The following is a 55,548-nucleotide window of genomic DNA, read 5'->3' on the forward strand; positions in this document are numbered from 1 at the left end:
CCCACTCTCTGGACGGGCCAGAGAGTGGGTTGGCGCTCACTCACCCAGGCCCTGTGGAGAACGTCGGCCACGCGCGCCCGCCGCCACCATGCTCGGACGATGCCGCTCCCGCGCCGTCCACTGCCACCTACGCTGACGGGCCGGTCGTTCACGGTGGCCCAGGCAGTCGAAGCCGACGGCCCGGAGCACCGCCTCCGGTCACCGGACCTCCACCGCCCGACCAAGGGGGTCCGGTGCCACCGGGACGCCACCACGCTCGACGACCTGGCCGCCGACCTGGCCCTCGCCCTGCCCGCGCCCTGGGCCTGGTCCCACCTCACGGCCGCTCGGCTCTTCCGGCTCCCCCTCCCGACGTCGTGGACACGCCATGAGCCGCTGCACGTTGTGCGCCCCACCGAGTCCGCCCAGGTCAGGAGACCCGGCCTGGTCGGCCACCGCGGCCTCGAGAACCGGGAGGCACACTTGCTGCGCGGCCACCCGACGACGACCGCAGCGTGGACGTGGGCCGACCTCGCCAGCCTGCCGACCCTGTAGGTCGAGGATCTCGTCATCGCAGGGGACGCGTTCGCCACCCGCGACCCAGACCTGTTGGAACAGCTCGTCGCGATGGGTCGCGGCGGCAGGACCCGACGCGGAGCACGAAAGCTCAGAGCAGCGGCGGCGCTGCTGAGGTCCGGGAGCGGGTCGCCGATGGAGACGCGGGCACGGCTGGCGTTCGTCGAGGCGGGTCTGCCCGAGCCCGAGCTGAACGCGACCGTGAGCGGTCCGGACGGTCACTTCCTCGCGCGGGTCGACTTCCTCTGGCGTGAGGCCGGCGTGGTCGTCGAGTACGAGGGCGACCAGCACCGGACTGATCGACGGCAGTGGCAGAACGACATCGCCAGGGTGCGCCTGCTGGAGGAGAGCGGGCTGCGGGTCATCCGCATCACGAGTCTCGACCTGTTCGACGCCAGCCGGCTGCGGGTCCTGGTCGCGCTCCTGCGCAGTCTCGTCACGTGAGTGAGCGCCAACCCACTCTCAGGACCGGCCGGAGAGTGGGTTGGCGCTCACTGAGCAAGCCCTCGAGGGGTCAGCGGCCGCCCATGGCGACGTAGTCGCGCTCGGTCGCGCCGGTGTAGATCTGGCGCGGGCGGCCGATCTTGGTCTGCGGGTCCTCGATCATCTCGCGCCACTGGGCGATCCAGCCCGGGAGGCGGCCGAGGGCGAACAGCACGGTGAACATGCGCTCGGGGAAGCCCATCGACTTGTAGATCAGGCCGGTGTAGAAGTCGACGTTCGGGTAGAGCTTGCGCTCCACGAAGTAGTCGTCCTCCAGGGCCCGCTGCTCGAGCTGGAGCGCGATGTCGAGCAGGGGGTCGGAGACGCCGTCCTTGGTGAGGATCTTGTCGGCGGTCTTCTTGATGATGGCGGCGCGCGGGTCGTAGTTCTTGTAGACCCGGTGGCCGAAGCCCATCAGCTTGACCCCGTCCTCCTTGTTCTTGACCTTCTTGACGAAGGTGTCGACGTCGCCACCGTCCTGGTGGATCGTGTTGAGCATCTCCAGGACCGCCTGGTTGGCCCCACCGTGCAGCGGGCCGAACAGCGCGTTGATGCCGGCCGAGACCGAGGCGAACAGGTTGGCGTTCGAGGAACCCACGAGTCGCACGGTCGAGGTGGAGCAGTTCTGCTCGTGGTCGGCGTGCAGGATCAGGAGCAGGTCGAGGGCCTTGACCATGTCCTCGTCCATGTCGTACGGCTCGGCCGGGAAGCCGAACGTCATGCGCAGGAAGTTCTCCGGCAGCGACAGCGAGTTGTCGGGGTAGAGGAACGGCTGGCCGACCGACTTCTTGTAGGCGTAGGCCGCGATGGTCGGCAGCTTGGCCAGCAGGCGGACCGTCGAGATCTCGACCTGCTCCTTGTCGAACGGGTCGAGGCTGTCCTGGTAGAACGTCGACAGCGCGGACACGGCGGACGACAGCACCGGCATCGGGTGGGCGTCGCGCGGGAAGCCGCCGAAGAACGCCTTGAGGTCCTCGTGCAGCAGCGTGTGGCGCCGGATCTTCTGGTCGAAGTCGTCGAGCTGGGTCTGGCTCGGCAGCTCGCCGTAGATGAGGAGGTACGACACCTCGAGGAAGCTCGACTTCTCGGCAAGCTGCTCGATCGGGTAGCCGCGGTAGCGCAGGATGCCCTCGTCACCGTCGATGTAGGTGATCGCGCTGCTGCACGACGCGGTGTTGACGAACCCGGAGTCCAGGGTGACGTTGCCCGTCACCTTCATCAGCTTGGAGACGTCGTAGCCGTCGTTGCCCTCGGCTGCCTTGACCAGCGGGAGCTCGAGGGTCTTGCCCCCGGCCGTCAGGGTGGCGCCAGCGGTTGCGTCTGTCATCCGAAATCCATCCTCCACGTCGTGCGGGCGCCCCGATCTGGTGTGCGTGCCGGGCGCTTCTCGCGCACTGCGACGCTACCCCAACTCACGGGGCTGTCGGGAATCGGCCCGGCTACCTGGCGAGACGCTCGGCGGCCGCGGCGATGCGTTCGTCGGTGGCGGTGAGGGCGATGCGCACGTGCTCGCGGCCAGCGGCGCCATAGAAGCTGCCAGGAGCCGCGAGTATGCCGCGGGCGGCCAGCGCGCCGATGGTCACCCAGGCGTCCTCGCCCCGAGTCGCCCACAGGTAGAGGCCGGCGTCGGAGTGGTCCACCCGCAGGCCGAAGGCCTCGACGGCGGCACGGAGGGTGGTGCGCCGCGCGGCATACCGGGCCTTCTGCTCGGCAACGTGGGCGTCGTCGCCGAGGGCGACCGTGAGGGCCTGCTGCACCGGCCACGGCACGATCATTCCGGCGTGCTTGCGCACCTCGAGCAGTCGGCGAACCAGCGTCACGTCGCCGGCCACGAAGGCAGCGCGGTAGCCCGCGAGGTTGGACTGCTTGCTCAGCGAGTAGACAGCCAGCAGTCCCTCGTGGCTGTCACCGCAGACCCGCGGGTCGAGGATGCTCGGCGTCGTGGGGACGTCGGGGTCGCGCTCGGAGTCGGGCCGCCAGTCGAGCTCGGCGTAGCACTCGTCACTGGCCACGACCACACCGTGCTGGCGAGCCCAGGCGACGACCTTGGCCAAGTGCGACACACCCAGGACGCGACCGGTCGGGTTGCTGGGACTGTTGAGCCACAACAGCTTCGGCGTCGTGGCAGGAGTCAGGGGTCCCAGCGCGGCGAGTCCGTCGACCACCTGGGGTCGCGCCCCGGCCAGCCGAGCACCGACGTCGTAGGTCGGGTAGGCCACGCCCGGGAAGCCCACGATGTCACCGGCACCCAGGCCCAGCAGGGTCGGCAACCAGGCCACCAGCTCCTTGGAGCCGATGGTCGGCAGGACCCCGTCCGGGTCGACGCCAGGCACGCCGCGACGTCGGGCGAACCACGCCGCCACCGCCTCGCGCAGCGCGGGCGTGCCGTAGGTCTGCGGGTAGCCCGGCGCGTCGGAGGCGGCACGCAGCGCCTCCTGGACGACGGCGGGTGTCGGGTCCACGGGCGTGCCGACGGACAGGTCCACCAAGCCACCGGCCGGTCCTCCAACAGCGAGACTCGCCCGCTCCTTGTACGGAGCGAGCGAGTCCCAGGGAAAGTCAGGCAGGGCGCGCAGGCCCTCGCCGCCGATCACCCGTCGATCACTCGTCGTGGGACTGCGGCGGCAGGTCGGCGATCAGCGGGTGGTCCTTGGGGATCAGGCCGAGCTTGGCCGCACCGCCGGGGCTGCCGAGGTCGTCGAAGAACTCGACGTTGGCCTTGTAGTAGTCGGCCCACTGCTCGGGGGTGTCGTCCTCGTAGTAGATCGCCTCGACCGGGCAGACCGGCTCGCAGGCACCGCAGTCGACGCACTCGTCGGGGTGGATGTAGAGCGACCGCTCCCCTTCGTAGATGCAGTCGACCGGACATTCCTCGATGCAGGCCTTGTCCTTGAGGTCCACACAAGGCTGGGCGATCACGTACGTCATGGCGCACATACTATGCGGCCCATGTCGACCGACGTCAGCAACCTCCCCCTCGGGTCCCGAGTCGTGGTCAGGTGGCGACTGGAGAACCCCGACGCGGCCACCGGAGCGACCCTCACCGACAGCGTCGGCACCCTCGTCGGACGCGATGCCGACACCGTGTCGGTCGAGACCTCACGCGGCCCGGTCACCATCGCGGTGGACCGGATCACCGCGGCCAAGGAGGTCCCTCCGAAACCCTCGCGCCGCGGCGCAGCGCACCTCGCTCTGTCGATCGAGGACCTCCAGCGCGTGATGACCCCCTCCTGGGGTGCCGTCGAACGGGGCACCCTGGGGGACTGGGTGCTCCGCGCCTCCGCCGGCTACACCCAGCGCGGCAACTCCGTGGTGCCCGTCGGCAGCCCCGGCAAGCCCCTCGAGGACGCCGTCAGCGAGGTCGAGGCCTGGTATGCCGCGCGCGGCCTCCCAGCGAAGTTCGCCCTCGCGGGGCCGCAGGGCTTCGACCCCGCAAGCGACCCGTTGGGCGCGTTGCTCGTCGCCCGGGGCTATGCCGCGGGGAGCCGCACCCTCAACCTGACGGCAGCCCGCGAGACCATCGCGGCCGCCGACCCCGGGGGTCCGAGCCTGACCCTCAGCGACGAGCTCACGCCGGAGTGGCTGGAGGCCTACCGGCGCACCCGGGCCACGGTGCCCGGAGCCACCGAGGCGGTGCTGCGCGACAGCCCCCGGGTCGTCTTCGCCAGCATCGCACCCGGTGGCGGGCTCTCGCAGCAGCTGGGCCTCCGTGCGCCCGGCGCGGCAGGCACCACGCCGATCGCGTTGGCACGACTGGGGATCGGCGCCGGTTGGGCGGGGCTGGGTGCGGTCTGGACGGACCCGGCATACCGGGGACGCGGCCTGGCCGCGCACCTCACCGCCGCCCTGGCCGCCTTCCTGCGCCACGAGGACGTCGCCCTGATCCACCTCCAAGTGGAGCACGACAACGACACCGCCATCCGGCTCTACCGACGGCTCGGCTTCGACGTGCACTCGTCCTACGTCTACCTCACGCAGCACTGACCGCAGCCGAAACCCGCTGGCGCACAGGTGGCCCCGGCCGACAGAGTCGTCGCATGACCTCCCGCATCTCGCACACGACCGTCGACTCCCGCAACGCCCACGACCAGTCCGTCTGGTGGGGCCGCCTACTCGGGTTCTCGGAGGACCCGCGCGACCCCAACCTCCCCGGTCACGAGGAGTGCATGATCTTCTCCCCCGACGGGCGCCAACGGGTGCTGTTCATCGAGGTGCCCGAGGGCAAGACCGTCAAGAACCGGATCCACTTCGACCTCTGGCCGACCGACCGGACGATGAACGAGGAAGTCGAACGGCTGCTCGCCGACGGAGCCACGCTGGTCCACGACCTGCGCGACCACCACGGTCCGGGCACGGGCTGGGTCACGCTGGCCGACCCCGAGGGCAACGAGTTCTGCGTGCTGCGCAGCGAGTCCGAGCGTCCCGACCCCTATGCCCACCTCGTGAGCTGACCTCAGCCGAGACGTCAGCTGGCGCTGGGGTGCGTGCAGGTGACCTTGTCCTCGGGGATGTAGTGCGTCGAGAAGCTCGACGTCTTCACCGTCTTGCCGCCCTTCTTGAAGACCCGCGTGACCGTCACGTCGAAGCCGGTGCTCGCCGACTGCGTGACGCAGCCCGGCCGGTCGTCGACGATGGTCTTGGGCTGCACGACGTTGCGGCGCGGGCCCTTCACGGACTCGATGTCCCAGACCTTCGTGCCGTGGAAGGTCACGGTGATGGAGCTCGAGGACACCGAGGCCTGGATGAGGATCCCGTAGTTGGTGTCGTTGGTCCACTTCTGGTCCACGTCCGGCCAGGAGACCGTCGCCTCGCGGCCCTCGGGGTAGCGCGAGATGTAGAAGCTGTGCGGCAGGTACTGGTCGATCCGCACACCGGAGAAGAAGGCAGCGTTGAACGTCGTCGTGGACACCTGCGAGACGCCGCCGCCGTAGTCCTTCTTCAGCCGGCCGTCCTCGATGACGGGGGCCGACATGTATCCCTTGGCCGCCGTGCGCTGGCCCAGCGTGGCGTTGAGGCTGAACTGCTCGCCGGGACCGACGTAGGTGCCGTTCAGGGTGCGCGCCGCGATCGTGATGTTGTTGGTGCGCGGCGGGTTGTAGGGGAAGTTGGTCGTGAAGGTCGAGACCACCTCACGTGGCTTGATCTTCTCGGCCTCCGCGGTCGTCAGCTTGGGCTGCACGACCGTCGTGACGACCGTTGCGGTCCGGGCCGGGTCGGTCATGGCCGGGACGAAGGCCGCGACCACAGACTTCTCCTCGAGGGTCGCCCCAGCAGCGGCAGGGACCACGACGACCTTGGTGCCCTTGAAGGTGATCTTGGCGTCTCTGGGCTTCGCCTCGAGACCGGCGGCCGCGGCAGCCTTGCGCACTGCCGCAACGAGCTTCGCGTTGTCGACCACCGGTGCGAGCTTGCCCGTGGGGTCGGCCTGCATCGAGATGCTGGGCGCGTAGGCAGCGGGCGCGACGGCGAAAGACTTGGCGCCGACCTTGACCGTCACGGGGCCCGACATGGCTGGGTTGGCGAACTCGGCCACGGCCCGGTCGACCTCCTCGGCCGACACCGCGGGGGCAACCTGGTGCAGACGGGGAGCGATCCCTGACGTGGTCGGCCATCGCGCAACGATCTCGTCGGCGGTCTCGGCGACCGAGAGCGTGGCGCCCGCCTCGGGCTTGACGACGGCGACCTTCCCACCCGGGAACGTGATGGCAGCCTGCACGACGGGGGTGTCCAGGGTCGCTTCGGCCCCCTTCACCGCCGCCTCGAGCCGAGGCCGGTCCACAGTGGTTCGCAGCTTCTCGTCCGAGCCGCCCGTGAGCTTGTCCCAGAGGTCCGCCGGCTGGGCGCTGAAGCCGGAGAGCCCGTCGACCGTGCCGGCGTAGTCGATGGCCAGCCCGGCAGACCTGGGGTCGATCTCGAACGTCTTGTCACCGGCCTTGAGGGTCAGCTTGGCCGACTCCTTGGCCCCCAGGGCGCGCCGCAGCGTGCTCTCGGCCGAGTGGGGCGACATGCCGCCCACGGGCACGCCCGCGACCGTCGAGTTGGCCGGGATGTGCCGGCCGAGGAACCAGGCCATGCCCAGATAGGCGGCCAGCAGGACCGCCACGGCGACCCCGAGACGCAGCGCCGATGAACCGCTGTCCTTCACGGGTGGACTCCCATCACTTCAGCGCCTGGTAGCGGCTGCGGTAGTACACCAGCGCATCTGCGGGGTGCTCGTTGCTCGACAGCGAGACTACTTCGCCCAGGACGACGCTGTGGTCTCCCGCCGGGTGCACGGCCGTGGTGCGCAGCTCGATCGTGGCGAGCGCGTCACTCAGCAGCGCGACGCCGGTGGCCGGACCTCGACCGTGCGCGATCCGGTCGAGCTGGCCGTGCAGCGGTCGCCCCTGCGTGGACAACCAGTCCGCCACGGGCCGCTGCGCCGCCCCCAGCACGCTGACTCCCCAGACCCCCGAGTCGATGATCGCGTCGTGGAACCGCGCATCCACCTCGACGCACACGAGCAGGAGCATCGGGTCCATCGACACCGAGGTGAGGGCGTTGGCGGTCATCGCGTGGTCGTGTCCCCCGCTGAAGGTCGTCAGGACGGCGACCCCCGTGGCGAACCGCCCCATGGCCAGCCGGAACTGGTCGGGGTCGACCGGGCCCACGCCCAGCGGCAGCGCGGAGTCCCCCGCAGCGTCCAGCGGGCTCATCGCGGCCCACCCAGCGGCCCAGCGAGAAGCCCGGTATGCCGCGTGGTCGCCCCCGCGCCGCCTGCCGCCTCGTCGTGCGCCCCGGCTGTCGCCAGCCGCCCGGTGACCGGGTCGAGCAGCGCGAAACCCTCTCGCCCGGGGATCCGGGCGGCGATGTCGTTCGACAGGGCGTACACGTCTCCCGTGTCGGCCACGGTGACCTGCGTGACGTGGTGCCGCAGGGCGTCAGCCTGCACGGGCACCAAGGCGGGGTCGACCACCTCGTGGGTCACCAGGGCGTCGGCCACGACCGACGGCGGGTACTCCCCGTCGGGGTCGGGCAGCGACCAGCCGGTCCCGACGGGCGGGTGCTCGGCCAGCCACTCGCGGTCCTCACGGGCCCACGAGGCCGGTGTCAGCACGGCATACAAGGGCGGTCGTTCGTCCTCGGGCAGGGCGCGGAGGGCCGCGCAGGTGACCCGATGGGTCTGGATGTGGTCGGGGTGGCCGTAGCCGCCCTGCTCGTCGTAGGTGACGACGACGGCCGGCCCGACCCGGCGCACGACGCCGGCGACCAGGTCGGCGGCCTCGCCGAGGTCGGCGTTGACGAACGCGAGGGGGTTGGCGGCGCTGGGCGTGCCGGCCATGCCGGAGTCGCGGTAACGCGACAGTGCGCCCGTCTCGGCGTCCTCCCCCAGCACCTCGTGGGTGACCCCGAGCGTCTCCATGGCGGCCCGCAGCTCGGCGAGGCGATGGGGCCCGAGCGCGTCTTCGTGCGCCGCGTCCAGGTGCAGGAGCCCGGGCGGGATGACCTCACCCTCCTCGCCCAGCGTGCACGTGAGCACGTGCACGGGGTGACCGGCCCGCACGTAGTGGGCCATCGTGAGGCCAGCCGTCAGCGTCTCGTCGTCGGGGTGGGCGTGGACGAAGAGCAGCGGCTGGGCGGGGACGGTCACGGCGCTATTTCACACCCACCGTGGCGAGGTCGACGAACCCGCCCAGCGCCTCGTTGGCGCCCAGGCCGGTCACCGAGCTGCCGGCGACGTAGAGCGCCTTGCGCTGCGCGAGGGCGATGAAGGCGCCGCGCTCGGCCAACGACGCGTCCAGGGCTGCCCACGCCGTCGCCTGGCTGCTGAGGTCGTGCAGGGCCCCGATCCGAGTGATCTCCTGGTTGACCGCCGGGTCGGAGAAGCCGCCGAAGTCGCGGCCGTTGCCGTTCTTGGTCACGTTGATCCGGCTGTCGAACAGGGGCGGGATCACCGTCGAGGCGGAGGGCCAGGCTGGCGCCCAGTTGGCCCAGAACACGTCGGTCTGGTCAGTGCGGCCGGGAGCCGACACCTCGGCGAAGTAGTCCTTGGCGATCGGCTGGAGCTGGATGGCAAAGCCCGCCTCCTCCCACCCGTTCACGAGGGCGGCCAGTGCCTTGTCGGACGTGGGGGTCGACCGGTAGGCGACGCGGACCTTCACCGGCAGGGTGAGTCCCGACTCCTGCAGCGCGGCCCSGGCCCCGGCCCCCGGGCGCTGGCTGCGCTCGCGCCGCCCAGAGCCGTGACGTACCCCTCGCGGTTCGTCGCGAGGGCAAAGGCCTGGCGCACCTTGGCGTTGCGCATCACGCCCTTGACCTGGTTGGGGGCCAGGTAGTCCACGAACTGTGCCGAAGGGTTGACCGACCGGGCCGAGAGGGCTGCGTCGGAGAGGATGTGCTGCTGCATCGCCGGGGGCGCCGAGTCGAGGGTCAGCGACTGTCGGTTTGCCTCGTCGTCGTTGACCACCCGTTGCACCGCGGTCTGCGACTCCGTGCCCTCGACGTAGTCGATGGACGTCGGCCGTCCTTGGCGAATGGGGTCAGATCCCTTGTCCCACTTGGGGTTTCGCACGAAGGTGCCGCCGGAGCTCGGGTCCCAGGGCGTCTTGAGCTGGTAGGGGCCGTTGGAGAACACGGCATAGGTGCCGTCCTTGCCCTTGTCCTGCGACTGCTTGAAGGGGGCGAAGACGGGCAGTGCGACGACCTGGTTGAAGTCGGCCATCGGCGTGCTCAGCCGGTAGGTGACGGTCGAGCCGTCGCAGGACACCGCCTTGTCGAAGGCCGCCTGCCCCTTGGGGTCCTTGGCATCGGGACCGGAGTAGCTGGAGGACCCGTCCGCCTTGCGGGGGATGTCGAGGTAGGCCAGCGGGTAGTTCAGGCCCTCGGAGGCAAACGGCTCCGCGAAGGACCGGGAGGCGCCATAGCGCAGGTCCTCGCACGTGACCGGCGACCCGTCCTGCCAGGACACACCGCTGCGGAGGGTGAAGGACCAGGTCTTCAGCGTGGAGTCGACCGTGCCCGCCGTGGTGGCGAGGTCACCCTCGACAGTGCGCTGGTGGGCTGCGTCGGCACCCGACGGGAACGCCGTGAGGGTGCGCACGAAGACCCTGCCCGCGAAGGCGATGTCCTGCGCCGTCGACATGCGCTGCGGGTCCCAGGTCGCGACCGGTCCCAGGCTCAGGACGGATAACCGGCCCGCCTCGGCGGCACCGCCGCCGCCATCGGACCCGACTCCCGTGCAGCCGGACACCCCGAGGGCGGCAACGGCCACCCCCACGGCGAGGGCCTGAACCCTGCGGACGCGTTGCCCGAGGATGCCGCCCCGGAGGGCGGCCGTCCTCGGGATCCGCTGTGCCTGCATCGCTCCCAGCACGCGCTCAGGCGTTGCGGGCCCGAGCCGCGCTGCGCGCGCGCACGGTCTGGTCGAGCTCCACCTTGCGGATGCGGACCGCCTCGGGTGTGACCTCGACGCACTCGTCCTCGCGGCAGAACTCGAGCGACTGCTCGAGGCTCAGCTTGCGCGGGGGCACGATCTTCTCGAAGTTGTCCGAGGAGGAGGCGCGCACGTTGGTGAGCTTCTTCTCCTTGGTGATGTTGACGTCCATGTCGTCGGCGCGGGAGTTCTCGCCGATGATCATGCCCTCGTAGACCTCGGTGGTCGGGTCGACGAACAGGGTGCCGCGCTCCTGCAGGTTGACCATGGCGTAGGCCGTCACGACGCCGGTGCGGTCGGAGACGAGCGAGCCGCTGGTGCGGGTCGTGATGGTGCCGAACCACGGCTCGTAGTCCTCGAACACGTGGTGGGCGATGCCCGTTCCGCGGGTCTCGGTGAGGAAGAGCGTGCGGAAGCCGATGAGCCCGCGCGACGGCACGAGGAACTCCATCCGGACCCAGCCGGTGCCGTGGTTGGTCATCTGCTCCATGCGCCCCTTGCGGGTGGCCAGGATCTGGGTGATGGCGCCGAGGAACTCCTCGGGCGTGTCGATGGTGAGGCGCTCGACCGGCTCGTGGGTCTTGCCGTCGACCTCGCGGGTGACCACCTGCGGCTTGCCGACGGTCAGCTCGTAGCCCTCGCGGCGCATCTGCTCGACGAGGATCGCCAGGGCCAGCTCACCACGGCCCTGCACCTCCCAGGCGTCGGGGCGCTCGGTGGGGAGCACGCGCAACGAGACGTTGCCGACGAGCTCCTTGTCGAGGCGGTCCTTGACCATGCGGGCGGTGACCTTGGAGCCACGGACCCGACCGACCATAGGGCTGGTGTTGGTGCCGATGGTCATGGAGATCGCGGGCTCGTCGACGGTGATGACGGGCAGCGGGATGGGGTTCTCGGCATCGGCGAGGGTCTCGCCGATCATGATCTCGGGGATGCCCGCGATGGCGATGATGTCACCGGGACCGGCCGACTCGGCAGGCTTGCGCTCGAGGGCCTCGGTCATCAGCAGCTCGGTGATCTTGACCCGCTCGACGGTGCCGTCGACCTTGCACCAGGCCACGAACTGACCCTTGCGGATCGTGCCGTTGTGGACGCGCAGGAGAGCCAGGCGGCCGAGGAAGTTGGAGGCGTCGAGGTTGGTGACGTGGGCCTGCAGCGGCGCCTCGTCGTCGTAGACCGGGGCGGGGATCGTCGACAGGATCGTCTCGAACAGCGCCTCGAGGTCCTCGGCGTCCGGCAGGCCGCCGTTCTCGGGGCGGTTCATGGACGCGCGGCCGTTCTTGGCCGAGGCGTAGACGATGGGGAACTCGATCTGGTGCTCGTCGGCGTCGAGGTCCATGAACAGCTCGTAGACCTCGTCCACGACCTCCGCGATGCGGCTGTCGGGACGGTCGACCTTGTTGATGCACAGGACGACGGGCATCTTGGCCGCGAGCGCCTTGCGCAGCACGAACCGGGTCTGCGGCAGCGGCCCCTCGGACGCGTCCACGAGGAGGACGACACCGTCGACCATGCTGAGGCCGCGCTCGACCTCGCCACCGAAGTCGGCGTGACCCGGGGTGTCGATGATGTTGATGGTGGCACCGTCGGGCAGACCGGCCTCTGCGGCCGCCTTGCCGGCGTAGTGGATCGCGGTGTTCTTGGCGAGGATCGTGATGCCCTTCTCGCGCTCCAGGTCACCGGAGTCCATCGCCCGCTCGTCGACGTGCTGGTGCTCGCCGAAAGCGCCGGCCTGCCAGAGCATCTTGTCGACCAGAGTGGTCTTTCCGTGGTCAACGTGGGCAACGATGGCGACATTGCGGATGTCATCGCGGGTCTTCATAGGCATGAGCACCATTGTCTCAGGCTTTTGAGCACGCGCTGACCATGCGCGCCTGCGCGCGTGAGCACGCCCACACCGCCACCACGGGTGGTGAGGTATGCCGCACGCGGCCACCCGGCATACCTCACCTTTATCGGGTCTAGGGGTTTAGGGGGACTTCACCCCGGAACCGTTTCGGGGTGAAGGCAGCCTTTGTCCCTAGACCCGATAAAGGTGGGGCGCGATCGCGTCGACGATCGGCAGGTCTGCGGGCAGCCACGAGACGTCGTGGAGCTCTTCCCGGCGCAGCCAGCGCAGCTGGTCATGGTCCTCGATCGGAGCCGCGACACCGGCGGTCACACGAGCCAGCCACACCGTCATGGCGAACGCCTCGCCGAGGGGCCAGCGGCCGTCCTGGAGCGGGCCCGGCACCTGGGCGCCGAGCTCCACCTCGACGCCGAGCTCTTCGCGAACCTCGCGGTGCAGCGCCTCCTCCTGGGTTTCTCCCGGGTCGACCTTGCCGCCGGGGAACTCCCAGCCGCCGGCGAGCGCCGGTGGCTCCGTCCGTCGGGCAGCCAGCAACACCGTGGGGTGCAGGAGGTCGTCGACGATGGCCGCGCCGACCACTGCCGCCACGCGAGCCCCCTCCGGCCGGGTCGTCATGCGTCCCACTGTGCCAGTTTTGTCCGTGCTCGCCGCGGACTCGGGATTTCGTGGAGCGGCGGTGGCGGTCCGGAGGATCTCCGTCGCCGCGTCACGATTCGGCATCAGGTTGTTGTGAGGGACCCACGCGAGCCGGATGATGGGCGCCGAAGGGCTCAGCGCGTTCCGTCCCACAGTCGGGTTGTCCGACGCTACGCTGCCCGACGAACAGGCAGGGACACGGTCGTCAACAATGGAGGTGTGCGCCACCCATGAGTGCTCCCCTAGAGCTCGAGCCGGGCGCCACGACAGCGACGCCCGAGAGCGTGCTGGAGGGTGCCGGCAAGATCGAGGGGCGCTCGCTGGGCCAGATCGCGTGGGGTCGCCTCAAGCGCGACAAGCTTGCGCTGGCCGGTGGGCTCGTCGTCCTGGCCCTCATCGTGATCGCGGTGTGCGCGCCCCTGATCGTCGGCCTGCTGGGCCACCCCCCGAACGAGTTCCACCAGAAGCTCATCAACCCCGACACGCAGGTGCCGATCGGCAAGTACGGCGGCGCCTCCGCGGACTACCCCTTCGGCCTGGAGCCGGTCAACGGCCGTGACCTGTTCAGCCGAGTCCTCTACGGCTCGCAGATCTCATTGCTGATCGCCTTCCTGGCGACCCTGGTCTCGGTGGTCATCGGCACCGCGCTCGGTGCCATCGCCGGGTTTGCCGGGGGGATCGTCGACACGATCATCAGCCGCGTCATGGACATCTTCCTCGCGTTCCCCATCCTGTTGTTCGCGCTGGCCCTCGCCGGCGTGATCCCGGACCGCGCGTTCGGCCTCAGGGGCGATGCGCTGCGGATCTCCGTCATCGTCTTCATCATCGGCTTCTTCAACTGGCCCTACGTCGGCCGCATCATCCGCGGACAGACCCTGTCGTTGCGCGAGCGCGAGTTCGTCGATGCGGCACGCAGCCTCGGCGCACGGTCGCCGCGTGTGCTCGTCAAGGAGCTGCTCCCCAACCTCGTCGCGCCGATCCTCGTCTACTCGACGCTGCTCATCCCGACGAACATCCTCTTCGAGGCAGCACTGTCCTACCTGGGGGTCGGCGTCCAGCCGCCGCGCGCCACCTGGGGCGGCATGCTCTCCGACGCCGCCCAGTGGTACCAGGTGGACGCCTGGTTCCTGCTGCCTCCCGGCCTGGCCATCTTCGTGACGGTGCTGGCCTTCAATCTGTTCGGGGACGGCCTTCGTGACGCCCTCGACCCACGGGCGCGGTAGAACCCACCGCACCCACGCAGTTCCCTCCTACACCGAACAAGGAGCGCAACCACACATGAAGAACAAACGCATTCTGGCGATCGCCTCGGCATCTGCCCTTGCCCTGGGGTTGTCCGCGTGTGCCGACAACTCGGGTGGCTCGGGCAGCTCCGGCAGCTCGAGCGGCGGATCGGACGCCAAGCCGGCTGCCAACGCCGCGGTTGGCAAGATCTTCCGGCCCTCCGACACCAAGGGCGGCACGCTCCGTTTCGGTATGGCGGGTGACTGGGACTCGGTCGACCCCGGGGACACGTACTACGGACTCTCCTGGAACTTCCTGCGCAACTACGCGCGCACCCTGGTCGTGTTCAAGTCGGCACCCGGTTCGGGTGGCACCGAGCTCGTTCCGGACCTCGCGACGTCCTTGGGCAAGGCGAGCGACGGCAACAAGACCTGGACCTACACCCTGCGTGACGGGCTGAAGTACGAGGACGGGTCCGCGATCACGTCCAAGGACGTCAAGTACGCCGTGGCGCGCCAGCTCGACAAGGACACGTTCCCGAACGGGCCGACCTACTTCAACGACTTCCTCGCGGACGTCCCGGCGGGGTACTCGGTCTACAAGGACAAGAACCTCGACAACCTCAAGGCCATCGACACCCCGGACGACAAGACCATCGTCTTCCACCTGAAGACGGCCTTCTCCGGGTTCGACTACTTCGCCCAGCTCCCGGCCACCTCGCCGGTCCCCGTGGCGAAGGACACCGGTACCAAGTACCGCGAGCACGTCATCTCCACTGGTCCGTACAAGTTCACGACCTACCAGTTCGGCAAGCGGTACGAGCTCGACCGCAACCCGAACTACGACCCCAAGACCGACCCGGAGTCCGGCCGCAAGGCTCTTCCGGACAAGCTCACGGTCGAGCTCGGTCTGAACGCGCCCGACATCGACAACCGCCTCGAGGCGGGTGACCTCGACGTCGACATCGCCGGTACCGGAGTCCAGGCCGCGTCGCAGGGCAAGATCCTCGCGAACGCCGACCTCAAGGCGAAGACCGACAACGCCGCCGCCGCGCGCACCTGGTTCACCGTCATCAACAGTGACGTCGCACCGTTCGACAACGTGGACTGCCGCAAGGCGGTCGAGCTGGCCTACGACAAGACCGGTTACCAGCGCGCCTACGGTGGCGCCACGGGTGGCGACATCGCGACCAGCCTGATGCCGCCGGTCGTCCCGGGTCACGTCGACTTCGACCTCTACAACTTCAAGTCGAAGCCTGAAGGCGATGTCGAAGGCGCCAAGGCCGCGCTCGCCAAGTGCGGTCAGCCGAACGGCTTCGAGACCACCGTCTCGTACCGTGCCGAGCGCCCGAAGGAGAAGGCAACGGCCGAGTCGCTCCAGCAGTCGCTGGCCAAGGTCGGCATCAAGCTGAACATCAAGCCGTTCCCGACCTCGGACTACACCAAGCTCTACGCCGGCAAGCCCGACTACGCCAAGAAGAACAAGCTCGGCCTGATCATCTACGGCTGGGGCGCTGACTGGCCGGACGGCTTCGGCTTCCTGAGCCAGATCATCGACAGCCGGGTCATCCGTCCGTCGGGTAACACCAACCTCGGTATCAAGATCCCCGCTGTCGACGCACTGATCGACAAGGCTCTCGCCGAGAACGACAAGACCGCGCGCGAGAAGATCTGGGGCGACGCCGACAAGCTCGTCATGGACAACGCCGCAGTCATCCCGGGCGTCTGGTCGAAGGGTCTGCTCTTCCGCCCCGACAACCTGACGAACATCTTCGTCAACGACGGGTTCAACCAGTACGACTACACGGCGATGGGTACGTCCAAGAAGTAGCAGCTCCACTCCCACCCACCAACGCCACCCAAGAAAGTAGGTGGGGCGTCGACACGGTGGCGGTCAGCCGGCCAGGCTGGCTGTGTTCTGCATCTTCTTCCTCGTCCCCCGTATCGGCGGCGCCACCGCCGATGACCTCGCCTCCCGCTACGTCGGCAAGAGTGCCGGCCAGGAGCAGATCCACGCCGCTGCCCTGCGCCTCGGCTTCACCGACCCCCTCTGGGAGCAGTACGGACGGTTCGCCAAGGGCATCGTCGCCGGGGCCGACTACAGCACGGGCGCGGGTGTGGACCACTGCCCCGCACCGTGTCTCGGGTACTCCTTCGTCAGCCAGAACCCTGTGCTGCCCGATCTGCTCGACCGGCTACCGGTCACCCTCTCCCTCGCGTCCGGCGCGGCCTTCCTGTGGCTCCTCGGCGGGGTGGCGACGGGTGTCGTCTCGGCGCTACGCCGAGGCACCGCCCTTGACCGGTCGATGATGGGCGTCGCCCTCGCCGGCGTCTCCCTCCCCATCTTCTTCACCGGACTGCTCAGCCTGAGCGTCTTCAGCTATGCCCTCGGCATCACTGCGCCCGGCGGCGCGAACCCGATGGACGCGAGCAACCCCCTCGACTGGGCCTACCGCCTGCTCCTCCCGTGGATCACCCTGGCCTTCCTGTATGCCGCCGCCTACGCGCGGCTCACCCGGGCGGGCATGCTCGAGACCATGAACGAGGACTACATCCGCACCGCCCGGGCCAAGGGGCTCGGCGAGCGCGACGTCGTCATCAAGCACGGCCTCCGGGCGGCCCTCACCCCGATCCTGACCATCTTCGGCCTCGACCTCGGTCTGCTTCTCGGCGGCGCGATCCTCACCGAGACGACCTTCTCCCTGCCGGGCATCGGGCAGTACGCAGTGCAGGCCGTGACCAACAACGACCTGCCCAAGGTGCTCGGCGTGACCCTGATCGGCGCCTTCTTCATCATCCTGGCGAACCTGGTCGTGGACCTCCTGTATGCCGTCATCGACCCGAGAGTGCGAGCCTCATGACCCAGACCACCGACCGCACGGCAAGCCGCCCGGACACGGTGGGCATCGGCGGTATGGGCGCGCCGGCCAAGGATGCGTTCCTGTCCGTGCGCGACCTGCGCGTCCACTTCCCCACTGACGACGGAGTGGTCAAGTCCGTCGACGGGCTGTCCTTCGACCTTGCCCGCGGGAAGACGCTCGGCATCGTGGGCGAGTCAGGTTCCGGCAAGAGCGTGACGAGCATGTCCATCATGGGCCTGCACAAGCCGGGAACCGTCAACATGTCCGGGTCCATCCTGCTCGACGGCGAGGAGCTCGTCGGCGCCACGCCCAACCAGATCCGGGCGCTGCGGGGCAAGAAGATGGCGATGATCTTCCAGGACCCGCTGTCGGCGATGCACCCGTTCTACACGGTGGGCCACCAGATCATCGAGGCCTACCGGGTCCACAACGACGTCCCGAAGGCGACCGCCCGCAAGCACGCGATCGACCTGCTCAAGCGCGTCGGTATCCCCCAGCCCAGCTCGCGGGTGGACGACTACCCCCACCAGTTCTCCGGTGGGATGCGGCAGCGCGCCATGATCGCGATGGCCCTCTCGTGCGACCCAGACCTGCTCATCGCCGACGAGCCGACGACCGCACTCGACGTCACGGTCCAGGCGCAGATCCTCGACCTCGTCCGCGACCTCCAGAGTGAGTTCAACTCGGCGGTCATCATCATCACCCACGACCTGGGGGTCGTGGCCGAGCTGGCCGACGACATCATGGTGATGTACGCCGGCCGGTCCGTGGAGTACTCCTCCTCCGAGGAGATCTTCGAGCGACCGCAGCACCCCTACACCTGGGGCCTCCTCGGGTCGATGCCACGGCTGGACCGCGAACGCACCGAGCGCCTGCTCCCGATCAAGGGCACTCCGCCCAGCCTGATCAACGTTCCCTCGGGCTGCCCCTTCCACCCACGGTGTGCCTTCGGGGACCGCACCAACGGCCTGGCCACGAGTGAGCGCCCGGCGTTCCGCGAAACCCTTCCTGGCCACTACGTTGCGTGCCACCTCGACGACGGGGAGCGTGGCCGGATCTGGGAGACGGAGATCCTCCCGAAGCTGTGATCCCGTCACCGCCGCCCGACGAACCCATCGCTGACCCCACCCACCTGGGAGCCACATCGTGAACACAACGTCCGACACCACCGAGGCCACGCCGTCGCGGCCCGCGACGAGCGGTGATGCGCTGCTGTCGGTCACCAACCTGACCAAGCACTTCCCCATCAGGCGCGGGCTCCTGCAGCGTCAGGTCGGGGCCGTGCAGGCAGTCGACGGTCTCACCTTCGACGTCGCCAGGGGCGAGACCCTCTCGCTGGTCGGCGAGTCCGGCTGCGGCAAGACCACGACGGGTCGGATGCTCACCCGGCTGATCGAGCCCACGGATGGCAAGATCGTGTTCGACGGCCGGGACATCACGCACCTGTCGACAGGGAAGATGCGGCCGCTGCGACGTGACGTCCAGATCATCTTCCAGGACCCCTACGGCTCGCTGAACCCACGGCACACGGTCGGCACCATCGTGGGCGCCCCCTTCCAGCTCCAGAGGGTCAAGCCCAAGCAGGGCACCAAGAAGGCGGTGCAGGAGCTGCTGGAGCTGGTGGGGCTCAACCCCGAGCACTACAACCGCTACCCGCACGAGTTCTCCGGCGGCCAGCGGCAGCGCATCGGCATCGCCCGCTCGCTCGCCCTGCGGCCCAAGCTGATCGTGGCCGACGAGCCGGTGTCGGCCCTCGACGTCTCGATCCAGGCCCAGGTCATCAACCTCCTGGAGGACCTCCAGAACGAGCTCGGCCTGACCTACGTGGTTATCGCCCACGACCTGTCGGTCGTGCGGCACATGTCCGACCGCGTCGCCGTCATGTACCTCGGCAAGATCGTCGAGCTGGCCGACCGTGACGACCTCTACACGCGCCCCATGCACCCCTACACGACCGCACTGCTGTCGGCCGTGCCGATCCCGGACACCAGCCGCCGGACCAAGCGCGAGAGGATCCGCCTCCAGGGCGACGTCCCGAGCCCGATCAACCCGCCGCCGGCCTGCCGCTTCCACACACGCTGCTGGAAGGCCCAGGAGATCTGCAGCACGCAGGAACCACCCCTGGTCGACCTCGCCCCGCGGCACCAGGTCGCCTGCCACTTCCCCGAGAACGTCTCACCGGCAGCCCCCGCAGCCGGCGGGTGAGGTGAGGCTCGGCTTCGGTGACAGGTGCGGACTTCCTTGCCAGAGTAGGAGGCATGAGCCGACTGCTGACTGACGAGGAGATCGGGCGCCAGCTGGGCGACCTGCCAGGGTGGACCCGCGACGGTGACGAGATCTCGGCGAGCTACGAGGCGCCGGACTTCCCCACGGCGATCCGACTGGTTGACGAGGTCGCGATCGAAGCCGAGGGCATGGACCACCATCCAGACATCGACATCCGTTGGCGCACAGTCAAGTTCGTGCTGTCGACCCACTCCGAGGGCGGACTCACCCAGCTGGACGTCGAGCTCGCCCACCGCGTGGCCCAGGCATCGGCACGGCTGGGGGCGACCAGCGGTGGCTGAGGCCGTGGCCGCCGAGCTCGAGCCGCACGAAGGTGAGGAGCACAGCCAAGGCATCGGGGCCCGCCTGAACTGGCTGCGCGCCGCCGTGCTCGGAGCCAACGACGGGATCGTCTCCACGGCAGGCATCGTGATCGGTGTCGCTGCCGCCACTGTCGAGCGCTCGACCATCGCGACGGCCGGGATCGCAGGGCTGGCCGCCGGCGCGATGAGCATGGCCGCGGGCGAGTACGTCTCGGTCAGCACCCAACGTGACACCGAGCAGGCCTTGCTGGACAAGGAGCGCGGCGAGTTGCGGGACATGCCCGAGGAGGAGCTCGAGGAGCTCACCCAGATCTACCAGGACAAGGGCCTCACGCCCGGTCTCGCCGCCGAGGTGGCGCGCCAGCTCACCGCCCACGACGCGCTGGGTGCTCACGCCGAAGCCGAGCTGGGCATCGACCCGGAGGAGCTGACCAACCCCTGGCACGCCGCCTTCGCGTCGATGGCGTCGTTCACCCTCGGCGCCCTGCTGCCCCTCGTAGCGATCCTGCTGCCACCGGTCGGCGCTCGCGTCTGGGTGACCGCGGTGGCCGTCGTGACCGCCTTGGCCCTCACCGGGTGGGGAAGCGCCAGGCTCGGCGAGGCGCCACCGCGACCCGCGGTGCTGCGCAACGTTGCGGGTGGGGTCCTGGCGATGCTGGTCACCTACGGCATCGGCGCCCTCGTCGGCACCCAGGTCTGAGCGTCCGTCCGCGTCCGCGTCGCAGTGACGGACCGCGCCGCGGCGGTCAGCAGCTCGCACGGGTGAGCACGCGGCACACGTGAGCACACGGCATACCTGCGGGGAATCCCCTCGATGAGTCTGGACAGGTGGCGACGCTCGCTGTTGAATGCGGGTCGTCGCCCACCGGGGCGACACGACCGCAGGGAGTCCGCATGAAGCTTCGCCGCGCACTGGCCGTCTTCGGCATCACCACCGCCATGGTCGGGGGCACGACCCTCGCCGCATCAGCCATCACCGGGGGCGACCTCGACGGCAACGCCCACCCGAACGTGGGCATGATCGCGTTCTACGACGGGACCGGACGGTTCCGCTGCAGCGCCACCCTCGTCTCACCGACGGTGCTGGTCACCGCCGCGCACTGCACCGACGGGACGGTCGGCAAGACCCTCGTCACGTTCAAGTCCGTCGTGGCAGAGGCGCCGCCGTCGCCGCTTCCCATCGCAGCCGACACTGCCGCGGGCTACACCTCCGCGGAGCTCGCGGCCGCGGGCTACCTCAGCGGCACCGCGCACACCCACCCGGGCTACTCGAACTTCACCGACCTCAGGAACTGGAACGATGTCGGGGTCATCGTGCTCGACGCCCCGGTGACCGGAATCGTGCCAGCCACCATCGCCCCGACGAACTACCTCGACAAGTACACGCCCAACGTGCTGAACAAGACGCTGTTCACGGCGGTCGGCTACGGCACCGAGGTGCGTCAGGCCGCCGGCGGTCCGCAGAAGCCGACGCCGATGTCCTACCCGATCGTGCGTCGGGTCACCGACGAGGTGGGCCAGAAGCTCACGCCGCAGGTCCTGCAGGTCAACGGCAACGAGAACGACCCGCGTGGTGGCGGTGGCACCTGCTTCGGTGACTCGGGAGGCCCGTCGTTCAACGGTGGCTACCAGGTGACGGTGACGAGCTACGGCTACACGAACAACTGCCGCTACCTCGGTGGCCTCCAGCGGATCGACATCCCCGTCGTCCAGACCTGGCTGCTCACCGAGTTCGGAGTGAGCCACGCCGGCTGATCCCGCACCTTTTTTCGCCGAAGCGGCGGCGCCCCACGAGGGCGTCGTCGCTTCGGCGTCTACACATCGTGCTTGCCGGTGGCGACGGCTCCGACGACGGCATCGGCGACGGCGGCGACCTTGACCTGGGCGGGGGCGTGCGTGGCGCCGACTGCCCTGCCCGTCCCCGTGAGGGGGATGGACAGCCCGGCCAGGACGAGGGCGGTGGCTGCGAGGCGATGGCTGCGCTGACGGAAGGACACCGGACGCAGGGCGGCTGACGTGAGGGGCGCGGGACGGAGGGTGGCGGCTGCGGTGGTCATGGCTACACCCTCGGTGGTCGGGCTCCGGCCCCGGTATGCCGCCGCTGTGGGGTTGCTGTGGACGTCACCCGGCCCCGCCTGGCGGGCAGACCGGACTCCGGCGTCAGTCGCCGAGCCGGTCGGCAAGCCGGTCGCCGAACTCGTCCGGGGGCGCACCGCGGAGCTGCTCGAACGTCGGTCCGGCGCCGGTCAGTGCCTCGATCAGGCCGGCGAGGGGGGTGGGCAGCGCAGCCATGTCCAGCGTCGCCGCCATCGCGGCCGCCATGAGCTCCTTGCGTCCGGATGCCGCACCGGCGAACCGGTGCACCTGTTCGTGGAAGCTCCCGGCCACCCAGGCGGGCTGCTGGGTGAGCATGGCGAACCGCTGCGTGAGGCCGAGGTCGTCCAGCAGGGTGCGGAGACCGTGCTCGCCCAGGTCTCTCATCAGCTCGTCCTCGAGATCGCGGTCGCAGACCTGGAAGCCCCACCACGGGAGCTCGTCCACGGTCGCGACGGCACACCCGACTCGTCGAAGCGCGCGGACGAAGAAGCGCGCCTCGGGGGCGTCGCACATGCCCAGCACGCGCGGGCTGTCGGCGGCCTCTGCCGCGGCCAGCAGGTGCCGCCGGATGTTGGTGGCCCCGTGCATGTCGACCAGCTGGATGCCCTCGTCCGCGAGGCTGACCCCCGAGCGCTCGGCCACCACCCGCACGGCCGCCACGTCGCTGGCGCCCTCGAGCAGGACCCACACGCGACACCCCACGGGCACCGAGACGGTCATGGACCCAATCTGCCAGAGTCCCCACGCCGGGTGGCGTCCGGTGGTGACGTCACCGTTCGCAGACGATCCCGTCGTGGTCGCGGTCCTGGTACCAGCCGTACTCGGGGTCGATGCCGCTCCGGTAGGGGCCGTATCCTGCCGCGTTGGCCTCGCGGCAGGTGCCGAACCTGGGGTCGGTGCCACCGGAGGTGGAGGGCTCGGGGGTGGTGGTACGGATGGGTGTCGGAGCATCCTGCTCGCGGCCACCGCCGAGCGGAATGGCCCCAGCCTTGGGCAGTGGCTGCCCGGGACAGGCCGTGAGCACCCGCACCATGGCGTCCCGCTCCGCGGTGGTCACCGTCAGTCCGTAGCGGTGCTTCACCGCGATCTGGCGGGCCACGTAGGCGCAGCGGGTGGCCTTGCGCGGCGGCAGCCAGGTGGCGGCGTCTCCGTCACCCTTGCGCAGGTTCGTGGGCCCGTCGACGGCGAGCAGGTTGAGCGGGTCGTTGGCGAAGGCTGTCCGCCGGGTCAGTGACCACTGCTGGGCGCCCTTCTGCCAGGCGTCCGACAGGGCGACGACGTGGTCGATCTGGACGGCGTTCGAGGTGCCCTGCCCGCGGACGAAGCTGATCGTGGAGCCGGTGTAGGGGTCGTTCAGCGTGCCCTTGAGGACGAGACAACCGTGGGTGCCGGCCTTGAGGGTGAAGCGCTCGAGGTCGCGGCGAAGGATGTCGTTGCGGGTGTCGCAGCCGTTGCGGTCGACATCGGCCCAGGCCTGGCCGAAGCGGGCACGGTCGTAGCCGGTCCTGGGCGCTCGTCCCTTGATGACCAGCGTGGCCAGCGTGGTGACCGCGGTGCCGGGTCGGACGGTCCTGCTCGGCGTGGGCGTGGCCTGCGGGGTGGCCCTCGGGGTGGGGTCCGTCGGGAGGAGGCCTGCGGCGGGCGTCTGCGCCGTCGGCGGCTCGGTGCTCGAGGTCGCTGACGACGAGGAGACGGCGACGGCGACGGTCGGCGTTGCGGCCGCAGACGCCGGCCCCGCTGAGGTGTCGGGGCTCAGCGAGTCGGCAACCGCCGGGCCGCAGGCCGACACGACAAGCGCCGTCAAGAGTGCACCGGCAGCGGTGGGCCAGTGGAGGTCAGGACGGCGGATCATGAGGCGGGACAGGCACTTTCGCTCGGCAAGGTCGCAATGCCGCAACGCTAGGCGCGGCCGACATCCTTGTGGACCGAACGGGACAATCCTGCCCAAACAGACGATCCAAACCTGGCCGGACTCGCGACGGCGACGCCCGCGCAGCCCCTACTTCAGCAGGCTTACCCCGCGCGCGATGACCAGGACCGAGAGCATGAGGGCGGAGACCGACTCGAGTGCCATCAACATCTTGGCGCGAGGCGACAGCGGCATGGTGTCCGTCGGGCTGAACGCCGAGGAGTTCGTGACCGAGACGTACAGGTAGTCGACGAACCCCGGCACCCACCCCGACTTGGCCGCCGAGCGGGCGGCCACCTCGTAGATCGCGTCGTGGTCCTCGTCCTGCGGGAAGCGGAAGTCCGCCACCGGAAGGCCCGGCCGTGCGGTCTGCGTGCGCTTGACGGGACCGCCGCGGTCCAGTTCCCAGTAGGCGAGCGCGAAGACCAGGACGTTGGTCAGCCACACCTGACCAGCGGCGAGCAGCAGTCCGGGTCCATCCTCGGCGGTTCCGCCCACCAGGGCTCGCACGAGCAGGACCAGGGAACCGGCGTTCGTCGCGGCGATGAGCAGCACCAACGCGATCGAGACCCTGCGCAGCCAGCGGTTGTCACGGGTCATCCGGCGCGGGTTGGCGGCCACGAGCGGGATGAACAGGACCGCCTCGAGCACGGGCACGGCAAGGCGCGGGCCGAGCACCAGTCCCGCAGGCAAGGCTGCGTAGAGGCTGATGGCCACGAGGACCGCCAGGGCTGCGGGAAGGCGGACCTCGCCCGGGTGCTGCTTGCGGTGGATCTGGGTGCTCACACGCTTGGTCTAGTGCCCCAAGTGACGAGGATCCGGCTGCCACACCGGAGAAGACCGACGATTTACGCGGGCCTGACCTGCAGGTTTGCTGTTCACCCTGCTGCTCTTCGCCTTCGGCTGACCCTGGACCAACCAGCGCCAGGTCCTCGTGGTGTGAGTCAGGCGGGTGGGTCCTCGGCATCCAGCGCCTTGCGGGCACCGCGTTCGGCCGCGGCCTGGATCTCGGCGTCGGTGAGCTGGTTGCTCTGTGCCGCAGCGAGGGCCTTGATGATCTCGAGTCCGGACGCCGCATCGCGGGCAGCGGCCTGCGCCGCGTTGCGGCCCGCGAGGGACCACTGCATGGCGAACTTGAGCGCGGAGCGCACGCTGACGGTCGGGTTGTTCGGGAACATCGGCGACGGGACGGTGTCGAAGTCCATCAGCTCCTCTGGGGTCGTGTCGACCTCGACTGCCAAGATGCCAGCCGCGTCCGCAGGCGGGATCAGCTGTCGGTCGAGCATCCGCTTGAGCAGCGCCAAGCCACCACACTGCTCGGAGACCGCCGTGGCACTGAAGTTGCCGTCCGACACGAACTTGCCGCGGGTGTAGTGGTTGGTGAAGCTCCAGAGGTACGGCGAGAGGACCTCTGGATGAAAGTCGCGGTAGCCGAAGCCGTTGTACTCCTCGAGCTTGAAGAGCAACACGGGGACAGTCCAGGTGCCCACCTCATGGAAACCGTGGCCTCTCAAGGCATCCTCGGCGCTCTCCTCCCAGGTGAAGGGAGGGTTGCCATGACTCGGTCGGCCCGGTGGAAACTGGACCGTCCGGGCGGTCAGCGGATCTCCGTTGTGCAGGTGGCCGTTGAAGCTCTGGCCCGACTCGAGGCTGTGGATGGCCGCCACGACGTACCAAGGGGTTCCGACCTTGTTGGCCACAGCTTCATAGCGGCTCTGGTTCGCGACCGCCCGGTCGGCGACCGCGTCGATCGTGGCCAGCCGTGCAGCGCGGACGGTGCAGGACGCGAAGAGCTCGTTGTACTCCTCACGGAGGGCATCAGACAGGGCCATTGCCCTCCTCCACCGCCTTGCGGGCACCGCGTTCGGCCGCGGCCTCGATCTCGGCCTCGGTGAGCTGGTTGCTCTGTGCCGCAGCAAGGGCCTTGATGATCTCGAGTCCCGAAGCCGCATCGCGGGCAGCGGCCTGCGCCGCGTTGCGGCCCGCGAGGGACCACTGCATGGCGAACTTGAGCGCGGAGCGCACGCTGACGGTCGGGTTGTCCGGGAACATCGGCGACGGGACCGTGTCGAAGTCCATCAGCTCTTCGGGTTTCATGTCATCCTCCTGTGCTGCGATAAACATGGCGTCTGCTGCCGCGAAAATGGCGGCTTGGTCGATGTCGCCGGGGTCCCAGTGGTCGTTGCCGGGCACCTGGCAGTGGCCGAACCACCCGGCCCTGCTGTAGTTGGCCCACGTCCGCGGCACGGGGTCGAACTGCGTCTTCGAGAGTCGGCCGTTCCACTGGTCCGGAACTCCCCAGGAGTGGATCGCGCGCATCATGGCCCGGTAGCCGGGTCCTGGCTTCCACTCGTCCGTGAAGACCGCGTGTTGCGTCGTGACGCCGTGGGCGTCGGTGATCGGGCCCGGCCAGGCGATGAACTCGATCTGGATGTTGACGAGCCCGGACCCGTTGGTGCGACGCTTCACGGTCAAGTCAGGGTTGAGCTCGTTCGACAGCGCCCGCGCAGACCGGTCGAGCGGGAAGTACTGACCCAGCCGGTCCGTGACGGGGTCGTAGAGGAAGTGCGGCTCGGCTCTCTTCTCGGTGAGCACGTCGTGCATGTCGTCGAAGAGCGCGGTTCCGTCAGGGTTCAACCCCGAGGGGCAGACGGTGACATGGGCAGTGACCTTGGGGTTGCCGCCCTCCATGACGCCGGAAGATCCCGAAGGTGTGAGATCTTCGGCCTCCGGCACCCGCCGCTCACCGTTCACGGTGGACACCAGCCGGTGGGCAGCCGAGCATGCACTCGCGCGCGCCCACGTGGGCGTTCCCGCCACCTGAGCCCGGTGCGGTGCGGTTGCACGGGCGTGAACTGCGTTTGCCCACGCTTCGACTCTCCACGCCCGGGTGAGCCCTGTCATCGCGCGTTTGGCGTATTTTGCGTGAGGGGCGTTGCCACCACACTGACTGTGCTCGCGACCGATCGACGGGGTCCGCTCAGCGACGGACCTGCACAGATGCGCTACACGTTGAAGCGGAACCTGTCCCGCACAAACGGACATGGCCTGACGTTGACGGTAAACCCCTTCTGACCTGCGGCAATACCGCTCGCGACTCACGGCAATCAACGGTCCCTGTCTGCCCTACTGCGGGCAATCTGCGGGCAACGCCCCACGTTGTGGCGACATTGCGCGGACCCCTGTACGAAATGAGCCGCAAAGATCCGCGACCTTCCGTGTCCGGACCTACTGGTCACCGTCGCTCATGGCGGCGTGGTTGTACTCCCGCCTTACGATGCCAGTCGGCCAGAAGGCCACTCTGTCCGTTTGAACGACATACCTGCTGCCGTCGCGTCGAATCGGAGGAGGACCCGTGGCGATGGTCAGTGTGTCGATAACTAGGTTGCGCGCGCCGTAGATGGTCACCTCGATGACTCTGAAACCGGCCGCGGGGACGTTGGTCTGGGCGCGCGTCTCGCTGAGTTCCATCCAGGCGGCGAGCGTCTCCGTCTCGTCCACGTAGAACTTGTGGTCTCCGCCAGGAAGGATGAGACCTTTGAGGCCCCCGTGAGGGAGCTCTGGGTCAGGCGTCCCGCTGCGCGCCCAGTGCACCGGACGTTCGCCGAAGTTGGTGAGAGTCGCAACACCCGAGTACCGAAATCGACGTACCCGTGCCTCATCTTCCTCTATTGCGATCTCCCCTGCATGCTCGGGCGCATTGTGGAACAGGTCCTGAACACGACCAGCCTCAGCGAAGCGCACGTCATCGCATGTGAGCGCTGCGATCGGTGCGTCAGTGTCCATCGCCTCTAGGCGCGCCAAGCGCAACGCATCCTCGGCGTGTCGCGCGCTGGCGTCGGCTTGCTCGCGCGCCTGAGCTACCTGCTCGCGCATAACGACGGTCTGTTCGTCTGTCGACTGGACCGTGGCGCGCGCTGACTGCATTGCGTCTCGTGCGATCAGGATTTGGGTGAGGCCGAACGCGGCTACGACTGAGGCCAGCAGCACTTGGGCTGCTGGCGCAAGGGCGTCGCCGAAGGGCTTTGCGGCATCGCGGAATATCAGGATTGCGATGGCGAGGACCGCGCCCATCACCGTCACGGCTACTGCGTAGCCGAAACCGGGAAGGTCGTCCCTGCCACTACTCCCTCGCCTGGGCTCATCTGATTCCACTGCTCGAAGGTATCGGTAGGTCTTCCGTTCGCGACCCAAGACACCCGTTTGGCGCCACGGGATCGACAGGCTGATCCCGTGGCGCCTGAGCTAGTTGGCCGCGAGAGCTAACCCCTCGCCTTCGGATCACGGCACATGCCAGTTTCGTACCACTTTGAGCAGGTTCATGCCAGTAACGCCCATTCCCGAGACTGCAGGCGGGATGCGCCCGAGACTTAGAGCAGCCCCAGCCGGCGCGTGAACACCGGCCAGGGCCTAGACCGAACCCCTTACCTAGCAAGGAGCACGATCATGGACGCAATGATGCAGCAAAGCGGATGGTGTGGCACCGACCTTTTGTGGGACCAGATGAAGGCTGGACGAGTGCGCCAGATCATCTTGGAAGCGACAGGCTCGGTCTGCTGCACAGACGACACAGCTTGCATGTGGGCCAGTTCGCCGGGGTGGGAGACACGGCCGCTCGGAACCTCCGGCCCCCGGGTGCGCAACTGACGCGCCACACGGCCTGACCTGAGACACAAAGAAAATGCGCCCGACCCTGCGAACGGGTCGGGCGCTCTTGTGGTCACTCGTGGACTGCGACAGTCTCTCGACGTCAAGACAGCACCCCCGCTCTGATGCGAGCGGGGGTGCTGTCTTTGAGCGAGGAGCAGCACCCACAGCCCAGCCATCCCCCAGATGGCGCGAGGTACCACTTCCTGCACGTAGAGGATCAGTGTTGAGACGCGGCCTGCGCCATCGTCCAAACGTCTCATCGCAGGGCGCGAGCGAGATCCGTCGCCCTCCACTGCGCGAAGTCAGTCCCGGTGACCTGCCCTCGTCGTGAGGCCGCGCTCCAAGACCCTGTCAACCCAGAAGGTTGACGTTGTGAAACGTCTGGAAATGCGTTGCCAGCCCGGCCTGCGCTCCTCCGCGAGAGCGGTAGGTAGCCTGCGAGTGTTTCGGTCCATAGCCCGAGCACTCAGGACAGCGCCAGCGATAGACCTCCCCAAGTGCGGGATCTTCGCCGTCCTCGACATGCTTGAGGAGGTGGTTGAAGTCCACTCCCGGCGCACTACAGATCGGGCATGGCTTTTTGCTCGGCCGGGGGGATGTCAGATCGAAGAAGCCCATGGGTCAGTCCGAAACGGAGATGTTCTTGTTGTGGCATACGGGACACTCGCCCGGATCCCTGCTGACCTGAGCCTCCCAACCGCATTGGCTACAACTGGCCTGCATGGTGCCTCCTCGCTACGACGACGGAGCCCAGAGAATACGACGCGGGCAGCGAGCGCGCCATCCCCAAATGCGGGGCGTCTGGAGCCAAGGAATTCGCTAGTTTCAGCGCTCCAGCCAGCGAAGAAGGGGCAGTCCATGGCCGACACTCGGATTTGCATCAACGAGAATTGCAATTCCACCGTGGAGGTTGGCACCACGTGCCGGCAGTGCGGAACTCTCAACCCCAGCGATGAGTGACGGTTGCTTCACGGCCGCCACTCCTCGCGCCAGTCCGGGTGATCGGAGTACACGTACGCCAGGGCCATGAGTTCCCAGGTCGTGCCGTCGTCGTCTAGGAGGGCGATCTCCTGAATCTCGTGATCTGACGCTTGGCCTTGCAGTCCCGTAGGGCCCCGTCAACGCCCGTCTCACGGCAGGTGACAACTCCGCAGTGTCGAGCAGCGTCCTGCAGCGGATCTCCTGCTCAGTGATCCGAGCCTGCAGGAAGTCGGTCAAGGTCACACCTACAGCCGACTCAGGATCTCGGCTTTCTTGGCCGCGAACTCTTCGTCCGTGAGGATGCCCGCGTCTCGAAGCTCGCCGAGCTTGCGCAGTTGGTCCATCGGGTCCGGAGCCGTCGAGGCTGCGGCCGGCGTGGCCTGAGCCGGGGCTGGCGCGCTAGCGAACTGCGGGTGCTGACCCTCGTACCGCATGGTGTTTTCATTGCGCTGGATCGCCAAGCGTGCCGCATGAGCGGTCTCGTTGATGATGCGTTGAGCGTCGCGCCCGTTGGGCACGTCGTCCATCGACACAATCTCTGTCCGGTTGCCGCGGTTGATATGGACGAGGACCGTATACACACTCCGAGCCTTCTGCGTCATGGACTGACGCACATCGACGTCAACGACCCCCGAGATCGGCACCTGCTGCGAGTCCGTCCGCAGGGAGCCCTTCTCGAAGAACAGGTGATGCGCTGTCACCCAGTAGCGACCGGCGCCAAATCCGGTGACCGGCTTACCAATGGCCGACCAAACGGCATCCTGCGGGAACGGTCGTGTGCCCGTGAATTGCGACGCTGCCTCGCGCACCGCCGTGCCGGCTGCGGACGGAGCGGGCTTGTCCTGGAACCTCTCCGTCCACGCCTGACCATCCCACCAGCGAAGGCGGTCGTCCCCTTCGACCGGGTACCAGCCCGGCGTAGCGCTACTCATGAGCAGAGAATACGAGCGGGTTCGCCACGATGAGTACGGTTTGCGAATAAACAAGGGAGGTTGCGCCGCGAGGTCCAACGTTGCTCGGGATACCACCCTGCCCGGAAGAATGGCGCCCTGCACCTCCTGCGGGCCGCAACGCCTCGGTAGACATTCCGCCGTTGTCTAGGCGGCATACTGACCGCGTGACCGTACGAACCGTCTGTTACATAGAAGTGAACGGTCTCTACGTGCACGCCGAGATCTTGGGCGAGACATTTTCAGCTCGCTGCCTCGAAAGCCGTTTCGCTTTGACTCTCCCCGGTAGTCCGACTGACTCCGAGTGGGTGGCTGCGCTCCCAGGCCGCAACTTCTGGGGATCATTTGTCGTCGCCAAGGACTCCAACGGCACGACCAGCGCACAAGAGGTTCTGATTGTGCGGACGACCATGGAGACGGACCGAGACGTCTCCATCGCCGACTCACGGCAGGATCTTCTTGGCCGAACATCAGCGCAAGCTCGGATGGCCCGGGATCAGCGCAGGGCGTTGCGATTACTCGACAAGGCTCTCAACGCGCTGAGGGTCCAATCACGACAAAGTTGGCTGGGCTGGTCCGCTCAGCGGGTCCGTGTTGCGCGAACGGACTTCTTCGACACTCATGGCGAAAGGCTGACAGTTGAACAGAGCCCGATGAGGAGCGGCAGCGGCCGATTCGCCGGACCGATGCGGGCCGCCAACCGGGATCTCGTGGCGACTGCGCTGGCTGAGGCGGAAAAGCACCGGGACCCCCCGCTTCCGGAATCCCTTTTGGCCGATGCAGAGTATCTGCTGGGGCAGGGCCAGCACCGTGAGGCCCTACTGCTCGCTGCAATAGCCGCTGAAACGGGTGTCAGGCATACCCTGCAGGTGGCTGCCTCGGAGTCCCAAGAGCCCTTGGTGACCCTTCTTCTTAATAGTCCACGAGAATATCCGATGGCTGCGGCATCTCTGTTTGACAAAGCCATGTTCGCCATTAACCAACGCTCCGTGAAAGTGGAACAGCCACACACTTGGAAGGGTGTTGTCCGGCTGTTCGAGGACCGAAACAAGGTGGCCCACGGAACAGGCGACGTGGAGTGGCGAACGGTAAAGACGCACATCAGCACGGCGTACGGAGTCCTGCACTGGCTCCGCGGGATAGAGAGTGCGCCACTCCGCGGTCCTGACGAGGCGTTTGGGGTTGACTACTAGGCGGCTTCGAGCGTGTTGGGTCCGGTGACCAACCACATCGATGCGTCTCCCAGGAACTTGTCCCCCTCATGGGGACGGCCAGGGTCGAACGTGGCGCGCCAGATCTGATCCCCAGAGACCGCCAGTTCCCACCGCGCCAGCGCGTCAAGGTCGGCCAGGGTGGAACGCGAGTCCCACTTGGCCGCGAACGCCCGCAAGTAGCGCGCCACGGCGTCAGCAACGCCAGGGACGTGCATCGCTGACGCACCCGACGCTCGCCGGGCCATCAGCCGGCCCTGTGACGGGCGTTTGCAGCCTCACGGGCCTGCCATGACGAGGTGCGACCCCCACGACCAGTGCCAGCGCCCGCGTCAGGATCATCGAGCCCAATGGCCTTGAGCAACGAGGCAATCTGAGCCCTGGAGCGGCGGGCCTCGCCCAGCAGCGGGTGAGCCACCAACTGGCCCTGTGCGCCCTTCACTGTCAGCCGGCCAGCAGTCGCCAGCTCGGCCTCGATCGAGTTCAGCATGTCCGACTCACGGCACGCATGGAACAGCAGAGCGCTCTCCCGTGCATCGAAAACGAGCCCATCTGCCTCGATCTGTGCCGAAAGTGCCCGAAACAGTGCCCTTCCTGCACTCTGCAACCCCTTCGGTGGACGTGCCGCAGGCGGTGGTTTCGTGCTCAAAGTGGTCTCCTGATGCCCTCGCGGGCCTAAGTGTTTCCGTCCGGTCTTGGACGCTGGTCCTTTTCCGCTAACTGAATCGCGGACCACCCTTGGGGGGTTGGGGGGTCCCTCCCCCGGGGTGCGTGGCAAGGGCGCCAGGTGGCTCAGGCGGCTGGACCGCCCTTGCTCACGAGCCTGCCGAAGTCGTCGTAGGTGTGGTCCGTGAGAGGCGCGGTTGGCTTGCCTTGGCTGTCGACCTCGGGTCGTGATGCCGCTTTGGCAGCGAAGGAGTCACGTAGGGCTTTGGCGCGCGTTGCGGGGTTCTCGCTGTGGAACGGGTTGTCGGTCATGTCAGTGCTCCTGGGTGATGTTGGCCAGGGTGCGGATGACGTCGTGGGCTGGGGTGGGCGCGGGCTGATAGAGCGCGGCTGCGACCTCGGGTGACAGTGCGCGTGCGTCCACATGGGCGGTCGTGTCATAGCCGTGACCGTTGAGCCACGCGACTACTTCGGCGGTGTTGATGGCCTCGGTTAGGGCCGCGCTGAGTGCGTCGGCTGCCTTCGTGAGCTTGGCCCGTGCCGCCTCTGCCCTGGCCTCGTGCTTTCCCCGAACTAGCTCGGCTTCCTTGTCGTTCTGTATGTCACTAGTAACGAGGCGGAGCGCGGCTGCCAGTCCTGCCTCTGCGGCTCGCAGCCGGCCCTCATCAGCCCGGAGCGCATCCATATTTGGTGTGCCACTGCTGGGGTTGCCTTCACGTGCTGACGCGGCGGCAGCGCGGGCGTCGGCTTGAATGGCGGCGGGCTCTAAGGCAGACCGGTCGCGTGCGTAGGCGGCGCGTTCTGACTGGGCGGTGCCGTGTTTGCCTGCCAGGGCATCGAACTCGTCAAGCAGCTTGGCGAACTCAGGGGTGAACGCGGTTGCGGGTGGATGAGTCTCGCGGGCTTCGCGGCGGAGCCGGGCGTTCATGGTGGTCCTCATGTCATCGCTCCTGGGTGAGTACGGTGGTCGCTGCCTTCAAGATGACGTCGCGAACGTTGATGACGCGTGCCCTGTCGCCGGGGCTGACCGCCAGGTGAGCCAGGTCGATCACGTCGCAATCGAACGTTTCTGCCTTGGGCTGATAGGCGGCGCCGCGTATCCACTCGGCCACTGCGACCTTCTGAACCGCGGCATCGACCTTGTCGGCGAGGGCGTGCGATGCGGCCTCAATGTCGGCCACGGCTTCCGCGAGGATCGCAGCGCGCTCGTCCTCGGTGGTCCAGTACAACTCGGAGGCCAGCGCCTCGGCCTCGTCCGTAACAACGGCGTGGGCGGACTCTTGGGCCGCGACCGTGCGGGCTGCGAGCTCTCGCGCCTTTGCCAGTCGCTCGACGGCGGATGCCTTGGGCAGCGGCTGGCCTGCCCTTGCCGCTGCAGTGGCCGCGCCTTCGTCGTCGCTCTTGGCTTCGTGGTCGAGGTGTTCGCCTGCGAGCTGGGCGGCGTCTGCCTGGGCTTCGGCCCTGCGTACGGCGATTGCGTCGCGTTCGATGAGCAGCTTGACGAGGGCCGTGGGGATGGCTTCGAGCGGTGGGCGTGCGCCGTCGTTGAGTCGCTGGTCCGCACGGCCTGTGGTGGTGGATGTGAAGCGCATCAGAGGTTGTGTCCTAGGTAGAGATCGGTTGATGGGGTGGCGGGTGGGGTCAGTCGCTCTCGCTGGCACTCGGTGCAGCCACGGCCGCGCCAGGAGACGGGCTGGTCTGCGTGCGTGCCGCAGACGTAGTTGCTGCTTCGCGCAGAACTGGTCTTCTGCGCCGGCACGGCTTCTGCCGGCCTGACGTAGGTGTACGTACCGCACGTCTTGCAACGGATGCGCGTGTCACCGGATGCTCGGAGGTCGGTGCGGATCTTGGGTCCTTGGCAGTCGGGCCGATGACGCAGGGGGCTAAGGTCCAGGGGGCCTGCCGGCCGTGCGGTGAGATTCATGGTGGTCCGGTTCTTGTGAGGGTCGTGATGACGGGTGAGCAGGGATTGCAGGCGTTCTAGGACTCGCGGCATGAGGGGTGGATGAGCCAGCCGGGCCGCTGCGGTGCTCGAACCTCTGGCTCGTTGGGTATCCGCTCACCATCGAGCGAGTAGCGGTAGCTCGTCATGCGAACACGGTCCAAACGGATCCGTCTGCGTAGGCGTTGATGAAGTGTCCGAAGACACGGTCCCAATCGCTGCGCATTTCCTTGCTGGCTTCTGTGTCCATGAACGAGTCAAGGACTTCACTCATGTCAAGCTTCTGGTCGTTGACCATCACTGCGTGGGTGTGGTTAGGTCGCCAGTTCTGAGGTAGGAACGTGGGTCGCTCGGTCGACGCAGTTGACCGAGATAGAGATTGGTCTTCTGGGAGTTCTTCTCTAGATGTCGATTCTCGGCATCGACCGCTGTCACGAATTGACATCGGTTCCATATGTCCGGTGAGCGCCACGTGGTAAACGCGGGCGGCGTTACCCCAAGCGTCGGGCTCCCCGGTTTCCTCGATCTTCAAATAGGCGGACTGAGCGGCCTGCTTGAGATAGGTGGCGAAAGTGTGGGCCGTGACGCCCAGTTCGTCCGCGCCCCTGCTCTTGTAGACGACCCAGCTCTCTGACTGTGAGGCCAGCCACTGGATGACCATCTTGGGACCTGGTTTGACGCTGGGGTCACGAATGAATCCATTAGGCACGCGGAGGAAGCCAGCTTGGGGACTGCCGTGAACTATGACGCGCGACCCGCGACCCTTCATCGAATTCCGTTTTGCTGCTGCAGGTGCCAGAGGCGTGGAGTGAGCTGGTGCCGGTGCAGAGCGGCTTGGAAGACCTCGTCCTCTGACGGCCCGCTACACCTCACGGCATTGACGGGTGCATCTGACCACTGCCACGAGGTGTGACTGCGCAGAGTCCACCCGTGCTTGACCGACACGTCGGGCGCCCCGCATGCCATGCACTGGACCCGTTCTCCGAGAGTCACGTAGCTCATGCCACGCCCGCGAACTTGTCGTTGACGAACTTCTCAAGGTCCGCGCGCCGGAACATCCGACGCCGGCCGATCTTTGCGCTGGGGGGCGCCTGGTTGGTGGCGATCCAGTGGCGGAGAGTCGCCAACGGCGTGTGCATGAACTGGGCCGCTTCATCGGCTGTAAGCAAGTCCATCGAGGACTCCTAATTGGTTAGGGCTACAGGGCGGAATGGGTGTCTACTAGACTTTCTAGTCGCCTACTGACTAGAATCCAACCTAGACCACGATCGAGGCAAACGAGGAGGGGAACGGGCCACATGGCAAAGAACTTGTCGGCGGATCGCGAACGCCAGATCGGCGAAGCCGTCGCCAAGTTGCGCGGGGACACCTCGCAGCAGGCGGTTGCTGAGTCGATGCGCCTACGTGGCTGGAAGTGGTCGCAGGCCACCGTCTGGAGTGTCGAGAAGGGAGACCGCCCGCTCCGGCTGGCGGAGGCGCAGGATCTCGCTAACGTCTTCGGAGTTTCGGTGTCTCAGCTTCTTGAAGGCGACTCAGTAGCCGCGGCCCTTGGCAAGCTACGCGCGCAAGCTTTGCTATCGCGAGATGCGATCGAGCAACACACTGTGACCCTTGCCCGAATCCGAACAAGCCTGCCGCTCCTCGCGGAGGTCGGTGGCGAACATCAAGACAGGATCTCAAGCATCTTGACGGAGATCGGCACTCCGGAGGACGCCGTCTCCCGTGGGCACGCACTCATTGCCGCCGAGACGCAACGCGCTCGCGCCATAGATGCGTTCGACATGGCCAAGGAGAACCAGCATGGCTAACGGAGTGACGCGGCGGGGCGAGTCCTGGCGCGCTCGATACCGACACCCTGAGACTGGCAAGGAAGTCCAATCGACGTTCAGGCGACAGGCTGACGCGCAGCGGTGGCTGAGGGGTCAGCTGGGCGCGATCGACGGCGGGCGGTGGGTTGATCCTCGCGCCGGCCGGGTGTCGTTCTCGGCGTTCTTCACCGACTACGCGGCTCGACAGGTCTGGACCGATGGCACGCACAAGGCGATGAGCCTCGCGGTACGGTCTGCCACGTTCACCGACATGGAGTTGCGGAAGATCCGACCGACCCACGTGGAGTCCTGGGTGAAGGACATGACGGTCAAGGATCTGGCCGCGGGGACCATCAAGACTCGGTTCGTCAACGTGCGCTCGGTATTCCGCGCCGCGATGCGCGACAAGGTGATCGGCTCGGACCCGACAGAGGGTGTCAGGCTGCCCCGTCAGCGGCGCGCTGAAGCAGCCATGAGTATCCCGGCCCCAGCGGACGTGGCAGCCCTGTTGAGGGCGGCGGACGAGCGTTTCGGCGCATTCGTGGCTGTGTGCGCCTTTGCCGGTCTGCGGCTCGGTGAGGCTGCTGCCCTGCAGGTCGGGGACGTGGACTTCCTTCGGAAGCAGATCAACGTGGCGCGGCAGGTCCAGCGGGCCGGTGAGGGCAAGGTGGACATCCGCCCGCCGAAGTACGGCAGCGAGCGCGTGGTGCCGATCCCTGACGCGTTGGTGACGATGCTGGCCGCTCACGTCGAGCTCGGGCACCGCGGCGCGTGGCTGTTCCAGGGCGCGGGTGACACTCCCCCGCATCAGAACACTGTCGGTTACTGGTGGCGGAAGACGCTTGCCGACGCGGGCCTGTCAGGCATCCGGCTCCACGACCTGCGGCACTTCTACGCCTCTGGGCTGATCGCGGCCGGGTGTGACGTGGTGACCGTTCAGCGCGCGCTCGGGCACTCCAAGGCCACGACGACGCTCAACACGTACTCCCACCTGTGGCCGTCCGCTGAGGACAAGACACGGACGGCAGCCGCGACCCTCGCCGGGGAAGTCCTCGACGCTGGTGCGGGCAACGTGCGGGCAGAGGGGGTTATTTAAGCCTGTGACCTGCGGCTTTACACGTTGAAGCGGAACTCGACTACGTCGCCGTCGGACATGACGTAGTCCTTGCCCTCGATGCGCACCTTGCCAGCAGCCTTGGCCGCGGCCATGGAGCCAGTGGCGTCCAGGTCCTCGAACGAGACGATCTCGGCCTTGATGAAGCCGCGCTGGAAGTCCGTGTGGATGACCCCTGCGGCCTGAGGCGCCGTCCAGCCCTGCCCGATCGTCCAGGCGCGGGACTCCTTCGGACCGGCCGTCAGGTAGGTCTGCAGGCCGAGGGTGTGGAACCCGGTCCGCGCCAGCTGGGTGAGCCCGGACTCCTCCGCGCCGAAGGACTCCAGCATCTCCATGGCCTCGTCGGGCTCCATCTCCATGAGGTCGACCTCGAGCTTGGCGTTGAGGAACACGGAGTCGGCCGGTGCGACGATCGAGCGCAGCGAATCCTGCAGCTCCTTGTCTGCCAGCTGGTCCTCGTCGAGGTTGAAGACGTAGATGAAGGGCTTCGTGGTCAGCAGCCCCAGCCCCCGCGCCTCGGCGAGGTCGACCCCGGCAGCCGCGCCCGCGGCATACAGGGTGTTCCCCTCCTCGAGCACCTTCTGGGCGAGCACGGCGTTGTCGAACGACGCCTTCTTCTCCTTCTGGATCCGCGACTCCTTCTCGAGGCGCGGCACGGCCTTCTCGAGGGTCTGCAGGTCGGCGAGGATCAGCTCGGTGTGGATGGTCTCGATGTCGGACGCGGGCGAGACCTTGCCGTCGACGTGGACGACGTCGCCGTCCTCGAACGCGCGGACCACCTGGCAGATGGCGTCGGCCTCGCGGATGTTGGCGAGGAACTTGTTGCCCAGCCCCTCACCCTCCGAGGCGCCGCGCACGATCCCCGCGATGTCGACGAACGACACCGTCGCAGGCAGGATCCGCTCGGAGCTGAAGATCTCGGCCAGCCGTTGCAGTCGTGCGTCGGGCAGGGGGACGACCCCGACGTTCGGCTCGATGGTCGCGAACGGGTAGTTCGCGGCGAGCACGTTGTTCTTGGTCAGGGCGTTGAACATCGTGGACTTGCCGACGTTGGGCAGTCCGACGATTCCGATAGTGAGGGCCACGAGGCCGAGAGTCTACCGGCGCCCCGCACGCCGACCGACCACGCAAGGGCAGGGGTATGCCGGTCAGCCGGCCTTCGGGGGCGTCGCCCGGGCAAGCTGGCGCGAGAGCGCCACCAGCCGACCCTCGCTGTCCCAGACCTCCGCGTCCTCCTCGAGGAAGCCTCCAGCCAGCGTCCGGTTCGTCAGGCTGACCCTGAGCCACCCCGGAGCGGGCCGCGCGCGCACGTGGGCGGTCAGCTCGAGCGTCGGGGTCCAGCCCGGCAGCCCGAGCTCGAACGCCACCGGAGGGAGCGCATCGACGGCCAGGAGCAGCAGGAGCGGGTCCGGCTCGCGGCCGTCGGCCATGCGCAGCCAGCCCCGGATCACGCCGTTGCCCGACGGCTTGCCGACCGCCCACCCGGTCGTCGCCGGGTCGAGCCGCATGTCGAGGCGCTCGAGCAGCGACGCGTGCTTGAGGAAGTCGGGCGGCGCCTGGGCGGCGGAGACACACTGGTCCGGTGGAGGCAGCTCCGGTGGCTGGGCTGACGTCGTGAGGTCGCCGTCGACGGACTCCAGGTCGCCATAGGTCGCGAGGAACCGGACCCGCTCGACCTCGCCCCCCGAGCCGTCTTCCTGGAGCAGGGACGCCTGGCCGGTCGACACCGCACGTCCGCGGCGCACGATCGAGGTGCGCACCGTCGCCGGGCCCGGGACACCGGGTGTCAGGTAGTAGGCGCTGATCGCCAGGGGGTCCGGGTGCGCGGGGCGGTCGCCGTCCGCTGTCCCGAGCTCAGCGGCCAGGGCGCGGCCGGCGATGGCGAGCAGCACCCCGCCGTTGACTCCCCCACCGATCCGCCAGCCCTCGCCGAGGGCGGCGTCGTAGGCACCAGGCTCCCCCACCCGTGCCGAAACCGCTGTCCCCGTGTCGAACTCGCTGGCCCCGTTGACCATTCGCTGCTCCCATCCGTGCGCCGCGCGGCATACCTGACGTCACTGGAGGGTATGCCGCGCAGCCGCCCGTCAGGGCGTGGCCGTGGCCTCCGCCACGTCCGCAGGGGCCGCCGACGCAGTCGGCGAGGGTTCGGACGAGGGGGCCGTCGGGTTCGTGCTGTTCGTCGGGCTGGTCGAGCCCTCCGGGCCGGTGGACGTGCTCGACGACGACGGGCTGCCGGTCGACCCCGTGGGTCCGGCGGTCGGGGACACCGTGCCGGCCGGGCCTCCTGACGGCGAGGTGGCGGACGAGGTGCCCGTCGAGGGCGCGGTCGGACTCGACGGGTTGCCCCCGGCCGGGGCAACCCAGGCCGGGTCCTGCTGGACGATCGCCAGGATCTGTCGCTCGTACTCAGTGAGCCGCTCCTGAAGCTCGCTGAGCGGGACGCCCCTGATGGACTCTCCGAAGGCTGCGATCTCCTGCCACAGCTCGCCGAGGTCGGCGGTGCTCTGCTCGGTGAGCGGACCGGAGAGGGTTACCACGAGCTGCGTCGCGAGCGCCGCGGTGACGCACTGGACACAGCTGTAGTTGACGGCCGCAGCGACGTTCTCCGGAACGACGACGTGGGCGTTCCCGACGATGAGGACGACCTGGAAGGCCACGGCCACCGTCTGGCACCCCGCGCAGGATGCCAGGGCATAGGCCTCGTTGGTGTTGGCCACCGTGTCGCGATCCGCCCAGACGAGGGCGAAGGCCACGTCGTAGAGCGTGGACCCGTCCGTGGTGTTCACGGCCATGGCCTGGTTGCCGCCCTCACCGGGCGGCAACGGTCGGTTGAACGGGAAGACCCAGGTCGGCGGCTCCTGGCCGCCCTGGGGCTGACCGCTCCGCGGCACCATGACCACGGCCAGCTCGGGTTCCTCGGCCGTCGGCAGGGCGGCTCCCTGCGGCCAGACCGCTTGCCCGGCACCCTCTCGACCTTCCTGCAGCGTGGCGGGCACTCCCGACCGAAGCGTGCTCGAGACCGCGTCGGCCAACGTTCCCCGCTCGTAGGCCTGGACGGGCCGGTAGGTGCCCGGCTGCGGCCACCAGGACCAGGCGAGCCCGGCCACCACTGCCAGCGCGACCACGCCGGCGAGGGCACGCCGCACCGGACGTTCCTCCGTGGCCCGCCACGTGCCCGCGACGACCTGCCGCACGACACGGGTGACGATGAAGACAACACCGAGGACGGGCAGGGCGATGGCGACGATGGACAGCGCCCGCACCAGCACGGCGAGCAGGTCGCCGTCTCCGAGCTGGGTCTCCAGCCGCGCCCACTGCCGACCGACGGACGCCCACGCGGTCCCCGCCACCCGAGGGAAGCTCAGGACCATCATCACGAGGGAGAACAGCAGCAGCGGCACGACGACGACCACCCACAGGGTGACCACCGCCCGGGCCCACGGCTTGAGCACCGTGGCCTCCGGGTCGTTCCAGTGCCGGGGAAGCAGGCCCACGAGGGTCGGCTTGATCCGGTGGTAGAGGTCGGGCACCCCTGTGAGGTCGGCCAGGACGTGGTAGCCGTCGAAGCGCACGAGCGGCGCCAGCTGGCGCACCATCTGGAGCACCTGCGTCGCGATGATCAGGAGGATGGCATCCCATCCGGTGGCCCACCACACACCGAACATCGCGACCGCGACGATCGCGTTGAAGTAGAGGCCGCCGAGATCGGTACGGACCCGCCCAGCGCGACCCAGGCGATAGCTGTCGGTCACGTCGGTGTAGAACGCCGGCCAGACGAGGTACAGGCCAGTCCCCATCGCCCCTGGTGTGGCCCCGCCGTAGCGTGCTGCTGCGGCATGCCCGAACTCGTGGAAGCCAGCGGAGACGACGGTCAGGGCGAAGACCGCCAGCAGCAGGGCCGGCTGGTCGAAGGCCTGATGAGTGGCCGACGCGAGTCCCTTGTGGAGCAGCACCCAGCCGCACACCGCGAAGAAGGCGACCACGAGGACCACCACGACGACGGGGGCGAAGAGCAGGGCGAACGGGGCGGTGACTCGCCTGGTCGCCTCCGGGTCCGAGACGACGTACTTGAACCGCAGCGCGAGCAACGGGTTCGAGCGGCGCACCTCAGGGTCCGAGCCGTCGACCTTCGTGAGGAGCCCGAGGGTGCGCAGCTTGCTGTCACACAGCGTCTCGACGTCCGCGGCGGAGACCTGACGACCGACCGCCTCTCCCACTGCCGCAGCCACCTCTGCCAGCGACCGGCGGCCGTCCACCTGCTCCAGCACGGCGTAGAGCAGCGGAGTGAGCTGGATCGTCTGGCCGTCGCCGCGGCGCACGAGAGCGGGCGCGACGCGGTAGCCAGACCCGGGCACCGCGCCGAGGAGCTGCACTCCGTCGGCACGCACCGGTACCGCACCCCCATCGGAGAGTGGGGGTGCGGTACCTGCGGGGGCCTGGTCTGGGGCAGGTGCCGGTGCAGCGGGGGCCCCTCGGCCCTCGAAAGGTGTCACGTCAGGAAGACTCCGCGCCGACTACTGGGAGATGTCCGACGACTGGTCGGTCGTCGCGTTCGCGTCGGCGTCGATGTGCTGCACGATGATCGCGTCCTGCTGGGCGAGCGCCGCGGCGTCGGAGTCGATCGACCCGATGTTGGCGGCGACGGCGGCGTCGATGGGCGCAGCCACGTTGGCGTTGGCGGCCACGGCCCCGGCGATCGGGGCAGCGAGGTCGAGGTCGGCGGCGAGGTCGACGTCGACGTTGAGCAGGTCGCCGTCGAGCGCACCGTCGCTGGTGACAGGAGCCGCCGCGTCCGTGGCTCCGCTCGCCGGCGTGGTCGCGTCGACGGGCGCGTCAGCCGCTGCGGCGTCCGGTGCCGCCTGGTCGATGGTCGAGTCCTGACCAGCGTCGGCCACGGCCTCGCCGGTGATGCCCTGGTCGATGACGACACCCTGGTCGGCGAGCGCCTGGGCCTCGGAGCCCACGGAGAGGACGTTCGCGCCCACCGCGGCGTCGATCGGCGCCGCCACGTTGGCGTTGGCGGCGACCGCCAGGTCGATGGGGGCCGCGGCGTCGAGGCCGATGTCGAGGTCGGCGTTCAGGTCCAGGAGGCTGATGACCTCCTTGTCGGGCAGGGCGGTGGCGCCCTCTGCGGCCAGGTCGTCCGCGGTCAGCGGCGGCATGCTCGAGTCAGTCATGGTGCACTCCGTGTTCGACGGTTTCCCCGGCCCGATGACCTTGTGAGGCTATCGGGCACAGTCCCTCAATGCACATCGAAGAGCCCTCTGACCTGCGGCGATGCCACGGAGACGGCCCTCCCAGGACTCCCCCGGGCCGCCGCAGCGGCGGCTGCCGCGCGGCATACGCAGCGGCGGCTGCCGCGCGGCATACGTGGTCGACCTCACCTCACAGGGCCGGGAGTCCGTCCTCGAGGTATGCCGTGGGGCCCGCATGGACGGCGAGGAAGGCGAGCAGGCGCTGGTTGTAGGGCGCGACACGTTCCTCCCACTCCTCTTCGCCCGCGAAGTGCAGCGAACGAATCTCCCGGCGTTCCAACGTGGTGCGGGCGATGAGGTCGTCAGGTGCGACCCCGAGGTCGAAGACGAAGACCGTCGCGTCGGTCCAGCCGCGCCACGGCGGCAGCCAGTTGACCGCGAGCAGTCCCTTGACCTCCACGTCGATGGCGAGCTCCTCCTTGACCTCGCGCACCACGCAGTGGGCGGGCGACTCGGACGGGTCGACCACACCGCCCGGCAGGTCCCACTCGGCCTTGTAGGTCAGCTCGCACAGCAGGACCCGGCCCTCGGAGTCCCGGAGCACCCCCTGGGCGATGGCGCGCTTGGTCGGGAGTGAGGAGTTGAGCAGCGCGATGAAGCCGTCGCGACTGTCGGGTGCGGCGTCCGTGCGCAGCCGGGCCAGGACCATGGTGTCGCGGCGGTCGCCCGGGCCGGAGAGTGCACCGCGCGCGACCCCCTCCTTGCGCAGACCGGCCCGAAGCGCAGCGCGCACGCCTGCTCGGTCGGCATAGTCGACCCGCGCCTCGATGCGCTGCACATCGAGGGCTTCGAAGGTCCAAGCGACGGTGAGGCGCAGGGCGCGTTCGATGATGCCCACCTCGCGGTACTCCGCGACGACCGCCCAGATCAGGTCGGCGTCACCGGACCCGTCCTCGATCACCTCGATGCGCCCCACCTGCTCGCCCTCCCACACGACCGCGAAGGCGTGGTCACCAAGGCCACCGTCGTCCTCGATGACACGCAGGCTGAGGTCGTCTCCGTCCGTCAGGTGTGGGGTGGGCACCCGGCCAGCCTAGACACGGCTGTCGGCGCCAGGTGGGAAGGTCGGCGCATGGAACTCTTGGGCATCCTCATCCTCGGCCTGGTCGTCGGCGCGGCGGCCGGGTGGTGGGTCGCGCGCACCTCCGGCGCCGCCGCCCTCGCGTCGGCGCGCACCGAGTCCGACCTGCTGCGCGAGCGCGTGGTCGACCTCGAGGCGGCCCTCTCCGACGACGCGCAGACAGCAGCGGCACTGCTCCCCCTGCGCGACGCCCTGGCCCGGGTCGAGCAGCAGGTCGGCACCCTGGAGCGCGACCGCACCAGCCAGTTCGCCGCCCTCGAGACCACGATCGCCGCCGTGCGCGAGTCCACCACCGCCCTCGGCCGCCAGACGCAGTCACTGGCCGGTTCGCTCAACTCCTCGACGGTCCGCGGTGCATGGGGAGAGGTGCAGCTGCGCCGGGTCCTCGAGCACGCGGGGCTGCTCGCGAGGTGCGACTTCGACGAGCAGGTGTGCCGCGTGAGCCGGCACCAGCGTCAGGTGCGCCCCGACGTGGTGGTGCGGCTGCCCGGGGACAAGTACCTCGTCATCGACTCCAAGGCGCCGATGGGCGCGTTCCTGTCGGCCCAGGCGGAGGACCTGTCGGCGACTGAGCGCGCGACCTTCCTGCGAGCCCACGCGGCGTCCCTGAAGTCGCACGTCACGGCCCTGGCCGCCAAGGACTACTGGACCGCCTTCGAGAACTCGCCCGAGATGGTCGTCTGCTTCGTGCCCAGCGACGCGATGCTCGCCGCCGCCCTGTCGGCCGACCCGGCGCTGCACGAGGACGCCATGGCCCGACGGGTCGTGCTGGTCGGCCCGGGGTCGTTGCTCGCCCTGCTGCGCACCGTCGCCTTCACCTGGCAGCAGTACGCCCTCACGGCCCACGCGCGGGAGGTGATGACCCTGGGCCGCGACCTCTACGACCGGCTGGGCACCCTGGGAAGCCACACCATGAAGATGGGCACCGCGCTGCAGAGGTCCGTCGAGGCCTACAACCAGATGGTCGGGGCGCTGGAGTCGCGCGTCCTCGTCTCGGCACGCAGGATGCACGAGGCAGGGATCGTCGAGCAGCCGCTGCCCAGCCCCCAGGCGCTCGAGGCCGGGCCCCGGGTCCTCACGGCGATGGAGCTCATCGAGGCCGCCACCGCCGACGCGGAGCGTCCTCAGCTCGCCTTCGACGACCTCGACGCCGCACCGAGGTGGACCGGCAGGGAGTCCACCGCATAGACGATCGACTTGTCGCGGAACGCCAGGGTCTCCGGCTTCACCGCCAGAGCCAATTCCGGGAACCGGCGAAGCAGCCTGGGGAACGCGATCCGCAGCTCCAGGCGAGCCAGCTCGGCGCCGACGCAGCGGTGGAAGCCGTAGCCGAACGCCACGTGGGGCGACGGTGGCCGGTTCGGGTCGAAGGTGCCGAGGTCAGGCCCGACCCGGTGGTCCCGGTCCGCCCGGCTGAGGGCGGCGATCACGACGTCACCCTTGTGGATCCGCTTGCCGAAGAGGTCGAGGTCCTCCTTGGCGAACCGGGGGAAGGCGATCTGGACGACGCTGAGGTAGCGCAGCATCTCCTCCACCACCCGGTCGATCGCACTGTCTTCGTCGCGGACCAGCTCGAAGTGCTTTCGGTCCTGCAGCAGGACCAGTGAGCCGAGCGCCAGCATGCTGGCCGTCGTCTCGTAGCCGCCCGTGAAGACACCGTCGGCCAGACCGGCAACCTCCTCGTCGCCGACCTCGTCGCCCACTGCGGCGAGGATCCGGCCCAGCAGACCGTCGCCCGGGTCGGCCCGCTGCTTGCGGGTGGCATCGAGGAGGAACAGCTGGCTCTGCGAGATGGCACCGAAGGCGCCCGCGCCGCCGGCCGTCACGTCGAACCTGGCGTGGCTGAGGGTCATGAACCGCGCGCGGTCCTCGGCCGGCAGCCCGAGCAGCTCACAGATGACGAGGAACGGGATCGGGAACGCGAACCGCTCGACGAGGTCGACGACCGGGCCGCCGGCCTCCATCTGGTCGAGCTGCTCGTCGACGATCGCCTCGATGCGAGGCGTCAGCCGGTTGATCCGGCGCATGGTGAACTCCGGGGTGAGCAGGGTCCGCAACCGGGTGTGCTCGGGTGGGTCGCTGAACCCGAGCCCACCGACGCTCGCCCCTGCCGCGCCGACATAGGGACGGATGTCGTTGCTGAACCGCCTCTGGTCGGCCAGCACGGCCTTGACCTCTTCCTGGCCCGACACGAGCCAGATGTTCATGCCGAACATGTGCGCCAGCCGGTGCACGGGGTCCGGCGCCGAGGAGCCGATGCGGTGGACGGGGTCCAACCCGGACCGTCGCAACGGTCGCAGGAGCCGGCGTGGGACGGCCTCCAGGCTCGTCAGGTCGACGGGCCCGCCACCCGTGGCCCGGGCGACGAGCCGCTGCGTCAGCCGCGTTCGCGCACTCGTCAGGCCGATCATGGCTCAGACGGTACCCGCGCCGGGTCCATCTCGTGGTCACCATCGTGCTGGACAGCGCGCGTCGTGACCGACCTCTCGCTGCCCGGTCGTTCCTCGTGCGCCACCTCGGACGCGACCAAGCCCTTGGTCAGCTCGGCATCAGTGGAGCGAGCCGGCCTCTTCGAACGCCGCGTCGTGGCGCATCTTGTCGCTCAGGCCGCGGGCCTTGAGGTCGCGCCGGATCTCGTTGGGCAGCGAGAACAGCAGGCTCTCCTCGGCTGCGACCACCGGCGCGACGTCGGCGTAGCCGCGCTCCGCCAGGTAGGTCAGCACGTCACGGACGAGCAGCTCGGGGACCGAGGCGCCGGACGTGACACCCACGGTGGCCACGCCCTCGAGCCACGTCTCGTCGATCTCGTCGGCGTAGTCCACGAGGTGCCCCGCCTTGGAGCCGTGCTCCAGGGCGACCTCGACGAGGCGCACGGAGTTCGAGGAGTTGCGGGAGCCCACGACGATCATCAGGTCGCAGTCGGGAGCCATCTGCTTGACGGCGAGCTGGCGGTTCTGGGTGGCGTAGCAGATGTCGTCGCTGGGCGGGTCCTGCAGCGAGGGGAAGCGCTCCCGCAGCCGGCGCACCGTCTCCATGGTCTCGTCGACCGACAGGGTGGTCTGCGACAGCCAGACGACCTTGTCGGGGTCGCGGACGGTCACGTTGGCCACGTCATCGGGCCCGTCGACGAGCGTGATGTGCTCGGGCGCCTCACCCGAGGTGCCGACCACCTCCTCGTGCCCCTCGTGGCCGATGAGCAGGATGTCGAAGTCGTCGCTGGCGAACCGCACCGCCTCGCGGTGCACCTTGGTCACCAACGGGCAGGTCGCGTCGATGGTCTTGAGGTTGAGGGCCTTGGCCTCCTCGTGGACCACGGGGGCGACGCCGTGCGCCGAGAAGATGACCGTGGCGCCCTCGGGCACCTCGTCGGTCTCCTCCACGAAGATCGCGCCGCGCTTCTCCAGTGTCGTGACCACGTGCTTGTTGTGCACGATCTCCTTGCGCACGTACACGGGCGGGCCGTACAGCTCGAGGGCCTTCTCCACGGTCACGACGGCCCGGTCGACGCCGGCGCAGTACCCCCGCGGGGCCGCGAGCAGCACGCGCTTGGTGGGTCGTTCCGTGGCGTCAGTCATGGGTCCATCGTAGGTTGCCTCCGCACGGCACCCCAATCGCCGGTGAGGGTATGCCGCGTGGTCACCACGCGGCATACCCGAAGGACTGTCGGTGGCCACGTCCTAGAGTGAGCCGCGTGAGCGGCCCAGAACAGCGACCGGCGCTGCCCGAGAAGGCCGCAGACACCTCGGCCGAGTCGCCGTGGCCGGTGCGCCTGCTGAGCATGCGCATCGCCGTGTACGTCGAGAAGATGTCGGTCCTCTGGGTCGAGGGCCAGGTCGTCCAGCTCACCCGCCGACCGGGCCAGCGCACCGCCTACCTCACCCTGCGCGACCCCGACGTCGACATGTCGCTGTCGGTCGCGATCCAGGTCAACGCCCTCGACGCGATGCCGACCCCGCTGACCCAGGGCGCCCGTGTCGTGCTCCAGGCCAAGCCGGTGTTCTGGACCCAGCGCGGCTCGCTCATGCTCGACGCCCGCCAGATCCGGCCCGTGGGGGTGGGCGAGCTCCTCGCGCGCGTCGAGCACCTCAAGCGAACCCTCGCCTCGGAGGGACTGTTCGACGCCAACCGCAAACGACCGTTGCCGTTCCTGCCACGCACCGTCGGCCTCATCTGCGGCCGGGCTGGTGCCGCCGAGAAGGACGTCGTCGAGAACGCGCGCCGGCGCTGGCCGACGGTCCGGTTCGCGATCCGGGAGGTCGCCGTCCAGGGTGGCACAGCCGTGCAGGAGGTGATGGCAGCGCTGCAGGAGCTCGATGCCGACCCCGAGGTGGACGTCATCGTCATCGCCCGCGGCGGCGGGTCGGTCGAGGACCTCCTGCCGTTCAGCAACGAGGCACTGGTCCGCGCCGTCGCCGCGGCCCGCACGCCGGTGGTCTCGGCGATCGGCCACGACGTCGACACCCCTCTGCTCGACCACGTCGCGGACTGGCGCGCCTCGACACCGACCGACGCGGGCAAGCGGGTGGTCCCCGATGCGCAGGCCGAACGCCATGGCGTACGCCACTCCCGCGACCGCGGACGACGCGCACTGCACGCGCGAATCGCCAGCGAGCGCAGGCACCTCATCGCGCTGCGCTCCCGCCCCGTGATGGCACGTCCCGCCGCGATGATCGACGCCCGCCGCCAGGAGCTGGACGCACTCACCGACCGCGCGCACCGCCGCGTGCTCGCGTCCGTGCACCGCGCCACCGACCAGATCGCCCACCTCCGAGCCCAGGTGCGGACCCTGTCGCCGTTGTCCACCCTCGAGCGCGGGTATGCCGTGGTGCAGCACCGCGACGGACGCGTGGTCATGGACCAGGCCGACGTGACGGTCAACGAAGTGCTGCGGGTTCGGGTGGCCCGTGGTGACTTCGCGGCGAGCGTCGTCGGGCTCCCGGACTCCTCCGGTTAGGCTCCTTCACCATGGCCAAGGGAGCAGACAAGGCGACGGCGGCCGCCGTCGAGAGCGACAGCACCGTCGGGAGCGACGGTGCCGTCGAGACGGACAGTGCCCTCGAGACGGACAGCGCCTTCGACGACGTGGCGGAGCTGTCCTACGAGCAGGCGCGCGACGAGCTCATCGACGTGGTCGCCCAGCTCGAGGGTGGACAGCTCGGGCTCGAGGAGAGCATGCGCCTGTGGCAGCGCGGTGAGGCACTGGCAGCGCACTGCAGCACCTGGCTCGACGGAGCGGAAGCCGCCCTCACGCAGGACGACGCCGAGCAGCCCGGCCGGTCCGGCTGACCCGTCGGGGGCGCGGCGTCAGCCGGTCGCGACCGGCCGCAGCGTCTCGGCGAAGGCCGTGAGCTCTTCGAACGTGCCGGTACCCGTGACGATCGTGGTGAGCTCGGTGGGGGTCTGCGCCCGGTGGACCAGGCTGTTCTGCAGCTTGCCGCTGCGCACGTAGGTGCCCCACGTCTTGCCGGCGGCCTGCACCTCACCGGTCCTGGTGGCCCGGTTGGTCTGGGCGGAGACCCACTCGTCGCTCGCGTCCTTGGTCTGCTCGATCGCGATGTAGTTGCCCGTCGGCGACTGGTAGCCCGCGTGCCAGGTCATCAGGCCGTCCGTGGAACGCACGTAGCGCACGCTGGTCGCCTTCCAGCCGTCGGGCAGCGCCTCGGGCCGGTCGATCGGCCAGCCGCTCTCCCTGGCGACCTCGACGGAGGCTCCAGCGACGTCGACCGGAGGCTGCGACACGCTGTTGACCCGGGGCACGATGGCGATGAGCGCCGCCACGATCACGCCGATGACCACCAGGGACCGGACCATGTTGGCCGCGGAGCCGTTGGCATAGGAACTACGGGGTGCGGGCGCGCTCACACCCCCATCGTCCATGACGCGCACCGCTCGGCGCCAACCGCCCCTGCCACCGATAGGCTGCACGCGCTCACCCGTCGCCGTGTGAAGGATCGATGCATGTCCGAGCAGCACCTCCCCTCGTCCCTGCGCGTGGGTGTCGAGGCACCTGACCGCAACCTCGCCCTCGAGCTGGTGCGGGTGACCGAGGCAGCCGCCATGGCCGGTGGCCGCTGGGTCGGCCGCGGCGACAAGAACGGCGCCGACGGTGCCGCCGTCGAGGCCATGCGCGCGCTCATCAGCACGGTGTCGATGAAGGGTGTCGTGGTCATCGGCGAGGGCGAGAAGGACGACGCCCCCATGCTCTACAACGGCGAGGAGGTCGGCGACGGCGTCGGTCCCGAGTGCGACGTCGCCGTCGACCCGATCGACGGCACGACGCTCACGGCCAAGGGCCAGTCCAACGCCGTCTCGGTGCTCGCCGTGTCGGAGCGCGGCTCGATGTACGACCCCAGCGCCGTCTTCTACATGGACAAGCTCGTCACCGGTCCGGAGGCCGCCGACGTCGTCGACATCCGCCTCCCGGTCGCCGAGAACATCAAGCGGATCGCCAAGGCCAAGAAGGAGACCGTCGAAGACGTCACGGTGGTCATGCTCGACCGCCCCCGCCACCAGCAGCTCGCCGCGGACGTGCGCGACGCCGGGGCACGGCTGCGCTTCATCTCCGACGGCGACGTGGCCGGCGCGATCATGGCGGCCCGCGACGACACCGGCATCGACCTCCTCCTCGGCATCGGCGGGACGCCCGAGGGGATCATCACGGCCTGTGCGATCAAGTGCCTCGGCGGCGTCATCCAGGGCCGGCTGTGGCCGCAGGACGACGACGAGCGCCAGCGCGCCGTCGACGCGGGGCACGACCTCGACCGGGTGCTGTCGACCGACGACCTGGTCACCGGCGAGAACTGCTTCTTCGTGGCCACCGGCATCACCGACGGCGAGCTGCTCAAGGGGGTTCGCTACCGCGCGGGCGGGGTGACGACCCACTCCCTGGTGATGCGCTCCAAGTCCGGAACCATCCGGCTCATCGAGAGCCACCACCAGCTCGCCAAGCTGCGCGCCTACTCGTCCATCGACTTCGACCACGCGCGCGGGGCCTCGTCGTGACCCGCCCCCGCGTCCTCGTGGTGGGCGAGGCCCTCATCGACATCGTGATCGACCCGGACGGCGAGTTGGTGGAACACGTCGGAGGCAGCCCTGCCAACGTCGCGGTAGGCCTGGCCCGGCTCGACCACCCCGTCGACCTCGCCACGTCGCTGGGCCACGACCCGCGCGGGGAGCGCATCGCCGGGCACCTGGTCCGCCACGGCGTGACCGTGCTCTCCACGAGCCGCGGGGACGACCCCACGTCCACGGCCGTGGCTCGGCTCGACGCGTCGGGTGCCGCCACCTACGTGTTCGACCTGCACTGGAACCTCCCGCCCATCCAGCCCGCGGACGGTACTGGCCACCTGCACACCGGTTCGATCGGGGCCGTCCTGGCGCCCGGTGCCACCAGCGTGCTCGAGGGCCTGCGCACCATGCGTGAGCTGGGCACCGTCTCCTACGACCCCAACATCCGCCCGGGGATCATGGGCGACCTCGACGACGTGCGCGAGCAGGTCGAGGGCATCATCGCCCTCGCCGACGTGGTCAAGGCCAGCGAGGACGACCTCGAGCTGCTGTATGCCGGGCAGTCACCCTCCGAGGTGATGGCCCACTGGGGCGAGCTCGGCGCCTCGCTCTGCGTCGTCACGCGCGGCGAGCACGGCGTCGTCTTCCGCGTGACGGGGACCGGAGAGGAGGGCAGCGCCGCAACCGCAGCCGAACGGGTCGTCGACACCGTCGGGGCCGGCGACTCCTTCATGGCCGGGCTCATCTCCGGCCTGCTCGCCTCCGGCCTGCTGGGCGACCCGGGTGCGCGCGAGCGCCTCCGCAGCGCGACACTGGAGGACGTCCGACCGGCCGTCGCCCGTGGCACAGCCACCAGCGGGGTCACGGTCGGGAAGGCCGGGGCCTACGCCCCCGCCCTCGACGAGCTGTAGACCAAGGAGAACACCCCCAACCATGCCCGAGAACGACTTCGACTACGCGGACCTGTTGCCGATCGGCCCGGACGAGACCGAGTACCGCCTGGTCACCACAGAAGGCGTCTCCACCGTCGAGGGACCAGGCGGACGCACGTTCCTGCAGGTCGAGCCCGAGGCGCTGCGGACGCTCACCGAGACGGCCATGCACGACATCGCGCACTACCTGCGCCCCGCGCACCTGGCCCAGCTGCGTCGCATCATCGACGACCCGGACGCGAGCAACAACGACAAGTTCGTGGCGCTGGACCTCCTCAAGAACGCCAACATCGCCGCCGGCGGTGTCCTGCCCATGTGCCAGGACACCGGCACGGCGATCGTGATGGGCAAGCGCGGCCAGCACGTGCTCACGGCCGGCACCGACGAGCGCGCCATCGCCGGCGGGGTCTACGACGCCTACACCCGCCTCAACCTCCGCTACTCGCAGATGGCGCCCATCACCACGTGGGAGGAGAAGAACACCGGCTCCAACCTCCCCGCCCAGATCGAGCTCTACGCCGACACCGCCGAGGGGCACGAGACGGCATACAAGTTCCTGTTCATGGCCAAGGGCGGTGGCAGCGCCAACAAGTCGTTCCTCTACCAGGAGACCAAGGCGGTCCTGAACCCCGAGCGCATGCTCGCCTTCCTCGACGAGAAGCTGCGCAGCCTCGGCACCTCCGCGTGCCCGCCGTACCACCTGGCCATCGTCATCGGCGGCACGAGTGCCGAGTTCGCCCTCAAGACAGCCAAGTACGCATCGGCCAAGTACCTCGACGAGCTGCCCAGGGAGGGGTCCATCGCGGCGCACGGGTTCCGCGACACCGAGCTCGAGGAGCAGGTCCTCGAGCTGACCCGCAACTTCGGCATCGGCGCCCAGTTCGGCGGCAAGTACTTCTGCCACGACGTCCGGGTCGTCCGGCTCCCGCGCCACGGCGCGTCGCTCCCCATCGCCATCGCCGTCTCCTGCTCGGCCGACCGCCAGGCGCTGGGCAAGATCACCCCCGACGGTGTCTTCATCGAGGTCCTGGAGCGCGACCCCGCGCGGTTCCTGCCCGAGACGACCGAGGAGCACCTCGAGGACGAGGGCGACGACGTCGTGCGCATCGACCTCAACCGGCCGATGGACGAGATCCGCGAGGAGCTCACGAAATACCCTGTCAAGACACGACTTTCGCTCTCCGGTCCGTTGGTCGTAGCCCGCGACATCGCGCACGCCAAGATCAAGGAGCGGCTCGACGCCGGCGACGGCATGCCTCAGTACCTCAAGGACCACGCCGTCTACTACGCCGGCCCGGCGAAGACGCCGGAGGGCTATGCGAGCGGCTCGTTCGGCCCGACGACAGCCGGTCGGATGGACTCCTACGTCGACCAGTTCCAGGCCGCCGGTGGCTCGATGGTGATGCTGGCCAAGGGCAACCGCTCCAAGCAGGTCACCGATGCGTGCGACACGCACGGGGGCTTCTACCTCGGTTCGATCGGCGGTCCGGCCGCCCGGCTCGCCCAGGACTGCATCAAGTCGGTCGAGGTGCTGGAGTACCCCGAGCTCGGCATGGAGGCCGTCTGGAAGATCGAGGTCGAGGACTTCCCCGCCTTCATCGTCGTCGACGACAAGGGCAACGACTTCTTCGCGTCCACCATCAAGCCGATGGCCATGTCCATCCCCAAGCGACCGGGACTCCTGTGAACGAAACTCCTGCCCCCCAAGGGTTCGACGACCTCCTCGCCGCGAACGAGGCGTTCGCCGCCCGCTTCACGCTCGGCGGCTTCGACGGCATCGCGCACCGCGGCGTCGCCGTGGTCACCTGCATGGACTCGCGCATCGACCCGCTGCGGATGCTCGGCCTGTCCCCGGGCGACGCCAAGATCTTCCGCAACCCCGGTGGGCGCATCACGGCCAACGCCCTCGAGGCGCTGGTCCTCGGCGTGCACCTGCTCGGGGTCGAGCGCATCCTCATCGTCCCCCACACCAGGTGCGCGATGGCGAGCAACACCGAGGCCGAGCTGCGCGAGCGCGTCGGTGCCTCGGCCGGTCAGGACGCCTCGTGGCAGGGGTTCCACGTCATCGACGACCAGCGGGAAGCGCTGCTCGCCGACGTGCGCGCCGTCCGGTCGCACCCCCTCATCGGCGACCAGGTCGCCGTGGGCGGCTTCATGTACGACGTCGACACCGGCCTGCTGTCGCGGCTGGTCTGACCGCACTCAGGCGAGGGCGACCGTGACGTCGATGTTGCCGCGGGTGGCCTTGGAGTAGGGGCAGCGCTCGTGGGCGGCGTCGACGAGCTGCTGGGCGGTGCCGCGGTCGAGGCCCGGCACGTCCGCGACGAGGGCGACCGCGAGACCCACACCCGTGTCGGTCTTCCCGAGCGTCACGGTGGCGGTGACCGTCGAGTCCGAGGTGTCCAGACCCATCGCCGTGGCCACCGAGTTGAGGGCGTTGCCGAAACAGGCGGCGAAGCCGGAGGCAAAGAGCGTCTCGGGGTTGGCCTTGGGGTTCGCCTTGCTGCCGGGCTTGCCCAGCTTGAGGTGGACGACTCCGTCCTCGCTCGTGACGTGGCCGGCCCTGCCGCCCTGGGCGGTGGCCGCGATGGAGTAGAGCGGTTCGGTGAGTGACTCGTGGGGCATGGCGCTCGCCTTCGGTGGGGTGACGGGTGGTGACATCCTCGGCTCACCAACCGGTCGTGACAACCGCTGGCCGGCCATGGGCATTCCGGCGCGACGATCATGGTCGTTCCGCCACGGGTCCGTCCCGGCCGGTTCTACGCTGGGCGCATGCCGACGCCGCTGCGCTATCTCGTGATCGGCGGCGGGATCATCGGGCTCGCCGTCGCGGAGCGGCTGTGCCGAGAGCACCCTGACGCCCACGTCACGCTGGTCGAGAAGGAGCACCGCTGGGCGGCCCACCAGACCGGGCGCAACAGTGGGGTGATCCACTCCGGGCTCTACTACGCGCCCGGCTCGAAGAAGGCTCTGATGTGCCGAGCCGGCGCCGCATCGATGGTTGCCTTCGCCGAGGAGGAGGCCATCCCCCACGAGATCTGCGGCAAGCTCGTCGTGGCCACGCGCGAGGACGAGCTGCCGGGCCTGGCGCGCCTGCAGGAGCGCGGCCTCGCCAACGGTCTGGTCGTCGACAGGCTCCCCGGGGAACAGGCCAGGGAGCACGAACCGCACGTCAGCGCCCTCGCCGCCCTCCACGTTCCCGCGACGGGGATCATCGACTACGGCGCCGTGTGCGAGGCCCTCGTGCGGCGCCTCGAACGGGCAGGCGCCACCCTCATACTGGGGGCCGAGGTCCTCGGTGCCGTCCGCTCGGCGGCCACGACCATCGTGCGCACCACGGCGGGCGACATCGCGGCGGACCTCGTCGTGGCCTGCGCCGGTCTGCACTGCGACGAGGTCGCGCGCCGCCTGGGCCACCAGCCCTCGGCCCGCATCGTGCCGTTCCGCGGCGAGTACTTCGAGCTGACGCCCGAGGCGACACCGCTCGTGCGAAACCTCATCTACCCCGTACCCGACCCGGACTTCCCGTTCCTCGGCGTGCACCTCACCCGTGGCATCGGTGGGCACATCCACGCCGGGCCGAACGCCGTGCTCGCGTTCGCCCGAGAGGGGTACGACTGGCGCACGGTCAAGCTGCGTGAGCTGCGTGACACCCTGACGTACCCGGGCTTCTGGCGGCTCGCAGCCCGCAACTACCGCGCCGGCTCTGCGGAGATCGCGCGGTCCCTGTCCCGCCACCGGTTCGCCGACAGCCTGCGCCGCCTCGTCCCCGACGTGCGCGACGAACACCTGGTGCCGGCCCCGGCAGGGGTGCGCGCGCAGGCCATGAAGCGCGACGGCTCGCTGGTCGACGACTTCCTGATCGAGCGGTCCGGGTCGGTGGTGCACGTCCTCAACGCCCCGTCGCCGGCCGCGACCAGCTCCTTCGAGATCGCCCGGCACATCGTCGGCCTTCTCGACGAGTCCGCTTAGCCAGCAACGCGTTTCCGAGCAGGTATGCCGGGTGGGGACCACACGGCATACCCACACCCGAACCACCGGGCTTGACATCGGGCGGTGATTGGTTGCATGGTTAGTTACTCGACTAACTAACCGGCTAACTGAAGGGGCGCCCACTGATGGACGACGGCCGGCCGATCTTCCTCCAGATCGCCGAACAGATCGAGAACTCGATCGTCGACGGGTCGATCGACGAGGAGAGCCAGGTCCCCTCGACCAACGAGCTCGCCGCGTTCCACCGGATCAACCCGGCCACGGCGGCCAAGGGCGTGACCCAGCTCGCGACCGACGGGATCATCTACAAGAAACGGGGAATCGGGATGTTCGTCGCCACCGGG

General features: G+C 68.9%; 58 protein-coding genes (1 of these 58 only partly in view). 24 read left to right on the plus strand and 34 right to left on the minus strand.

Annotated features, from left to right (window positions below):
• The first annotated feature begins 99 nt into the window (after positions 1 to 99).
• Both AC1DS4_RS07005 and AC1DS4_RS07010 read left to right on the plus strand, forming a co-directional pair.
• Positions 100 to 534, plus strand: coding sequence for a hypothetical protein (locus AC1DS4_RS07005; protein WP_477632369.1), 435 nt, complete (start codon positions 100 to 102; stop codon positions 532 to 534).
• A 156-nt stretch (positions 535 to 690) separates the two neighbouring features.
• Positions 691 to 999 (plus strand): DUF559 domain-containing protein, encoded by a 309-nt coding sequence (locus AC1DS4_RS07010; RefSeq protein ID WP_477632368.1) that lies wholly within the window; start codon positions 691 to 693, stop codon positions 997 to 999.
• Positions 1,000 to 1,069: 70 nt separating this feature from the next.
• Here the strand turns inward: AC1DS4_RS07010 and AC1DS4_RS07015 are convergent, their stop codons facing one another.
• From AC1DS4_RS07015 to fdxA, 3 genes are all read right to left on the minus strand, one after another.
• Positions 1,070 to 2,365: a citrate synthase gene (locus AC1DS4_RS07015; RefSeq protein WP_477624129.1), complete on the minus strand. Its 1,296-nt coding sequence runs from the start codon at positions 2,363 to 2,365 to the stop codon at positions 1,070 to 1,072.
• 112 nt (positions 2,366 to 2,477) lie between these two features.
• Positions 2,478 to 3,632 (minus strand): succinyldiaminopimelate transaminase, encoded by a 1,155-nt coding sequence (gene dapC, locus AC1DS4_RS07020; protein WP_477624128.1) that lies wholly within the window; start codon positions 3,630 to 3,632, stop codon positions 2,478 to 2,480.
• A 7-nt stretch (positions 3,633 to 3,639) separates the two neighbouring features.
• Positions 3,640 to 3,966, minus strand: coding sequence for a ferredoxin (gene fdxA, locus AC1DS4_RS07025; protein ID WP_066673553.1), 327 nt, complete (start codon positions 3,964 to 3,966; stop codon positions 3,640 to 3,642).
• A 21-nt stretch (positions 3,967 to 3,987) separates the two neighbouring features.
• Between fdxA and AC1DS4_RS07030 the strand changes: the two genes are divergently transcribed.
• Positions 3,988 to 5,022 carry a GNAT family N-acetyltransferase gene (locus tag AC1DS4_RS07030; protein WP_477624127.1) on the plus strand — a complete coding sequence of 345 codons (1,035 nt, stop codon included), beginning with the start codon at positions 3,988 to 3,990 and terminating at the stop codon, positions 5,020 to 5,022.
• 53 nt (positions 5,023 to 5,075) lie between these two features.
• Positions 5,076 to 5,489 (plus strand): VOC family protein, encoded by a 414-nt coding sequence (locus tag AC1DS4_RS07035; RefSeq protein WP_477624126.1) that lies wholly within the window; start codon positions 5,076 to 5,078, stop codon positions 5,487 to 5,489.
• A 14-nt stretch (positions 5,490 to 5,503) separates the two neighbouring features.
• On the opposite strand, the gene AC1DS4_RS07040 is transcribed toward AC1DS4_RS07035, so the two are convergent.
• The 7 genes from AC1DS4_RS07040 to AC1DS4_RS07070 form a co-directional block, all read right to left on the minus strand.
• Positions 5,504 to 7,183 carry a VanW family protein gene (locus AC1DS4_RS07040; protein ID WP_477624125.1) on the minus strand — a complete coding sequence of 560 codons (1,680 nt, stop codon included), beginning with the start codon at positions 7,181 to 7,183 and terminating at the stop codon, positions 5,504 to 5,506.
• 13 nt (positions 7,184 to 7,196) lie between these two features.
• Positions 7,197 to 7,733 (minus strand): flavin reductase family protein, encoded by a 537-nt coding sequence (locus AC1DS4_RS07045; protein ID WP_477613448.1) that lies wholly within the window; start codon positions 7,731 to 7,733, stop codon positions 7,197 to 7,199.
• Positions 7,730 to 8,668 carry an N-acetyl-1-D-myo-inositol-2-amino-2-deoxy-alpha-D-glucopyranoside deacetylase gene (gene mshB, locus AC1DS4_RS07050; protein WP_477624124.1) on the minus strand — a complete coding sequence of 313 codons (939 nt, stop codon included), beginning with the start codon at positions 8,666 to 8,668 and terminating at the stop codon, positions 7,730 to 7,732. Before mshB ends, AC1DS4_RS07045 begins: the two co-directional genes overlap by 4 nt.
• Before the next feature lie 4 nt (positions 8,669 to 8,672).
• Positions 8,673 to 9,179 (minus strand): hypothetical protein, encoded by a 507-nt coding sequence (locus tag AC1DS4_RS07055; protein WP_477646013.1) that lies wholly within the window; start codon positions 9,177 to 9,179, stop codon positions 8,673 to 8,675.
• A complete protein-coding gene (locus tag AC1DS4_RS07060) occupies positions 9,176 to 10,378 on the minus strand; it encodes an ABC transporter substrate-binding protein (protein WP_477646014.1) in 1,203 nt (400 codons plus the stop codon). Before AC1DS4_RS07060 ends, AC1DS4_RS07055 begins: the two co-directional genes overlap by 4 nt.
• Before the next feature lie 16 nt (positions 10,379 to 10,394).
• Positions 10,395 to 12,278 (minus strand): translational GTPase TypA, encoded by a 1,884-nt coding sequence (gene typA / locus AC1DS4_RS07065; protein ID WP_477613451.1) that lies wholly within the window; start codon positions 12,276 to 12,278, stop codon positions 10,395 to 10,397.
• Between the two features lie 192 nt (positions 12,279 to 12,470).
• On the minus strand, positions 12,471 to 12,914 hold the full coding sequence (locus tag AC1DS4_RS07070) for a (deoxy)nucleoside triphosphate pyrophosphohydrolase (RefSeq protein WP_477632366.1): 444 nt from the start codon (positions 12,912 to 12,914) through the stop codon (positions 12,471 to 12,473).
• Between the two features lie 251 nt (positions 12,915 to 13,165).
• On the opposite strand from AC1DS4_RS07070, the gene AC1DS4_RS07075 reads away from it, so the two are divergent.
• From AC1DS4_RS07075 to AC1DS4_RS07110, 8 genes are all read left to right on the plus strand, one after another.
• On the plus strand, positions 13,166 to 14,158 hold the full coding sequence (locus tag AC1DS4_RS07075) for an ABC transporter permease (RefSeq protein WP_477613453.1): 993 nt from the start codon (positions 13,166 to 13,168) through the stop codon (positions 14,156 to 14,158).
• A 55-nt stretch (positions 14,159 to 14,213) separates the two neighbouring features.
• Positions 14,214 to 15,989 (plus strand): ABC transporter substrate-binding protein, encoded by a 1,776-nt coding sequence (locus AC1DS4_RS07080; protein ID WP_477632365.1) that lies wholly within the window; start codon positions 14,214 to 14,216, stop codon positions 15,987 to 15,989.
• 40 nt (positions 15,990 to 16,029) lie between these two features.
• Complete coding sequence (locus tag AC1DS4_RS07085; RefSeq protein ID WP_477646015.1) at positions 16,030 to 17,019, plus strand: ABC transporter permease; 990 nt, start codon at positions 16,030 to 16,032, stop codon at positions 17,017 to 17,019.
• The gene (locus AC1DS4_RS07090) at positions 17,016 to 18,107 is read left to right on the plus strand and encodes an ABC transporter ATP-binding protein (RefSeq protein ID WP_477613456.1); all 1,092 of its coding nucleotides are present in this window, start codon (positions 17,016 to 17,018) and stop codon (positions 18,105 to 18,107) included. Before AC1DS4_RS07085 ends, AC1DS4_RS07090 begins: the two co-directional genes overlap by 4 nt.
• A 58-nt stretch (positions 18,108 to 18,165) precedes the next feature.
• Positions 18,166 to 19,224 (plus strand): ABC transporter ATP-binding protein, encoded by a 1,059-nt coding sequence (locus AC1DS4_RS07095; RefSeq protein ID WP_477613457.1) that lies wholly within the window; start codon positions 18,166 to 18,168, stop codon positions 19,222 to 19,224.
• A 53-nt stretch (positions 19,225 to 19,277) separates the two neighbouring features.
• Positions 19,278 to 19,586 (plus strand): 4a-hydroxytetrahydrobiopterin dehydratase, encoded by a 309-nt coding sequence (locus tag AC1DS4_RS07100; RefSeq protein ID WP_477613458.1) that lies wholly within the window; start codon positions 19,278 to 19,280, stop codon positions 19,584 to 19,586.
• Positions 19,579 to 20,307, plus strand: a complete 729-nt coding sequence (locus AC1DS4_RS07105) for a VIT1/CCC1 transporter family protein (RefSeq protein ID WP_477632363.1) — start codon at positions 19,579 to 19,581, stop codon at positions 20,305 to 20,307. Before AC1DS4_RS07100 ends, AC1DS4_RS07105 begins: the two co-directional genes overlap by 8 nt.
• A gap of 194 nt (positions 20,308 to 20,501) precedes the next feature.
• Complete coding sequence (locus tag AC1DS4_RS07110) at positions 20,502 to 21,362, plus strand: trypsin-like serine protease (RefSeq protein WP_477632362.1); 861 nt, start codon at positions 20,502 to 20,504, stop codon at positions 21,360 to 21,362.
• Between the two features lie 59 nt (positions 21,363 to 21,421).
• On the opposite strand, the gene AC1DS4_RS07115 is transcribed toward AC1DS4_RS07110, so the two are convergent.
• The 9 genes from AC1DS4_RS07115 to AC1DS4_RS07155 form a co-directional block, all read right to left on the minus strand.
• Positions 21,422 to 21,664: a hypothetical protein gene (locus AC1DS4_RS07115; protein ID WP_477632361.1), complete on the minus strand. Its 243-nt coding sequence runs from the start codon at positions 21,662 to 21,664 to the stop codon at positions 21,422 to 21,424.
• 103 nt (positions 21,665 to 21,767) lie between these two features.
• Positions 21,768 to 22,424: a TOPRIM nucleotidyl transferase/hydrolase domain-containing protein gene (locus AC1DS4_RS07120; protein ID WP_477632360.1), complete on the minus strand. Its 657-nt coding sequence runs from the start codon at positions 22,422 to 22,424 to the stop codon at positions 21,768 to 21,770.
• A 49-nt stretch (positions 22,425 to 22,473) separates the two neighbouring features.
• Positions 22,474 to 23,508 carry a GmrSD restriction endonuclease domain-containing protein gene (locus AC1DS4_RS07125; RefSeq protein ID WP_477632359.1) on the minus strand — a complete coding sequence of 345 codons (1,035 nt, stop codon included), beginning with the start codon at positions 23,506 to 23,508 and terminating at the stop codon, positions 22,474 to 22,476.
• A gap of 195 nt (positions 23,509 to 23,703) precedes the next feature.
• Entirely contained in the window at positions 23,704 to 24,399 is a 696-nt protein-coding gene (locus AC1DS4_RS07130) for a hypothetical protein (protein WP_477613464.1), read from the minus strand.
• A 158-nt stretch (positions 24,400 to 24,557) separates the two neighbouring features.
• The gene (locus AC1DS4_RS07135) at positions 24,558 to 25,445 is read right to left on the minus strand and encodes a hypothetical protein (protein WP_477632358.1); all 888 of its coding nucleotides are present in this window, start codon (positions 25,443 to 25,445) and stop codon (positions 24,558 to 24,560) included.
• Entirely contained in the window at positions 25,432 to 26,376 is a 945-nt protein-coding gene (locus tag AC1DS4_RS07140; protein ID WP_477624114.1) for a hypothetical protein, read from the minus strand. Before AC1DS4_RS07140 ends, AC1DS4_RS07135 begins: the two co-directional genes overlap by 14 nt.
• Positions 26,377 to 26,841: 465 nt before the next feature.
• Positions 26,842 to 27,696 carry a hypothetical protein gene (locus AC1DS4_RS07145; RefSeq protein ID WP_477632357.1) on the minus strand — a complete coding sequence of 285 codons (855 nt, stop codon included), beginning with the start codon at positions 27,694 to 27,696 and terminating at the stop codon, positions 26,842 to 26,844.
• A gap of 1,535 nt (positions 27,697 to 29,231) precedes the next feature.
• Complete coding sequence (locus tag AC1DS4_RS07150) at positions 29,232 to 29,366, minus strand: DUF6221 family protein (protein WP_477646019.1); 135 nt, start codon at positions 29,364 to 29,366, stop codon at positions 29,232 to 29,234.
• Positions 29,367 to 29,489: 123 nt separating this feature from the next.
• Positions 29,490 to 30,176 carry an SHOCT domain-containing protein gene (locus tag AC1DS4_RS07155; RefSeq protein ID WP_477632356.1) on the minus strand — a complete coding sequence of 229 codons (687 nt, stop codon included), beginning with the start codon at positions 30,174 to 30,176 and terminating at the stop codon, positions 29,490 to 29,492.
• Between the two features lie 185 nt (positions 30,177 to 30,361).
• Here AC1DS4_RS07155 and AC1DS4_RS07160 point away from each other — a divergent pair, with 185 nt between their 5' ends.
• Positions 30,362 to 31,387, plus strand: a complete 1,026-nt coding sequence (locus tag AC1DS4_RS07160; protein ID WP_477632355.1) for a hypothetical protein — start codon at positions 30,362 to 30,364, stop codon at positions 31,385 to 31,387.
• Here the strand turns inward: AC1DS4_RS07160 and AC1DS4_RS07165 are convergent.
• From AC1DS4_RS07165 to AC1DS4_RS07190, 6 genes are all read right to left on the minus strand, one after another.
• Positions 31,384 to 31,596, minus strand: coding sequence for a hypothetical protein (locus AC1DS4_RS07165; protein WP_477632354.1), 213 nt, complete (start codon positions 31,594 to 31,596; stop codon positions 31,384 to 31,386). The genes AC1DS4_RS07160 and AC1DS4_RS07165 overlap by 4 nt on opposite strands.
• A 601-nt stretch (positions 31,597 to 32,197) precedes the next feature.
• Positions 32,198 to 32,383 (minus strand): hypothetical protein, encoded by a 186-nt coding sequence (locus AC1DS4_RS07170; RefSeq protein WP_477632353.1) that lies wholly within the window; start codon positions 32,381 to 32,383, stop codon positions 32,198 to 32,200.
• 1 nt (position 32,384) lies between these two features.
• Positions 32,385 to 33,011: a hypothetical protein gene (locus AC1DS4_RS07175; RefSeq protein ID WP_477632352.1), complete on the minus strand. Its 627-nt coding sequence runs from the start codon at positions 33,009 to 33,011 to the stop codon at positions 32,385 to 32,387.
• A gap of 1 nt (position 33,012) precedes the next feature.
• Complete coding sequence (locus AC1DS4_RS07180) at positions 33,013 to 33,663, minus strand: hypothetical protein (protein ID WP_477632351.1); 651 nt, start codon at positions 33,661 to 33,663, stop codon at positions 33,013 to 33,015.
• A 495-nt stretch (positions 33,664 to 34,158) separates the two neighbouring features.
• A complete protein-coding gene (locus AC1DS4_RS07185; protein WP_477632350.1) occupies positions 34,159 to 34,722 on the minus strand; it encodes a hypothetical protein in 564 nt (187 codons plus the stop codon).
• Between the two features lie 289 nt (positions 34,723 to 35,011).
• On the minus strand, positions 35,012 to 35,188 hold the full coding sequence (locus tag AC1DS4_RS07190; RefSeq protein WP_477632349.1) for a helix-turn-helix domain-containing protein: 177 nt from the start codon (positions 35,186 to 35,188) through the stop codon (positions 35,012 to 35,014).
• A 123-nt stretch (positions 35,189 to 35,311) separates the two neighbouring features.
• Between AC1DS4_RS07190 and AC1DS4_RS07195 the strand changes: the two genes are divergently transcribed.
• Together AC1DS4_RS07195 and AC1DS4_RS07200 are read left to right on the plus strand one after the other, a co-directional pair.
• Positions 35,312 to 35,821, plus strand: a complete 510-nt coding sequence (locus tag AC1DS4_RS07195; RefSeq protein WP_477632348.1) for a helix-turn-helix domain-containing protein — start codon at positions 35,312 to 35,314, stop codon at positions 35,819 to 35,821.
• On the plus strand, positions 35,814 to 36,917 hold the full coding sequence (locus AC1DS4_RS07200; protein WP_477632347.1) for a tyrosine-type recombinase/integrase: 1,104 nt from the start codon (positions 35,814 to 35,816) through the stop codon (positions 36,915 to 36,917). Before AC1DS4_RS07195 ends, AC1DS4_RS07200 begins: the two co-directional genes overlap by 8 nt.
• A gap of 17 nt (positions 36,918 to 36,934) precedes the next feature.
• Here AC1DS4_RS07200 and ychF read toward each other — a convergent pair whose 3' ends face one another.
• From ychF to AC1DS4_RS07225, 5 genes are all read right to left on the minus strand, one after another.
• Complete coding sequence (ychF, locus tag AC1DS4_RS07205; RefSeq protein ID WP_477632346.1) at positions 36,935 to 38,020, minus strand: redox-regulated ATPase YchF; 1,086 nt, start codon at positions 38,018 to 38,020, stop codon at positions 36,935 to 36,937.
• A 63-nt stretch (positions 38,021 to 38,083) separates the two neighbouring features.
• Entirely contained in the window at positions 38,084 to 38,950 is an 867-nt protein-coding gene (locus tag AC1DS4_RS07210) for a thioesterase family protein (protein ID WP_477632345.1), read from the minus strand.
• Positions 38,951 to 39,019: 69 nt separating this feature from the next.
• The gene (locus tag AC1DS4_RS07215) at positions 39,020 to 41,323 is read right to left on the minus strand and encodes a zinc metalloprotease (protein ID WP_477632344.1); all 2,304 of its coding nucleotides are present in this window, start codon (positions 41,321 to 41,323) and stop codon (positions 39,020 to 39,022) included.
• 126 nt (positions 41,324 to 41,449) lie between these two features.
• A complete protein-coding gene (locus AC1DS4_RS07220) occupies positions 41,450 to 42,112 on the minus strand; it encodes a peptidoglycan-binding protein (protein WP_477624111.1) in 663 nt (220 codons plus the stop codon).
• A 208-nt stretch (positions 42,113 to 42,320) separates the two neighbouring features.
• Positions 42,321 to 43,214 carry an NUDIX hydrolase gene (locus AC1DS4_RS07225; RefSeq protein WP_477632343.1) on the minus strand — a complete coding sequence of 298 codons (894 nt, stop codon included), beginning with the start codon at positions 43,212 to 43,214 and terminating at the stop codon, positions 42,321 to 42,323.
• 48 nt (positions 43,215 to 43,262) lie between these two features.
• On the opposite strand from AC1DS4_RS07225, the gene AC1DS4_RS07230 reads away from it, so the two are divergent.
• Positions 43,263 to 44,459, plus strand: a complete 1,197-nt coding sequence (locus AC1DS4_RS07230) for a DNA recombination protein RmuC (RefSeq protein WP_477632342.1) — start codon at positions 43,263 to 43,265, stop codon at positions 44,457 to 44,459.
• On the opposite strand, the gene AC1DS4_RS07235 is transcribed toward AC1DS4_RS07230, so the two are convergent.
• Both AC1DS4_RS07235 and AC1DS4_RS07240 read right to left on the minus strand, forming a co-directional pair.
• Entirely contained in the window at positions 44,396 to 45,682 is a 1,287-nt protein-coding gene (locus AC1DS4_RS07235; protein ID WP_477624108.1) for a cytochrome P450, read from the minus strand. The genes AC1DS4_RS07230 and AC1DS4_RS07235 overlap by 64 nt on opposite strands.
• 138 nt (positions 45,683 to 45,820) lie before the next feature.
• A complete protein-coding gene (locus tag AC1DS4_RS07240) occupies positions 45,821 to 46,846 on the minus strand; it encodes a 4-hydroxy-3-methylbut-2-enyl diphosphate reductase (RefSeq protein ID WP_477613474.1) in 1,026 nt (341 codons plus the stop codon).
• Between the two features lie 116 nt (positions 46,847 to 46,962).
• On the opposite strand from AC1DS4_RS07240, the gene xseA reads away from it, so the two are divergent.
• Together xseA and AC1DS4_RS07250 are read left to right on the plus strand one after the other, a co-directional pair.
• On the plus strand, positions 46,963 to 48,225 hold the full coding sequence (gene xseA, locus AC1DS4_RS07245) for an exodeoxyribonuclease VII large subunit (RefSeq protein WP_477624107.1): 1,263 nt from the start codon (positions 46,963 to 46,965) through the stop codon (positions 48,223 to 48,225).
• 11 nt (positions 48,226 to 48,236) lie between these two features.
• Entirely contained in the window at positions 48,237 to 48,557 is a 321-nt protein-coding gene (locus tag AC1DS4_RS07250) for an exodeoxyribonuclease VII small subunit (protein WP_477624106.1), read from the plus strand.
• A gap of 18 nt (positions 48,558 to 48,575) precedes the next feature.
• Here the strand turns inward: AC1DS4_RS07250 and AC1DS4_RS07255 are convergent, their stop codons facing one another.
• Positions 48,576 to 49,133 (minus strand): DUF4245 domain-containing protein, encoded by a 558-nt coding sequence (locus tag AC1DS4_RS07255; protein ID WP_477624105.1) that lies wholly within the window; start codon positions 49,131 to 49,133, stop codon positions 48,576 to 48,578.
• A 96-nt stretch (positions 49,134 to 49,229) separates the two neighbouring features.
• Between AC1DS4_RS07255 and glpX the strand changes: the two genes are divergently transcribed.
• From glpX to AC1DS4_RS07275, 4 genes are read left to right on the plus strand one after another with little or no spacing between them, the layout of a single operon-like run.
• Positions 49,230 to 50,273: a class II fructose-bisphosphatase gene (gene glpX / locus AC1DS4_RS07260; protein WP_477613478.1), complete on the plus strand. Its 1,044-nt coding sequence runs from the start codon at positions 49,230 to 49,232 to the stop codon at positions 50,271 to 50,273.
• Positions 50,270 to 51,190 carry a carbohydrate kinase family protein gene (locus tag AC1DS4_RS07265; RefSeq protein ID WP_477624104.1) on the plus strand — a complete coding sequence of 307 codons (921 nt, stop codon included), beginning with the start codon at positions 50,270 to 50,272 and terminating at the stop codon, positions 51,188 to 51,190. The genes glpX and AC1DS4_RS07265 overlap by 4 nt, the downstream gene beginning before the upstream one ends.
• Positions 51,191 to 51,212: 22 nt before the next feature.
• Positions 51,213 to 52,898, plus strand: coding sequence for a fumarate hydratase (locus AC1DS4_RS07270; RefSeq protein ID WP_477624103.1), 1,686 nt, complete (start codon positions 51,213 to 51,215; stop codon positions 52,896 to 52,898).
• Positions 52,895 to 53,407 (plus strand): beta-class carbonic anhydrase, encoded by a 513-nt coding sequence (locus AC1DS4_RS07275; RefSeq protein WP_477613481.1) that lies wholly within the window; start codon positions 52,895 to 52,897, stop codon positions 53,405 to 53,407. The genes AC1DS4_RS07270 and AC1DS4_RS07275 overlap by 4 nt, the downstream gene beginning before the upstream one ends.
• A gap of 6 nt (positions 53,408 to 53,413) precedes the next feature.
• Here AC1DS4_RS07275 and AC1DS4_RS07280 read toward each other — a convergent pair whose 3' ends face one another.
• Positions 53,414 to 53,836, minus strand: coding sequence for an Ohr family peroxiredoxin (locus AC1DS4_RS07280; protein WP_477613482.1), 423 nt, complete (start codon positions 53,834 to 53,836; stop codon positions 53,414 to 53,416).
• Positions 53,837 to 53,983: 147 nt separating this feature from the next.
• Here AC1DS4_RS07280 and lhgO point away from each other — a divergent pair, with 147 nt between their 5' ends.
• Positions 53,984 to 55,183, plus strand: a complete 1,200-nt coding sequence (gene lhgO, locus AC1DS4_RS07285; RefSeq protein WP_477632341.1) for an L-2-hydroxyglutarate oxidase — start codon at positions 53,984 to 53,986, stop codon at positions 55,181 to 55,183.
• Positions 55,184 to 55,329: 146 nt separating this feature from the next.
• Positions 55,330 to 55,548: the 5' portion of a GntR family transcriptional regulator gene (locus AC1DS4_RS07290; protein WP_477624101.1), read on the plus strand. Its footprint extends 141 nt past the window's final position; the window shows 219 of its 360 coding nt (coding positions 1-219); it begins with the start codon at positions 55,330 to 55,332; its stop codon lies beyond the right edge, outside the window.

The organism is Pedococcus sp. P3_C7 (assembly GCF_056402615.1).

What these genes read in the sequence shown, in the direction of transcription:
- AC1DS4_RS07180 (WP_477632351.1), bottom strand. Translation starts at nt 33,663, where the DNA reads ATGCGCTTCACATCCACCACCACAGGCCGTGCGGACCAGCGACTCAAC.
- AC1DS4_RS07195 (WP_477632348.1), top strand. Translation starts at nt 35,312, where the DNA reads ATGGCAAAGAACTTGTCGGCGGATCGCGAACGCCAGATCGGCGAAGCC.
- glpX (WP_477613478.1), top strand. Translation starts at nt 49,230, where the DNA reads ATGTCCGAGCAGCACCTCCCCTCGTCCCTGCGCGTGGGTGTCGAGGCA.
- typA (WP_477613451.1), bottom strand. Translation starts at nt 12,278, where the DNA reads ATGCCTATGAAGACCCGCGATGACATCCGCAATGTCGCCATCGTTGCC.
- AC1DS4_RS07210 (WP_477632345.1), bottom strand. Translation starts at nt 38,950, where the DNA reads ATGGTCAACGGGGCCAGCGAGTTCGACACGGGGACAGCGGTTTCGGCA.
- AC1DS4_RS07045 (WP_477613448.1), bottom strand. Translation starts at nt 7,733, where the DNA reads ATGAGCCCGCTGGACGCTGCGGGGGACTCCGCGCTGCCGCTGGGCGTG.
- fdxA (WP_066673553.1), bottom strand. Translation starts at nt 3,966, where the DNA reads ATGACGTACGTGATCGCCCAGCCTTGTGTGGACCTCAAGGACAAGGCC.
- AC1DS4_RS07120 (WP_477632360.1), bottom strand. Translation starts at nt 22,424, where the DNA reads ATGACCGTCTCGGTGCCCGTGGGGTGTCGCGTGTGGGTCCTGCTCGAG.
- AC1DS4_RS07135 (WP_477632358.1), bottom strand. Translation starts at nt 25,445, where the DNA reads ATGGCCCTGTCTGATGCCCTCCGTGAGGAGTACAACGAGCTCTTCGCG.
- AC1DS4_RS07100 (WP_477613458.1), top strand. Translation starts at nt 19,278, where the DNA reads ATGAGCCGACTGCTGACTGACGAGGAGATCGGGCGCCAGCTGGGCGAC.
- AC1DS4_RS07075 (WP_477613453.1), top strand. Translation starts at nt 13,166, where the DNA reads ATGAGTGCTCCCCTAGAGCTCGAGCCGGGCGCCACGACAGCGACGCCC.
- AC1DS4_RS07190 (WP_477632349.1), bottom strand. Translation starts at nt 35,188, where the DNA reads ATGGACTTGCTTACAGCCGATGAAGCGGCCCAGTTCATGCACACGCCG.
- AC1DS4_RS07175 (WP_477632352.1), bottom strand. Translation starts at nt 33,011, where the DNA reads ATGAGGACCACCATGAACGCCCGGCTCCGCCGCGAAGCCCGCGAGACT.
- AC1DS4_RS07270 (WP_477624103.1), top strand. Translation starts at nt 51,213, where the DNA reads ATGCCCGAGAACGACTTCGACTACGCGGACCTGTTGCCGATCGGCCCG.
- AC1DS4_RS07280 (WP_477613482.1), bottom strand. Translation starts at nt 53,836, where the DNA reads ATGCCCCACGAGTCACTCACCGAACCGCTCTACTCCATCGCGGCCACC.
- AC1DS4_RS07250 (WP_477624106.1), top strand. Translation starts at nt 48,237, where the DNA reads ATGGCCAAGGGAGCAGACAAGGCGACGGCGGCCGCCGTCGAGAGCGAC.
- AC1DS4_RS07230 (WP_477632342.1), top strand. Translation starts at nt 43,263, where the DNA reads ATGGAACTCTTGGGCATCCTCATCCTCGGCCTGGTCGTCGGCGCGGCG.
- AC1DS4_RS07035 (WP_477624126.1), top strand. Translation starts at nt 5,076, where the DNA reads ATGACCTCCCGCATCTCGCACACGACCGTCGACTCCCGCAACGCCCAC.
- AC1DS4_RS07170 (WP_477632353.1), bottom strand. Translation starts at nt 32,383, where the DNA reads ATGACCGACAACCCGTTCCACAGCGAGAACCCCGCAACGCGCGCCAAA.
- AC1DS4_RS07240 (WP_477613474.1), bottom strand. Translation starts at nt 46,846, where the DNA reads ATGACTGACGCCACGGAACGACCCACCAAGCGCGTGCTGCTCGCGGCC.
- AC1DS4_RS07030 (WP_477624127.1), top strand. Translation starts at nt 3,988, where the DNA reads ATGTCGACCGACGTCAGCAACCTCCCCCTCGGGTCCCGAGTCGTGGTC.
- AC1DS4_RS07080 (WP_477632365.1), top strand. Translation starts at nt 14,214, where the DNA reads ATGAAGAACAAACGCATTCTGGCGATCGCCTCGGCATCTGCCCTTGCC.
- AC1DS4_RS07090 (WP_477613456.1), top strand. Translation starts at nt 17,016, where the DNA reads ATGACCCAGACCACCGACCGCACGGCAAGCCGCCCGGACACGGTGGGC.
- AC1DS4_RS07220 (WP_477624111.1), bottom strand. Translation starts at nt 42,112, where the DNA reads ATGACTGACTCGAGCATGCCGCCGCTGACCGCGGACGACCTGGCCGCA.
- AC1DS4_RS07005 (WP_477632369.1), top strand. Translation starts at nt 100, where the DNA reads ATGCCGCTCCCGCGCCGTCCACTGCCACCTACGCTGACGGGCCGGTCG.
- AC1DS4_RS07070 (WP_477632366.1), bottom strand. Translation starts at nt 12,914, where the DNA reads ATGACGACCCGGCCGGAGGGGGCTCGCGTGGCGGCAGTGGTCGGCGCG.
- AC1DS4_RS07200 (WP_477632347.1), top strand. Translation starts at nt 35,814, where the DNA reads ATGGCTAACGGAGTGACGCGGCGGGGCGAGTCCTGGCGCGCTCGATAC.
- AC1DS4_RS07110 (WP_477632362.1), top strand. Translation starts at nt 20,502, where the DNA reads ATGAAGCTTCGCCGCGCACTGGCCGTCTTCGGCATCACCACCGCCATG.
- AC1DS4_RS07155 (WP_477632356.1), bottom strand. Translation starts at nt 30,176, where the DNA reads ATGAGTAGCGCTACGCCGGGCTGGTACCCGGTCGAAGGGGACGACCGC.
- lhgO (WP_477632341.1), top strand. Translation starts at nt 53,984, where the DNA reads ATGCCGACGCCGCTGCGCTATCTCGTGATCGGCGGCGGGATCATCGGG.
- AC1DS4_RS07015 (WP_477624129.1), bottom strand. Translation starts at nt 2,365, where the DNA reads ATGACAGACGCAACCGCTGGCGCCACCCTGACGGCCGGGGGCAAGACC.
- AC1DS4_RS07115 (WP_477632361.1), bottom strand. Translation starts at nt 21,664, where the DNA reads ATGACCACCGCAGCCGCCACCCTCCGTCCCGCGCCCCTCACGTCAGCC.
- AC1DS4_RS07010 (WP_477632368.1), top strand. Translation starts at nt 691, where the DNA reads ATGGAGACGCGGGCACGGCTGGCGTTCGTCGAGGCGGGTCTGCCCGAG.
- AC1DS4_RS07235 (WP_477624108.1), bottom strand. Translation starts at nt 45,682, where the DNA reads ATGATCGGCCTGACGAGTGCGCGAACGCGGCTGACGCAGCGGCTCGTC.